The sequence below is a fragment of the Pseudomonas sp. LSJ-87 genome, assembly GCF_032971465.1.
Classification (GTDB): domain Bacteria; phylum Pseudomonadota; class Gammaproteobacteria; order Pseudomonadales; family Pseudomonadaceae; genus Aquipseudomonas; species Aquipseudomonas putida_Z.
This window is the reverse complement of record NZ_JAWJYQ010000039.1, coordinates 1-56,622: the sequence shown is the minus strand read 5'-3', so window position 1 is coordinate 56,622 and position 56,622 is coordinate 1. Positions and strand designations below refer to the sequence as shown.

Genomic DNA, 56,622 nt, shown 5'->3' with positions numbered 1-56,622 from the left:
GCACGCGCCAGCCGGGCGGCGCGGTTATGCCCTGGGCTTCCTGCAGGCCGGCCTGACCTTTGGCTATCTGCTGGGGGCACTGACCGCGACCTTGCTGGCACAAGTGTTCACCCCGCAGGAAATCCTCGACTACGCCTGGCGCTACCCGTTCCTGCTCGGCGGGGTATTCGGCGTGATCGGCGTGTGGCTGCGTCGTTGGCTCAGCGAAACACCGGTGTTCCTTGCCCTGCGCGCGCGCCAGGAGCAGCCGGTGAGCTTCCCGCTGCGGCGGGTGCTGGGCGAACACCGCCGGGCGTTGATCCCGGCGGCGCTGCTGACCTGCGTGCTGACTTCCGCCGTGGTGGTGCTGGTGGTGATTACCCCGACAGTGATGCAGCAGCGCTTCGGCATGAGTGCCGGGCACACCTTTGCCCTTAGCAGCGTGGGCATCGTCTTCCTCAACATCGGCTGCGTGCTGGCCGGGCTGCTGGTCGACCGTGCAGGTGCCTGGCGCGCACTGATGTTCTACAGCCTGTTGCTGCCGGTGGGCATCGGCGCGTTGTATGCCAGCCTGGTGGGGCAGTGGGGCATGACCTGGCTGGCCTATGCGCTGGCGGGTTTGTCCTGCGGCGTGGTGGGCGTGGTGCCGTCAGTGATGGTCGGGTTGTTCCCGGCCGAGATCCGCGTGTCGGGCATCTCCTTTACCTATAACCTGGCCTACGCGCTTTGGGCCAGCACCACACCGCTGGCGCTGATTGCGCTGATGCCGTGGAGCCCGTGGGTGTGTGTCGGCTTTTGTCTGGTCATGGGTACGGTGGGGTTGCTGACGGCCTTGTATTTCGGGCGTCGGGAGCCATTGGCGTTTGCCGCGGAGCCGATGCCGGTAATGTGTGGTGAAAAATAGTTTTCTGTTGTCTGTTCTGGCCTCATCGCCGGCAAGCCAGCTCCCACAGGGAATCGCGTCAACTTTTAGAATTTGAGCAAGGCAGTCGCTCCCACAGGGATAGCGCATGGCTCGAGGTCGATGCGGTCGAGGTGGGAGCTGGCTTGCCGGCGACGAGGCCGGTACAGGTAAAACAAAAAGCCCCCGGCTCGTGAGAACCGGGGGCTTTTCGTTACCGCAAGGGCAGGGGCCTTACATGTTCGGGTAGTTCGGCCCGCCAGCGCCTTCAGGGGTGACCCAGGTGATGTTCTGGGCCGGGTCCTTGATGTCGCAGGTCTTGCAGTGCACGCAGTTCTGCGCGTTGATCTGGAAGCGCTTGCTGCCGTCTTCCTGAGTGACCACTTCGTACACGCCCGCCGGGCAGTAGCGCTGGGCCGGCTCGTCGTACAGCGGCAGGTTGCTGGCGATCGGCACGTTCGGGTCGGTCAGTTTCAGGTGGCACGGTTGTTCCTCTTCGTGGTTGGTGCTGGAGAGGAATACCGAGCTGAGTTTGTCGAAGCTGAGCTTGCCGTCCGGTTTCGGGTAGTCGATCTTCTGCGACTCGGCCGCCAGCTTCAGGCAGGCGTAGTCCGGCTTGGTGTCGTGCAGGGTGAACGGCAGCTTGCCGCCGAACCAGTTCTGGTCCACATAGTTGAACGCAGCGCCCAGCAGCGGGCCGAACTTGTGCATGGCCGGGCCGAAGTTTCGGCTGGCGAACAGCTCCTCGTACAGCCAGCTGGCCTTGAAGGCGCTGACGTAGCCGTTGAGCTGGTCACCGCCTTCGCTGCCGGCGAGCAGTGCGTCAGCCACCGCTTCGGCGGCCAGCATGCCGGACTTCATCGCGGTGTGGCTGCCCTTGATCTTGGCGAAGTTCAGGGTGCCCAGGTCGCAGCCGATCAGCGCGCCGCCGTTGAAGACCATCTTCGGCAGCGAGTTGAAGCCACCCTTGCAGATGGCACGGGCACCGTAGCTGATGCGCTTGCCGCCTTCGAGATATTGCGCCATCACCGGGTGGTGCTTGAGGCGCTGGAACTCGTCGAACGGCGACAGGTACGGGTTGGCGTAGGACAGGTCGACGATCAGGCCGACCACCACCTGGTTGTTTTCCAGGTGATAGAGGAACGAACCACCGGTGTTGTCCTTGGCCATCACGTCCAGCGGCCAGCCGGCTGTGTGCACCACCAGGCCCTGCTCGTGCTTGGCCGGGTCGATTTCCCAGATTTCCTTCAGGCCGATGCCGTAGTGCTGCACATCGGATTCGCTATCCAGGTTGAAGCGCTTGATCAGCTGCTTGCCGATGTGGCCACGGCAACCTTCGGCGAACAGGGTGTACTTGCCACGCAGCTCCATGCCAGGGGTGTACATGCCGTCTTTCGGGTTGCCTTCGCGGTCGACGCCCATGTCGCCGGTGACAATGCCGCGCACCACGCCGTTTTCATCGAACAGCGCTTCCTGGGCGGCGAAGCCCGGGTAGACTTCCACGCCCAGGTTCTCGGCCTGCTGGGCCAGCCAGCGGCACAGGTTGCCCAGCGAGATGATGTAGTTGCCCTGGTTGTGCATGGTCGTGGGCACGAACAGGTCAGGCACCTTGGTCGAGCTGCCGGCATCCTTGAGCACGTAGATGTCGTCACGCTTCACTTCGGTGTTCAGCGGCGCGCCGAGCTCTTTCCAGTCTGGGAACAGCTCGTTCAGGGCACGGGGTTCGAACACCGCGCCGGAAAGGATGTGGGCGCCGACTTCAGAGCCTTTTTCCACCACGCAGACGCTGATTTCGCTACCGGCTTCGGCGGCCTTCTGCTTCAGGCGGCAGGCGGCGGACAGGCCCGCCGGGCCGGCGCCGACGATGACCACGTCGAATTCCATGTATTCGCGTTCCACTGGTTCTCTCCTACTCATCAAGGCTCGTGCTGTTGCTTTGTCTTATGGGTGCGCGGGGCATTCGCAGCGGTTCTACGCAACGGCGGAACTGTAGCTGGGCAAATGACGGACTACACCGTTTTGTCTTGGCCGCGCATTATATCTACACCACTTGGCGGGTCCAATACAAACGTTTGTTTGAATTTGCCGCAGGCCAGTAAAATCACAGGAACGCGGCTGGAGGGTGACCGATTTGCCGTATTGACCGGATTGGGTGTTACGGTCAAGATACGAGCGGTTTTACGTTCGCCGTAGGCTTGCAGCCGGGCGCAGGTACACCTCTAAAGACCAGGTGTGGAGCAGGGTTTTGCGGCCTTGGGCCGGTTTGTAGTGGAGTTTACACGCCACGACAGAAAATGACCCGTGAGTATTTGTCGCAAGAGTCCGGACAAGACTGTTCGGTCACTGTGAAGTTACCGCCTCCCGGTACGTTTTTGGAGGTGCCCTTGTACCCACGCGCATCGCAGGGCTCTGCCCCTGGCGACTATCTATTCACCGGAGAGTAACGAGGAATCCATGAAGGTTCTTGTAGCTGTCAAACGAGTGGTCGACTACAACGTCAAGGTTCGCGTCAAGGCGGACAACTCCGGCGTCGACCTTGCTAACGTCAAGATGTCCATGAACCCCTTCTGCGAAATCGCCGTGGAAGAAGCCGTACGCCTGAAGGAAAAGGGCGTCGCGTCCGAGATCGTCGTCGTTTCCGTCGGCCCGACCACTGCCCAGGAGCAACTGCGTACCGCCCTGGCCCTGGGTGCCGACCGTGCCATCCTGGTCGAAGCCGCTGACGAACTGAATTCCCTGGCTGTGGCCAAGGCGCTGAAAGCCGTTGTCGACAAAGAGCAGCCTCAGCTGGTCATCCTCGGCAAGCAGGCCATCGACAGCGACAACAACCAGACCGGCCAGATGCTGGCTGCGCTGACCGGCTTCGCCCAAGGCACCTTCGCCTCCAAGGTGGAAGTTGCTGGCGACAAGCTGAATGTCACCCGTGAAATCGACGGCGGCCTGCAGACCGTTGCACTGAACCTGCCGGCCATCGTCACCACCGACCTGCGCCTGAACGAGCCACGCTACGCGTCGCTGCCGAACATCATGAAGGCCAAGAAGAAGCCGCTGGAGACCGTTACTCCAGACGCGCTGGGCGTTTCCCTCGCCTCCACCAACAAGACCCTGAAGGTTGAAGCCCCGGCTGCCCGCAGCGCTGGCATCAAGGTCAAATCGGTGGCCGAACTGGTCGAGAAGCTGAAGAACGAAGCGAAGGTAATCTAAATGACTATCCTGGTTGTCGCTGAATACGAGAACGGTGCCGTAGCCCCGGCCACCCTGAACACTGTTGCCGCTGCCGCCAAGATCGGTGGTGATGTGCACGTGCTGGTCGCAGGCCAGAACGTGGGCGGCGTTGCCGAGTCCGCAGCCAAGATCGCTGGCGTGGCCAAGGTGCTGGTTGCCGATAACGCTGCCTACGCCCACGCCCTGCCAGAAAACGTAGCGCCGCTGATCGTCGAGCTGGCCAAGGGCTACAGCCACGTGCTGGCTCCGGCCACCACCAACGGCAAGAACATCCTGCCGCGCGTTGCCGCGCTGCTGGACGTGGACCAGATCTCCGAGATCATCTCGGTCGAGTCCGCCGACACCTTCAAGCGCCCGATCTATGCCGGTAACGCCATTGCCACCGTGCAATCGAGCGCTGCCATCAAGGTCATCACCGTGCGTACCACCGGCTTCGACGCCGTGGCCGCCGAAGGTGGTTCGGCTGCCATCGAAGCCGTCGGCGCTGCGCACAACGCCGGCATCTCGGCCTTCGTTGGCGAAGAGCTGGCCAAGTCCGACCGCCCAGAGCTGACCGCTGCCAAGATCGTCGTTTCCGGCGGCCGTGGCATGGGCAACGGTGACAACTTCAAGCACCTGTACAGCCTGGCCGACAAGCTCGGCGCTGCCGTCGGTGCTTCGCGCGCCGCAGTCGACGCAGGCTTCGTGCCGAACGACATGCAGGTCGGCCAGACCGGCAAGATCGTTGCGCCACAGCTGTACATCGCCGTCGGTATCTCCGGCGCGATCCAGCACCTGGCCGGCATGAAGGACTCCAAGGTGATCGTGGCGATCAACAAGGACGAAGAAGCGCCGATCTTCCAGGTAGCCGACTACGGCCTGGTCGCTGACCTGTTCGAAGCGGTTCCGGAGCTGGAAAAGCTGGTCTGATCCGCCTGCTTCACTTATAAAGAACCCGGCCCTCGTACAGGGGGCCGGGTTTTTTTGTGGTCAGTTCCGGCCCGATCGCTGGCAAGCCGGCTCCCACAGGTACAGCGCAGTTCTCAAGGGCGGTGCTGTATCTGTGGGAGCTGGCTTGCCGGCGATTGGGCCGGGCAGAGCAATACAAGGAGTGAGCAATGGTGCTGCGTAAAGCAGGCAGGGTGCTGGCATGCATGGCGGTGCTGGTTTCGCCGCTGGCCATGGCGGCAGGCAAGTGCGAACGCCTGGTGGCAACCGGCAGCCCTGATGCGCCGCCCTATTCGTGGCAGGACCCGAACGACCCGAAACACCTGATCGGTGCCAACGTCGACCTGCTGCGCCAGGTGGCTGGCGAACTGGGCGTGAAGGTGGAGGTGCTGAGCGCCGGCCGTCGTGACCAGGCGCTGGAAGAAGTACGTAGCGGGCGCATGGACCTGCTGCTCGACACCCCCATGCAGGTGGAGCAACTGACCGCGCTGGACTACATCCATCCACCCCTGCAGCTCAACGAATACCTGGTGTGGACGCGTCACGACGCCACGCTGGCATTCGAGGGCCCGGCGGACCTGGCCCAGTACCAGGGCAGTTTGTCCGAGCGTGCGCGGCTGACCCCGGTCTTTACCGCTTTCGCCAAGGCGCAGCTGAAACTGGTGCCGGCACAGAACCTGACCCAGGCCTTCCAGAAGCTGGTGCTCGGCCAGGTGGATTATGTGCTCGCTGGCCGCTATTCGGGCATGGCCATGGCCCAGAGCCTGGGCATGAGCAATGACCTGATCGCCCGCGGCCTGCCGGTGGATCGGCCGGGCCTGTACCTGGCCCTGTCGCACAATTCGGCCTGCAATGACAGCTGGTTACGTGGGCAATTGGCGAAAAAACTGACAGAATTGCCGATCTCCGGAGCATCCGAGGCCGTGCTGCAACGTAATGTCGAGCGCTGGAAAGCGCAGCTGCAGGTGCCGTCGGACGCCCCCAAACACTAGGAAGATTGCGTGAGAACCCAACCACTAATCCTTGCCCTGGCCGTGCTCGGCCTGGCTGGCTGCGCCAACGATCCGGCCCCTAACGAGCAGATGCGCATTTCCGAACAGGCACTGGAGCAGGCCAGGGCCGTCGGTGCCACCGAGCAGGTCGATGCGCTCAAGCTGGCTGAAGACAAGCTGGCCCGGGCCAAGGCCAACATGCTCACCGAAGACTACCGCGATGCGCGCATGCGTGCCGAGCAGGCCGAACTGGATGCGCGCCTGGCCGAGGCCCAGGTACTGAACCAGAAGAGCGAAGAGCAGCTGCAACTGCTGCAGTCGCGGGTCCAGCGCCTGCGCAAGCAGTTGGAGGTGCAGCCATGATCCGTCGTGTGCCATTGGCCGCGCTGGCAGTGCTGGCGCTGGCGGCAGGTTTGCAAGGTTGCGCCAGCCAGCGCAGCAGCGCAGCGCTGGATGATGCCACTGCAGCTTTCCAGAAGGTCAAGGATGATTCCAATGTGTTGCGCAGTGCGCCGCGTGACGTGATTCGCGCAGGCGAGTCGCTGGCCCGTGCCGAGCGCCTGTCCAGCTACATCGGCACCGGTGCCGACGTGCGCCATTACGCCTACCTGAGCCAGCGCTACAGCGAAATTGCCAGCGAGCATGCCAAGCTGGCGCTGAACCAGGAGCGCCAGGCCAAGCTCGACCTGGAGCGCCAGCGCCTGCAGCTGGCCCTGCGCGAGGCCAAGCTGGCCAGTGTTCAGCAGCAGGGCAAGTGGGTCGAGTCGCAGATCGCCGCGCTGGCCTCGGAGCAGGCCGATCGTGGTCTGGTGATGACCCTGGGGGACGTGCTGTTCGACACCGGCCGCGCCGACCTGAAGAACTCGGCCAGCCGTACCGTGCTCAAGCTGGTGCAGTTCCTCCAGCTCAACCCGCGCCGGGTGGTGCGGATCGAGGGCTATACCGACAGCACCGGCCCGGCGGAGGACAACCTGAAGCTGTCGCGTGATCGGGCGCAGGCCGTGGCCGACATGCTGGTAGACCTGGGCATCGACGAGAAGCGCCTGCAGGTCGAGGGCTATGGCGACCAGTACCCGATCGAGGCCAATGCCTCGGAGCGGGGCAGGGCGCAGAACCGTCGGGTGGAGATCGTGTTCTCCGATGACAAGGGCAAGCTGGCGCCGGCGCGCTGAGTCTTTGAAATGCCGGGGACCGCTCTGCGGTCCTTTCGCGACACAAGGCCGCTCCTACAGGCGTTGTGCATGCCTTGAGTTTGGCACTGCTCTTGTGGGAGCGGCTTTAGCCGCGAACACCGGCAAAGCCGGTGCCATCCACCGCGTCGCCTGCTTCGCGGGTGAACCCGCTCCCACAGGGGCGGCGCACCCCCGGCAGTTTGTCGGCTTAATCGTTTCGATAGCTGTCACACTATTGTATTGTCGACTATGTTGCATTCTGTCCCAGTACACTTTGCAACTGTTACGGTATCCTCTACCGTCACTGAGCCGTACAAGAATAACGAGTCTGCCGCCATGACCAACCTGCTGTTGTACCAGCGTATCGCCCAGCAACTGGCCGATGACATCCGTCGTGGTGTCTACCAGCCAGGCGAGCGGGTACCCTCCGTGCGCAAGATGAGCGCCCAGCTCAATGTCAGCCATGCCACGGTGCTGCAGGCCTATGCCAATCTCGAGGACCAGGGGCTGATCCGTGCGCGGCCGCAGTCCGGCTACTACGTGCACCAGACCCCGGCCCTGACCGCGCAGACCCCGGACATCGCCCGGGTCGAGCGCCCCGGCCTGGTCACCCGCGCCAGTATCATCCAGCAGGTGCTGACCGAGGCTCGTCGTGATGGCGTGTTCCCGTTCGGCGCCGCTGTGCCTCACGTCGACTACCTGCCGGTCCGTGCCTTGCACCAGCAGATTGCCAAGGTCACACGCTTCCACAGCCCGCGTGCCTTCAGCTACATGTTCAGCCCCGGTTTCGAGCCGCTGCGCCGGCAGATCGCCATTCGCATGCGTGATGCCGGTGTGCTGGTCGACCCGCGTGAAGTGATCGTGACCCATGGCTGTGTCGATGCGCTGCAGATGTCGCTGCGCGTGCTGACCCGCCCCGGCGACCTGATCGCCGCCGAATCGCCCACCTATTACGGGCTGCTGCAACTGGCCGACCTGCTAGGCCTGAAGGTGATCGAGATCCCCAGCGACCCGTCCACCGGTATCAGCCTCGAAGCGCTGCAGCTGGCGGCCAACCAGTGGTCGATCAAGGCCCTGGTTCTGACTGCGCGCCTCAGCAACCCGCTGGGTGGCACTGTCCCGGAAGAGCGGCAGAAGCAGTTGCTGCGCCTGGCGTCGGACTTCGATATCCAGATCGTCGAGGATGACATCTATGGCGAGCTGATGTTCGAGCAGGGCAAGACCAAGGCGCTAAAGGCATTCGACCGGCTGGACCGGGTGATCTATTGCTCGAGTTTTTCCAAGACCCTGTCCCCCGGCGTGCGCGTTGGCTGGATGATCGCCGGGCGCTATCAGGACGAGATCCAGCGCCTGCAAACCTTCACCACCCACTCGGCCTGCAGCGTGACGCAGATGGGTGTGGCGGCCTACCTGGAAAATGGCGGCTACGACCGGCACCTGCGTTACATCCGCCAGGAGTACCGCAAGAACCTCAGTGCCTACCAGTTGGCGGTGCAGCGGCACTTCCCCGAGGGCACCCAGATGACCCGGCCGACGGGCGGTTTCATCCTGTGGGTGAGCCTGCCGGGGCGAGTCAATACCCAGGAGCTGCATGTGCGCGCGCTGGAGCAGGGTATCAGTATTGCGCCGGGGCTGATCTTCAGCAACACCGAGCAGTTCAACCACTGTATCCGGCTTAATTGCGGTATACCCTGGAACAAGGAAGCCGAGCGCGCGGTGATTACGCTCGGTTTGCTGGCTCAGCAATTGTGCCGGGAGCCAGCAGCGGCACTTTTGTAGGCTTGCCACGCGCCCGTGGAACAGGGAGCATACGCACTTTTCCTGCCAGTCTGTCTATTTGCCATGAATGCTTTGCGCCGTTTTGCCCTGATCTTGTGCCTTGTACCGCTCGGCAGCCTGGCTGGTGTTGCCCAGGCTGCGCAGCCGGCAGGCCAGGCGCAGGCGGCGCCGGTGCAGAAAGCCAAGCCGGTGCAGAAAGCCGCAGCCAGGCCAGCGCACAAGCAGCCTGCAAAAAAAGCCGGTAACAGCAAGGCCAGGCCGGCGCGCAAGCAGGTGAGCAAGGAGGTTGCCAAGCCGCTACCCAAGGCGAAGCTGGACCTCAGCCTGCCGGCCGATATGGTCGATGACCTTGAGCCGAATGTGGGCAGCCCTTCGCCGATACAGCGACGCAAGCCTTTGCTGCCACCCATGTTCACTGAAAAGCCGGAGGCCAGCGACAGCCCGTTCCAGCTCAATGGCCGGTTGATCAGCAACGAAATGCAGCTGCAGCTGCGCAATGACAGCCGTCGCGACGTGGAAGGGGCGGCCATCGATTTCGAGTACCGCCAGTAGCTGGCGAACTGACTGCCGGGTCACGGCAGATTTCATCATGCCAGCAATTTCAAACGCCTGTTTGAGCGGTTACTATCCAGGGACGTTCGTCCCGTTTTGTTCCAGGGAGTCCTGATTTTGGTGAATAGCCATGAATTGCCGTGAGGGCTGTGGTGCCTGCTGCATTGCCCCGTCCATCACCTCTGCGATGCCGCGCATGCCCAATGGCAAGCCGGCTGGCGAGCGCTGCCTGCACCTGACCGTCGACAACCTCTGCGACCTGTTCGGCAAGCCCGAGCGGCCGGCAGTATGTGGCGGTTTCAAGGCGGATGTGGAGGTATGCGGCAGTGACCGTGACGAGGCCATCAGGATTCTTGGCTGGTGGGAGCAGATGACGGCGGCGTGACAGGCTGGATCTTCGACAACAAGGATAAACATGATGAGATCGTTCAAGCGTATTGCTCTGCTGTGTGGCATGGGTGTTCTGCTGTCGCCCGCGGCCTGGGCCGAAAACTGGCAGGTGGCCAAGGACGAGGAGGGGATCAAGGTCTCCCTCAGTGAAGTGGCTGGTTCCAAGTACAAGGCCTATCAAGGCGTCACCGTGATCAAGGCGCCGCTGGCCAAGGTGCAGGCGTTGCAGGAGGACGTGGTCGGGGCTTGTGCGTGGATTCACGAATGCAAGTCGCAGAAGCTGCTCAAGCACGAAGGTGATCAGAGCTGGACCTACACCCAGTTCAATACGCCATGGCCGGTCACGCCGCGGGACTCGGTATTGCATGTGACCACGGTGAAGGGGGCTGATGGCAGCCTGGTGCGCAACCTGAAGGAAGAGCCGACCTACGTCCCGGAAGAGAAGGGCTTTGTGCGGGTGGCGAAGGTCGAAGGCTTCTGGAAGCTGGTGCCCAAGGGTGACAGCACGGAAGTGACCTATCAGGTGCACACCGAGCCGGGTGGTAGCGTGCCGGCGATGGTGGCCAACAAGTTCGTGGTGGATGCACCGTTCAATACCCTGAAAGGGTTGCGGGAGCGGGCTGAGAAAAACTGAGGCATTGTGTCACTTGTGCCGGCCTCTTCGCGGGTAAACCCGCTCCCACAGGTATCCCGCAAACTTTCGGGCCTGTGGGGTCCCTGTGGGAGCGGGTTTACCCGCGAAGAGGCCGGCACAGGATGAATAAAAAAGGCTGCCCGAGGGCAGCCTTTTTGCGTTCGGCTATGGAAGCTTACTTGCGGTCCTGCAGCGCAACGATGTCGCGCTTCTGCTCGCCGGTGTACAGCTGGCGCGGGCGGCCGATCTTGTACGGGCTGGAGAGCATTTCTTTCCAGTGCGAGATCCAGCCCACGGTACGTGCCAGGGCGAAGATCACGGTGAACATGCTGGTCGGAATGCCGATCGCCTTGAGGATGATCCCCGAGTAGAAGTCGACGTTCGGGTACAGCGAGCGCTCGATGAAGTACGGATCGGTCAGGGCGATCTCTTCCAGGCGCATGGCCAGTTCCAGCTGCGGGTCGTTCTTGATGCCCAGCTCGCGCAGGACTTCGTCGCAGGTCTGCTTCATCACGGTGGCGCGCGGGTCGCGGTTCTTGTACACGCGGTGACCGAAGCCCATGAGCTTGAACGGGTCGTTCTTGTCCTTGGCCTTGGCGATGAACTTGTCGATGTTCGAGACATCGCCGATTTCATCGAGCATGGTCAGTACCGCTTCGTTCGCACCGCCGTGGGCCGGGCCCCAGAGTGCGGCGATACCGGCGGCGATACAGGCGAACGGGTTGGCACCCGACGAACCGGCCAGACGAACGGTAGAGGTGGAGGCGTTCTGCTCGTGGTCGGCGTGGAGGATGAAGATCCGGTCCATCGCCTTGGCCAGCACCGGGCTGATCGGTTTGATCTCGCACGGGGTGTTGAACATCATGTGCAGGAAGTTTTCCGCGTACGACAGGTCGTTGCGCGGATACATCATCGGCTGGCCCATGGAGTACTTGTAAACCATCGCGGCCAGGGTCGGCATCTTGGCGACCAGGCGCACCGCGGAAATTTCGCGGTGTTGCGGGTTATTGATGTCCAGGGAGTCGTGATAGAACGCCGACAGGGCGCCGACCACGCCGCACATCACCGCCATCGGGTGGGCGTCGCGGCGGAAGCCGTTGAAGAAGGACTTCAGCTGCTCGTGAACCATGGTGTGGTTCTTCACGGTGCTGACGAACTGGGCCTTCTGCTCGGCATTCGGCAGTTCGCCGTTGAGCAGCAGGTAGCAGGTTTCGAGGTAGTCGGACTTTTCGGCGAGTTGCTCGATCGGGTAGCCGCGGTGCAGCAGGATACCTTTGTCGCCGTCAATGTAGGTGATCTTCGACTCGCACGAGGCAGTCGCCATGAAACCAGGGTCGAAGGTGAAGTGACCAGTGGCCCCCAACCCGCGGACGTCGATTACATCAGGACCAACGGTGCCGGTTAAAATGGGCAGCTCGACGGGGGCAGCGCCCTCGATGACCAACTGCGCTTTTTTGTCAGCCATGTGGCCTCCTATTAATGCTTGAAATCATCAGACAGACCCCCCACGCAGGGCCCGCACCACTATAGAGGGATAAATTCAGATGTCAATTTGCCTAAAGGCTTGTTGAAACAGGCATTGAGGCCTGATTTTTCGCGAAATTCTCGCCCATTTACGCCTTTTGTGCGTTAAAGGCAATGCGCTATTTGGGCTACCCCGTCACGTTGTCATAAGCAGCCTAACTGTCTATACTCGCAACCCGACCGCCAGGGGCTTGCAAGCCCGAACTGCTGGGGGTCGCCGTTCCCTGGGTGGTGGGTACCTGACCAGTACACTTACCAACAACTTTGCCCTGATTCGCTAGGGGCTCTTCAGTGTGAAAAAAGCCGTGAAAAGCCAACGACCTGTAAACCTAGACCTAAGGACCATCAAGCTCCCCGTCACTGCGTACACGTCCATCCTGCATCGTATCTCCGGCGTCATCCTGTTCCTTGGCCTTGCCATCATGCTTTATGCACTGGGCAAGTCGCTGGGTTCCGAGGAAGGCTTTGGTGAGGTGAAGGCGTGTCTGACCAGCCCGCTGGCCAAATTCGTGACCTGGGGCCTGCTATCCGCCCTGCTTTATCACCTCGTGGCAGGTGTACGTCACCTGATCATGGACATGGGCATCGGTGAGACGCTGGAAGGCGGCAAGCTGGGCTCGAAAATCGTGATCGTCATCTCCGTGGTGCTGATCGTTCTGGTGGGAGTTTGGGTATGGTAACCAATGTCACGAACCTGTCGCGTTCGGGCCTCTATGACTGGATGGCGCAGCGCGTTTCTGCGGTCGTTCTCGCGGCTTACTTCCTCTTCCTGATCGGCTACGTGGTCGCCCACCCAGGCATCGACTACACCCAGTGGCATGGTCTGTTCTCCAACAACGCGATGCGGATCTTCAGTCTGCTGGCCCTCGTTGCCCTGGGCGCTCACGCCTGGGTCGGCATGTGGACCATTGCGACCGACTACCTGACGCCAATGTCGTTCGGCAAGTCGGCAACTGCGATTCGTTTCCTGTTCCAGGCGGTATGCGGCGTTGCGATGTTCGCTTACTTCGTCTGGGGTGTGCAGATTCTCTGGGGTATCTGATCCATGGCTAGCATTCCAACCATTTCCTTCGACGCCATCATCATCGGTGGCGGCGGTGCCGGCATGCGCGCAGCGCTGCAGCTGGCTCAAGGCGGCCACAAGACTGCCGTGGTCACCAAGGTCTTCCCGACCCGTTCGCACACTGTATCCGCCCAGGGCGGCATCACCTGCGCCATCGCTTCGGCCGACCCGAACGACGACTGGCGCTGGCACATGTACGATACCGTCAAAGGCTCCGACTACATCGGTGACCAGGACGCTATCGAATACATGTGTCAGGAAGGCCCGGCTGCGGTCTTCGAGCTGGACCACATGGGCCTGCCGTTCTCGCGTACCGAAACCGGCCGCATCTACCAGCGTCCGTTCGGTGGCCAGTCCAAGGACTTCGGTAAAGGTGGCCAGGCCGCCCGTACCTGTGCTGCTTCCGACCGTACCGGTCACGCGCTGCTGCACACCCTGTACCAGGGCAACCTGAAGGCAGGCACTACCTTCCTCAACGAGTACTACGCTGTTGACCTGGTGAAGAACCAGGACGGCGCGTTCGTCGGTGTGATCGCAATCTGCATCGAAACCGGCGAAACCATGTACATCAAGTCCAAGGCCACCGTTCTGGCCACTGGCGGTGCCGGTCGTATCTACGCCTCCACCACCAACGCCCTGATCAACACCGGTGACGGTATCGGCATGGCGCTGCGTGCAGGCGTGCCGGTGCAGGACATCGAGATGTGGCAGTTCCACCCGACCGGCATCGCCGGCGCCGGTGTACTGGTTACCGAAGGTTGCCGCGGTGAAGGTGGCTACCTGATCAACGCCCACGGCGAGCGCTTCATGGAGCGTTACGCGCCGAACGCGAAAGACCTGGCCGGCCGCGACGTGGTTGCCCGTTCCATGGTCAAGGAAATCATCGCCGGCAACGGCGTGGGCCCGAACAAGGACCACGTGCTGCTGAAGCTGGACCACCTGGGCGAGGAAGTGCTGCACAGCCGCCTGCCAGGTATCTGCGAGCTGTCCAAGACCTTCGCCCACGTCGACCCAGTCGTCGCGCCGGTCCCGGTCGTACCGACCTGCCACTACATGATGGGCGGCGTTGCCACCAATATTCATGGCCAGGCCATCACCATGGACGCCGAAGGCAAGGACCAAATCATCCCGGGTCTGTTCGCAGTGGGTGAAGTGGCGTGCGTATCGGTCCACGGTGCCAACCGCCTGGGCGGCAACTCGCTGCTCGACCTGGTGGTATTCGGTCGTGCCGCTGGCCTGCACCTGGAAAAATCGCTGTCCGACGGCGTGGAATACCGCGACGCCAGCGACACCGATATCGATGTTGCCCTGAACCGCCTGAACAAGCTCAACGAGCGTACCGCTGGCGAAGACGTTGCCAGCCTCAAGCGCGAGCTGCAGAGCTGCATGCAGAACTACTTCGGTGTATTCCGTACCGGCGAATACATGCAGAAGGGTATCGAGCAGCTGGCCGGCCTGCGTGACCGTATTGCCAACGTCAAGATCAACGACAAGTCCCAGGCCTTCAACACCGCGCGTATCGAAGCGCTGGAGCTGCAGAACCTGCTGGAAGTCGCCGAAGCTACCGCCATCGCGGCCGAAGCCCGTAAAGAGTCCCGCGGCGCCCACGCCCGTGAAGACTTCGAAGACCGTGACGACGAAAACTGGCTGTGCCACACCCTGTACTACCCGGGTGAGAAGCGCGTTGCCAAGCGCGGCGTCAACTTTGCGCCGAAGACTGTTCCAGCCTTCGAACCAAAAGTCCGGACTTACTAAGGGTGGCTGCTATGTTGAAAGTCGAAGTTTATCGTTACAACCCGGACACCGACTCGGCGCCCAAAATGGAGTCGTTCGACGTCGATACCGGCGGCAAGGACCTGATGGTTCTCGATGTATTGGCGCTGATCAAGGAAAAGGACGAAGGTTTCTCGTACCGTCGCTCCTGCCGTGAAGGCGTTTGCGGTTCCGACGGCATGAACATGAACGGCAAGAACGGCCTGGCCTGCATCACCCCGCTGTCGGCGGTGGTGAAGGGCAACAAGCTGGTTCTGCGCCCGCTGCCGGGCCTGCCGGTCATTCGTGACCTGGTCGTCGACATGAGCATCTTCTACAAGCAGTACGAGAAGGTGAAGCCGTTCCTGCAGAACGACACTCCTGCGCCGGCCATCGAGCGCCTGCAGTCGCCGGAAGACCGCGACAAGCTGGACGGCCTGTACGAGTGCATCCTGTGCGCTTGCTGCTCGACTTCCTGCCCGTCGTTCTGGTGGAACCCGGACAAGTTCCTGGGCCCGGCCGCACTGCTGCAGGCCTATCGCTTCCTGGCCGACAGCCGTGACACCAAGACCCAGGAGCGCCTGGCGTCCCTGGATGACCCGTTCAGCGTATTCCGCTGCCGCGGGATCATGAACTGCGTCAACGTTTGCCCGAAAGGTCTGAACCCGACCAAGGCAATCGGCCACGTACGTAACATGCTGCTGCAAAGCGGCACCTGATACAAAGTGTTGTACCTGCAGTAAGCCGAGGTGCGGGTGGTGAGCCCGCACTGAGGTAAAACCCGAACAAGGGCTCACAAAGCCCGCGTTCATTACCTATGAAGATATGAGACCAGCAGGGGCTTTCCGGGCTGGTACCCGGAAAATCAGCAGGATCCAAGTGGCGTGGTTCAGTCGCTGTATTCGGACTTTTCCAGGTTTGCTGTGGCTCTCGCCGATCAGTCCCCTAACCGAGGGTGACCAAGCATGCAAGAAAGCGTGATGCAGCGCATGTGGGAAAGCGCCCACCTTTCAGGTGGTAACGCTGCATATGTGGAAGAGCTTTATGAGCTCTACCTGCACGACCCTAACGCTGTGCCAGAAGAGTGGCGCACCTACTTCCAGAAGTTGCCCGCCGACGGCAGCACCGCTACCGATGTATCGCACTCGACAATCCGCGACCATTTCGTACTGCTGGCAAAGAACCAGCGCCGCGCCCAACCGGTATCCGCCGGGAGCGTGAGCAGTGAACACGAGAAGAAGCAGGTTGAAGTTCTGCGACTGATCCAGGCCTATCGTATGCGCGGCCATCAGGCTGCCAAGCTCGACCCGTTGGGGTTGTGGCAGCGTCCTGCGCCCGTAGACCTGTCGATCAATCACTACGGCTTGACCAATGCCGATCTTGATACGACCTTCCGTGCCGGCGACCTGTTCATCGGCAAAGAGGAGGCGAGCCTACGCGAGATCTTCGAGGCGCTCCAGAAGACATATTGTCGCACCATTGGCGCCGAGTTCACCCACATCGTCGATTCCGAGCAGCGCAGCTGGTTCCAGCAGCGCCTGGAAAGCGTGCGCGGCCGTCCGGAGTTTTCCGCTGACGTGCAGGCCCACCTGCTCGAGCGCGTGACCGCCGGTGAAGGCCTTGAGAAATACCTGGGCACCAAGTACCCGGGCACCAAGCGTTTCGGCCTCGAGGGCGGCGAAAGCCTGATCCCGATGCTGGACGAGATGATCCAGCGTTCCGGTTCCTACGGCACCAAGGAAGTCGTGATCGGCATGGCCCACCGTGGCCGCCTGAACGTTCTGGTCAACACCTTCGGCAAGAACCCGCGCGAGCTGTTCGACGAGTTCGAAGGCAAGAAGATGAACGAGCTGGGCTCCGGTGACGTGAAGTATCACCAGGGCTTCTCCTCGAACGTGATGACCCCGGGTGGCGAAGTGCACCTGGCCATGGCGTTCAACCCGTCCCACCTGGAAATCGTCTCGCCAGTGGTCGAGGGTTCGGTGCGCGCCCGTCAGGACCGCCGCAACGACACCGTTGGCGACAAGGTACTGCCGATCTCGATCCACGGCGACGCAGCATTCGCCGGCCAGGGCGTGGTCATGGAAACCTTCCAGATGTCGCAGACCCGCGGTTTCAAGACCGGCGGTACCGTGCACATCGTGATCAACAACCAGGTTGGTTTCACCATCAGCAACCCGCTGGACGCGCGCTCCACCGAGTACGCCACCGACGTTGCCAAGATGATCCAGGCGCCGATCCTGCACGTGAACGGGGACGACCCGGAAGCCGTGCTGTTCGTGACCCAGCTGGCCATCGACTACCGCATGCAGTTCAAGCGTGACGTGGTCATCGACCTGGTCTGCTACCGCCGCCGCGGCCACAACGAGGCCGACGAGCCGAACGGCACCCAGCCTTTGATGTACCAGCAGATCAGCAAGCAGCGCACCACGCGTGAACTGTACGCTGAGGCACTGATCCAGGCCGGCCGCATCGATTCCGAGCGCGCCCAGGCCAAGATCGACGAGTACCGCAACGCGCTGGACAACGGCCTGCACGTGGTGAAGAGCCTGGTCAAGGAGCCGAACCGCGAGCTGTTCGTCGACTGGCGTCCGTACCTGGGCCATGCCTGGACCGCGCGTCACGACACCCGCTTCGACCTCAAGACCCTGCAGGAACTGTCGGCCAAGCTGCTGGAGATCCCGGAAGGTTTCGTCGTCCAGCGCCAGGTCGCCAAGATCTACGAAGACCGTCAGAAGATGCAGGCCGGTGGCTTGCCGATCAACTGGGGTTATGCAGAGACCATGGCCTACGCCACCCTGCAGTTCGAAGGTCACCCGATCCGCATGACCGGCCAGGACATCGGCCGTGGCACCTTCTCGCACCGTCACGCGGTGCTGCACAACCAGAAGGACGCCAGCACCTACGTACCGCTGAAGAACCTGTTCCCGGGCCAGCCTCAGTTCGAACTGTACGACTCCTTCCTGTCGGAAGAAGCGGTACTGGCCTTCGAATACGGCTACTCGACCACCACGCCGAACGCGCTGGTGATCTGGGAAGCCCAGTTCGGTGACTTCGCCAACGGTGCGCAAGTGGTGATCGACCAGTTCATCACCAGCGGCGAGCACAAGTGGGGCCGTCTGTGCGGTCTGACCATGCTGCTGCCACACGGTTATGAAGGGCAGGGCCCGGAGCACTCCTCCGCGCGCCTGGAGCGTTACCTGCAGCTGTGCGCCGAGCACAACATCCAGGTCTGCGTACCGACCACCCCGGCCCAGATCTACCACCTGCTGCGTCGCCAGGTCATTCGTCCGCTGCGCAAGCCGCTGATCGTGCTGACGCCGAAGTCGCTGCTGCGCCACAAGCTGGCCATCTCGACCCTGGAAGACCTGGCAGAAGGCTCGTTCCAGACCGTGATCCCGGAAATCGACAGCCTCGATCCGGCCAAGGTCGAACGCCTGGTCCTGTGCGGCGGCAAGGTTTACTACGACCTGCTGGAAAAACGCCGTGCCGAAGGCCGCGAAGACATCGCCATCGTGCGTATCGAGCAGCTGTATCCGTTCCCTGAGGACGACCTGGTCGAAATCCTGGCGCCTTACACCAACCTCAAGCATGCGGTCTGGTGTCAGGAAGAGCCGATGAACCAGGGCGCCTGGTACAGCAGCCAGCACCACATGCGCCGTATCCTGGGCCGCCACAACAAGGCACTGGTCCTGGAATACGCCGGCCGCGACGCTTCCGCCGCGCCAGCCTGTGGTTACGCATCGAAGCACGCCGAACAGCAGGAAAAACTGCTGCAAGACGCCTTCACTGTTTAATGCCTTCGCGCACCTGAAACCGAATTTAAGGAAACACAGATAATGGCTATCGAGATCAAAGCCCCAACCTTCCCGGAATCGGTTGCCGATGGCACCGTTGCCACCTGGCACAAGCAGCCGGGCGATGCCGTCAAGCGTGACGAGCTGATCGTCGACATCGAGACCGACAAGGTCGTCCTGGAAGTACTGGCCACCGCTGACGGCGTGCTGGGCGCCATCGTCAAGGGCGAGGGCGACACCGTCCTGTCCGACGAAGTACTGGGTTCGATCGTTGAGGGCGGTGCTGCCGCTGCTGCACCAGCTGCCGCCCCGGCCGCTGCTGCCCCGGCTGCCGCTGCTGCCGACGCTGGCGAAGAAGACCCGGTTGCCGCCCCGGCCGCGCGCAAGCTGGCTGAAGAGAACGGCATCGACCTGGCTACCGTTGCCGGCACCGGCAAAGGTGGTCGCATCACCAAGGAAGACGTCGTCGCTGCCGTCGCCAACAAGAAGTCGGCGCCTGCTGCAGCTGCCAAGCCTGCCGCCGCTGCCGCTGCTGCCCCGGTTGTCGTTGCCGCTGGCGACCGCACCGAGAAGCGTGTGCCGATGACCCGCCTGCGCGCCAAGATCGCCGAGCGTCTGGTCGAAGCCCAGTCGAGCATGGCCATGCTGACCACCTTCAACGAAGTCGACATGACCGAAGTCATGGCCCTGCGTTCGAAGTACAAGGACCTGTTCGAGAAGACCCACAACGGCGTACGCCTGGGCTTCATGTCGTTCTTCGTCAAGGCCGCCACCGAAGCCCTGAAGCGCTTCCCGGCTGTCAACGCCTCGATCGACGGCAACGACATCGTCTACCACGGCTACGCCGACGTCGGCGTTGCCGTGTCCAGCGACCGTGGCCTGGTGGTACCGGTACTGCGTAACGCCGAGTCGATGAGCCTGGCGGAAATCGAGAACGGCATCGCCACCTTCGGCAAGAAGGCCCGTGACGGCAAGCTGGCCATCGAAGAGATGACCGGCGGCACCTTCACCATCACCAACGGTGGTACCTTCGGTTCGATGATGTCGACCCCGATCGTCAACCCGCCGCAGGCCGCCATTCTCGGCATGCACAACATCATCCAGCGCCCGATGGCCATCAATGGCCAGGTGGTGATTCGCCCGATGATGTACCTGGCGCTGTCGTACGATCACCGCCTGATCGACGGCAAGGAAGCGGTAACCTTCCTGGTCACCATCAAGAACCTGCTGGAAGATCCGTCTCGCCTGCTGCTGGACATCTAACCCTCTGGCTGCGTACCGTGCCGGCCCTGGCTTCGCAGGAAGCCATGCCGCGCGGTCCGCGGCTTGTAGCTTGTAGCTGATAAGGAATCTTTTATGACCCAGAAATTCGACGTAGTGGTGATTGGTGCAGGTCCTGGCGGCTATGTGGCTGCCATCAAGGCCGCACAACTTGGTCTGAAGACTGCCTGTATCGAGAAGTACACCGACGCCGAGGGCAAGCTGGCCCTGGGCGGCACCTGCCTGAACGTAGGTTGCATTCCTTCCAAGGCGCTGCTGGACAGCTCCTGGAAGTACAAGGAAGCCAAAGAGAGCTTCAACGTCCACGGTATCTCCACTGGTGAAGTGAAGATGGACGTCGCCGCGATGGTTGGCCGCAAGGCTGGCATCGTCAAGAACCTGACCGGTGGCGTTGCCACCCTGTTCAAGGCCAACGGCGTTACTTCGATCCAGGGCCACGGCAAGCTGCTGGCCGGCAAGAAAGTCGAAGTCACCAAGGCTGACGGCACCACCGAAGTCATCGAAGCCGAGAACGTGATCCTGGCTTCCGGCTCGCGCCCGATCGACATTCCGCCGGCTCCGGTCGACCAGAACGTCATCGTCGACTCCACCGGCGCCCTGGAATTCCAGGCCGTGCCGAAGCGCCTGGGCGTTATCGGTGCTGGCGTGATCGGCCTGGAGCTGGGCTCGGTATGGGCTCGCCTGGGTGCTGAAGTCACCGTCCTGGAAGCCCTGGACACCTTCCTGATGGCTGCCGACACCGCCGTGTCGAAAGAAGCCCAGAAGACCCTGACCAAGCAAGGCCTGGACATCAAGCTGGGCGCGCGCGTCACCGGCTCGAAAGTCAACGGCAACGAAGTCGAAGTGACCTACACCGACGCCAACGGCGAGCAGAAGATCACCTTCGACAAGCTGATCGTCGCGGTCGGCCGTCGCCCGGTGACCACCGACCTGCTGGCTGCCGACAGCGGCGTGACCATCGACGAGCGTGGCTACATCTTCGTCGACGACTACTGCGCTACCAGCGTGCCGGGCGTGTACGCCATCGGTGACGTGGTGCGCGGCATGATGCTGGCCCACAAGGCCTCGGAAGAGGGCATCATGGTGGTCGAGCGCATCAAGGGCCACAAGGCCCAGATGAACTACGACCTGATCCCGTCGGTCATCTACACCCACCCGGAAATCGCGTGGGTCGGCAAGACCGAACAGGCCTTGAAGGCCGAGGGCGTTGAGGTTAACGTGGGCACCTTCCCGTTCGCGGCCAGCGGCCGTGCGATGGCTGCCAACGACACCGGTGGTTTCGTCAAGGTCATCGCCGATGCCAAGACCGACCGCGTCCTGGGTGTACACGTGATTGGCCCATCGGCTGCCGAACTGGTGCAGCAGGGCGCAATCGCAATGGAATTCGGCACCAGTGCCGAGGATCTGGGCATGATGGTCTTCAGCCATCCGACCCTGTCCGAAGCGTTGCATGAAGCAGCGCTGGCAGTGAATGGCGGCGCCATTCACGTGGCCAACCGTAAGAAGCGTTAATTATAAGAAACCACGGCGGGCTGCCCGTCGTGAGTCTTGCGTGCATGACTCACCGCGGAAAGTCCGCCGGACCGGATCACACGGGAAAACCCGGGGTCAACGGTCACAGGTGGTGCGGCGCCAGTGATGGCGCAGCGCCGAAGCGCAGTACCTAACGAAGACGGTAAAAAGCATGAATCTTCACGAGTATCAGGGTAAGCAGCTGTTCGCTGAATACGGCCTGCCAGTTTCCAAGGGTTTCGCTGTCGATACCCCTGAGCAAGCTGCAGAAGCCTGCGACAAGATCGGCGGGAACGAGTGGGTGGTAAAAGCCCAGGTTCACGCGGGTGGTCGCGGTAAAGCGGGCGGCGTCAAGCTGGTTCGCAGCAAAGAAGACGCCAAGGCGTTCGCTGCACAGTGGTTGGGCAAGAATCTGGTTACCTACCAGACCGATGCCAACGGTCAACCCGTCTCCAAGATTCTGGTCGAATCCTGCACTGACATCGCCAAAGAGCTGTATCTGGGCGCTGTAGTCGATCGTTCGAGCCGCCGTATCGTGTTCATGGCTTCCACCGAAGGTGGCGTGGACATCGAGAAAGTCGCTCACGAAACGCCTGAGAAGATCCTCAAGGCCACCATCGACCCACTGGTCGGCGCTCAGCCGTTCCAGGGTCGCGAGCTGGCATTCCAGCTGGGCCTGGAAGGCAAGCAAGTTCAACAGTTCGCCAAGATCTTCGTTGGTCTGGCCAAGCTGTTCAAGGATCACGACCTGGCCCTGCTGGAAGTGAACCCGCTGGTGATCAAGGCCGACGGCGACCTGCACTGCCTCGATGCCAAGATCAACATCGACGCCAACGCCATGTACCGTCAGCCGAAGCTGAAAACCTTCCACGACCCGTCGCAGGACGACGCCCGTGAAGCCCACGCTGCCAAGTTCGAACTGAACTACGTTGCCCTCGAAGGCAACATCGGCTGCATGGTCAACGGTGCCGGCCTGGCCATGGGTACCATGGACATCGTCAACCTGCACGGCGGCAAGCCGGCCAACTTCCTCGACGTTGGCGGTGGTGCTACCAAAGAGCGCGTTACCGAAGCGTTCAAGATCATTCTGTCCGACAGCAATGTCGCGGCCGTCCTGGTCAACATCTTCGGCGGCATCGTTCGCTGCGACATGATTGCCGAAGGCATCATCGGTGCAGTGAAAGAAGTCGGCGTGAAAGTTCCGGTCGTCGTTCGCCTTGAAGGCAACAACGCCGAACTGGGCGCTAAAGTACTGGCAGAAAGCGGTTTGAACATCATTGCGGCAACCAGCCTGACCGACGCTGCTCAACAAGTTGTCAAAGCTGCGGAGGGCAAGTAATGAGCGTCCTGATCAATAAAGACACCAAAGTCATCTGCCAGGGCTTCACCGGCTCGCAGGGTACTTTCCACTCCGAACAGGCCATCGCCTACGGCACCAAGATGGTAGGCGGCGTAACCCCAGGCAAGGGTGGCACCACCCACCTGGGCCTGCCAGTGTTCAACACTGTGAAAGAAGCTGTGGAAGCTACCGGCGCTGACGCTTCGGTCATCTACGTTCCGGCTCCTTTCTGCAAGGACTCGATCCTGGAAGCTGCCTTCGGCGGCATCAAGCTGATCGTGTGCATCACTGAAGGCATTCCTACCCTGGACATGCTGGATGCCAAGGTCAAGTGCGACGAGCTGGGCGTGACCCTGATCGGCCCTAACTGCCCAGGTGTCATCACCCCGGGCGAGTGCAAGATCGGCATCATGCCAGGCCACATCCACCTGCCAGGCAAGGTCGGTATCGTTTCGCGTTCCGGCACCCTGACCTACGAAGCTGTGAAGCAGACCACCGACGCCGGCTTCGGCCAGTCGACCTGCGTCGGCATCGGCGGTGACCCGATCCCGGGCTCCAACTTCATCGACATCCTGAAGCTGTTCCAGGAAGACCCGAAGACCGAAGCGATCGTCATGATCGGCGAGATCGGCGGTTCGGCTGAAGAAGAAGCTGCGGCCTACATCAAGGCCAACGTCACCAAGCCTGTCGTTTCCTACATCGCTGGTGTTACCGCACCTGCGGGCAAGCGCATGGGCCACGCTGGCGCCATCATCTCTGGCGGCAAGGGCACTGCGGACGAGAAGTTCGCCGCCCTGCAGGACGCTGGTGTGAAGACCGTGCGTTCCCTGGCTGACATCGGCAAGGCCCTGGCCGAGCTGACTGGCTGGGAAGTCAAGAAGTAATACTGCTACACCCCCCACGCGCACAGAGGCCACCTTCGGGTGGCCTTTGTCGTTTCTGGGTATTGGGTATTCCTGTGCCGGCCTCTTCGCGGGCTTGCCCGCTCCCACAGGAGATCTCCACATTCCGGGCCTGTGGTGATCCCCTGTGGGAGCGGGCAAGCCCGCGAAGAGGCCGGCACAGGCAACATGGATTTTTCGATGAGTTTGATAGGAATTTTCACGCAGACGAATATTTCAATCCGAGGATAATTCTCGCTGTCCTCGGTCGCACAGACGACAAACATGTACGCACATCGGACAAGCAGCACTGTGCCAGTGCGTTTGACTGACAAAACAGTTACATTACGCGTTCACTCTGTGCCCGTACCCCAAAAGGGAACGACACGCTAAACGGGTCTGGCCTATCAAGCCGGGCAGCATTTCCCCTCATCCAAAGGGAAATCCCCTCTCGAATCCCGATTTCAGCAGTGTGGTACTACCTTAAATGAAAGTTCTCAAAGGCCAGGATATCCTGGCGCTTGGCTTTATGACGTTTGCGCTTTTCGTGGGCGCTGGCAACATCATCTTCCCGCCTATCGTCGGTCTGCAGTCTGGCCCGCACGTATGGATGGCGGCCCTGGGCTTCCTGGTTACCGCCGTGGGCCTGCCGGTCATCACCGTGGTCGCCCTGGCCAAGGTCGGCGGCGGCATGGATGCCCTGAGCAGCCCGATCGGCAAGTTCTTCGGTGGCCTGCTGGCGGCCGTGTGCTACCTGTCGGTCGGCCCGCTGTTCGCCACCCCGCGCACCGCGACCGTATCGTTCGAAGTGGGCGTTGCGCCGCTGACCGGTGAAAGCCCGCTGGCGCTGTTCATCTACAGCCTGGTGTACTTCCTCGTGGTACTGGCCGTGTCCATGTACCCAGGCAAGCTGCTCGACACCGTGGGCCGCTTCCTGGCGCCGTTGAAGATCATCGCCCTGGCGGTGCTGGGCATCGCCGCCTTCGCGCTGCCTGCCGGCACCATTGGTGAAGCGCAGCCGGCCTATGCCGCCGCAGCGTTCTCCAAGGGCTTCTCCGATGGTTACCTGACCATGGACACCCTGGGTGCCCTGGTGTTCGGTATCGTCATCGTCAACGCCATCCGCTCGCGCGGTGTCGAGTCGCCGAAGCTGATCACCCGCTATGCCATCATCGCCGGCCTGATCGCCGGTGTCGGCCTGGCCCTGGTGTACATCAGCCTGTTCCGCCTGGGTGCAACCAGCCACGATATCGCGGCTGACGCCACCAACGGCGCGGCGGTACTGCATGCCTATGTGCAACACACCTTCGGTTCGCTGGGCAGCGGCTTCCTCGCCGTGCTGATCGCGCTGGCTTGCCTGGTGACCGCGGTTGGCCTGACGTGTGCCTGCGCTGAGTACTTCAGCCAGATGCTGCCGCTGTCGTACCGCGCACTGGTGGTGATCCTGGCGGGCTTCTCGCTGCTGATCTCCAACCTCGGGCTGACCAAGCTGATCATGTTCTCGATCCCGGTGCTCACCGCGATCTACCCGCCGTGCATCGTGGTGGTCGGGCTCAGCTTCGTGAAGGACCTGTGGAACTCGCCAACCCGCATCCTGGCGCCAGTGATGCTGGTGTCGCTGCTGTTCGGCATGGTCGATGCGATCAAGGGCAGCGGCATTGCCCACGTGCTGCCGGACTTCATGGCACACCTGCCGTTGAGCGACCAGGGCCTGGCCTGGCTGGTGCCTTCGGTGGTGACCCTGGTTGGCGCCGTGGCCTGCGACCGCATGCTCGGCAAGCCGCGCGAAGCGCTGGCCTGATAGTCGAAGCCTGAGGGCGGCACCGGCCACAAGCCGAAGGGTGCTCGCCAAGGGTGGAAACTCAAGAGCCCCGTATCCGAGAGGATGCGGGGCTTTTTCTTTGCCTGTACCGGCCTCTTCGCGGGCACGCCCGCTCCCACAGGTCAAGCGCAAACCTCAGAATTGGCGCTGTACCTGTGGGAGCGGGCGTGCCCGCGAAGAGGCCGGATGAGCAGTGCAAATATCAGGATGGATGTGTGCCTTTTGCCGCTTGCCAGCGTCGAAATCCGGTCCCTATCCTTCAGGTATCTGGCCCTCCCGGGAACCCTGCATGAACTTCATCCAAAGCAACTTCAACAACCTGTTGGCCATCGCCTGGTTCGCCCTGTGCTGGGGCGGTTACACCCGTTATGCCATCTGGAAGGGCCGCGACACCGCGTGCCTGGCCAGCGTGCTGCACCTGTACCGCGAAGACTGGATGCGCCGCATGCTGCTGCGCGACAACCGCATTGCCGATGCCAGCGTGATCGGCAATCTTGAGCGCAACGCCTCGTTCTTCGCCTCCAGCACCCTGATCATCCTTGCCGGTATCCTCACCGTGCTTGGGGCCTCCGACCGGGCGCTGTCGCTGCTGGCCGACCTGCCGCTGGTGCAGCAGACGTCCCAGGGCATGTCGGAGATCAAGCTGCTGTGCCTGGCCATGGTCTTCGTCTACGCCTTTTTCACCTTCAGCTGGTGCATGCGCCAATACAACTTTGCTGCAGTGCTGGTGGGTTCGGCGCCGATGATCGGTGAACGGCTGGTCAATGAACTTGAACGCAAGGCATTCGCCTCGCGGGCGGCGCGGGTGCTGTCGCTTGCCGCCAACCAGTTCAACCTGGGCCTGCGTTCCTATTACTTCGGCATGGCCATGTTGAGCTGGTTCATCAGCCCATGGTTGTTCATGGTCATGAGTGTCGGGGTAGTGCTGATTCTGTACCGCCGCGAGTTCCATTCGGATGTGTTGGATGTGATGGTGTTCACACCTACCGAAAGTGTTTCGATCGAACCCGCCAAGGAAAACACCGCTCCTGGTACCTGAAACGTTTAATCCATAAGTTTCAGGCACAAAAAAACCCGACAATGTCGGGTTTTCTTGTTTTAGCCGATTACTGCTTGGCAGGTTCGGCTGGAGCAGCTGGGGCAGCTGGCGCGGCTTCCGGAGCCGGAGTAGCCGGAGCGGCTTCTTCGGCGGCCTTCTGCTCGGCTTCGGCCTGATCTTTGGCGGCTTCGGCGTTTTCCTTGGCGGCCTCGTTCATTTTATCCTGAGCTTCGCCCGCTTTTTCCTGGGCTTGCTCGGCGTGTTGCTGTGCGTCCTGGGCTTTGTCTTCGCTCGCTTTATCGCAAGCGGCCAGGCCCATGGCAGCGGCCAGCATCAGAGCAAAAGCAAAAGGTTTACGCATGGGGGTGTTTCTCCTTGGTGGAATAAGTGACTTGTTCCTTCGAGTGCAACTACGCGGAATAAGTTCCGCGAAGATTACACATATATAACGCCTCGTTCTATATAGACTTTTTAACGATTTTATGCCGCTGCGGCAATGCGCAGGGAAACAGCCAATGAGCGATTCAACCTTGATGGCCATGGCCGAGCGTTTTCTCTCGGCGTTGAAACATTGTCAGTTGTTGCAAATGCGTGTGGCGCAAACCAATGCCGATGGTATGACCTTGGTGCTGCCCTGGTCTCCGGCCATCGTCGGCAACCCGCAGACCGGCGCCGTGCATGGCGGCGCGCTGACCACGCTGATGGACACCACCTGCGGCATGGCCACATTGTGCGTGCTGCCGCGCTTCGAGGTGTGCCCGACACTGGACCTGCGCATCGACTACATGCACCCGGCAGAGGCCGGCAAGGACATCTACGGCCATGCCCAGTGCTACCGGGTCACCCGCGATGTGATCTTCACCCGTGGCACGGCCTACCAGGACGACCCCGCCCAGCCGATCTGCCAGGTGGTGGGCACGTTCATGCGCCTGGGCCAGGAGATCAAGGGTGGCATCCGTTTCGGCAACAGCCTGAAGGAGGGCGGGGCATGATTCCGCACGAGGTTCGTCAACAGCTCAACGCCGCCCACGCAGTGGGAGACTATCGGCCTTTGCTGGCACTGATCCCCTATGCCGGCCTGATCGGCATCGAATGCGAGCGCGAAGGCGATGACCTGCTGTTCCGACTGCCAGCCAGCCAGGACAACATAGGCAACCCGCTGCTGCCGGCCATCCACGGCGGGGTGATCGCGGGCTTCATGGAGCTGTCGGCAGCGCTGTACCTGCTGATCTTCAGCGAGAGCGCGAGCATTCCGAAGATCATCGACTTTTCCATCGATTACCTGCGCGCCGGGCACTTTCGCGATACCTATGCCCAGTGCCAACTGTGGCGCCAGGGCCGGCGGGTGACCAATGTGGCCATCACCGCCTGGCAGGGTGACAGGCTATCGCCGATCGCCACGGCTCGCGCTCATTTCAAGATCGAACCGGAAAAGCCCTTGAAATCATCCGGGCAGCCCCCATCTGCATGACATCCGCCGCTAACGCAGGCCAACCTGGCCGCCAGGCGTCAACTGCCATCAGATCGGAGTTTTGAAGACCATGAGTGTGGAGACTCAAAAAGAAACGCTGGGCTTCCAGACCGAGGTAAAGCAGCTGCTGCACCTCATGATCCATTCCTTGTATTCGAACAAGGAGATCTTCCTGCGTGAATTGATCTCCAACGCCTCCGACGCCGCCGACAAGCTGCGTTTCGAGGCCCTGGCCAAGCCAGAGCTGTTCGAAGGCGACGCCGACCTGAAGATTCGCCTGAGCTTCGACAAGGACGCCGGTACCGTGACCCTCGAGGACAACGGCATCGGCATGAGCCGCGAAGACGTCATCGCCCACCTGGGTACCATCGCCAAGTCCGGCACCGCCGACTTCATGAAGAACCTCACTGGTGACCAGAAGAAGGACTCGCACCTGATCGGTCAGTTCGGTGTGGGCTTCTACTCCGCGTTCATCGTTGCCGACAAGGTCGATGTGTACAGCCGCCGTGCCGGCCAGCCGGCCGCCGAAGGCGTGCACTGGTCGTCGAAAGGCGAGGGCGAGTTCGAAGTCGCCACCATCGACAAGCCACAGCGCGGCACCCGCATCGTCCTGCACCTGAAGAAGGACGAGCAGGAGTTCGCTGATGGCTGGCGCCTGCGCAACGTGGTCAAGAAATACTCCGACCACATCGCCATGCCGATCCAGCTGCCGAAAGAGCAAGCTGCCGCCGAAGGTGAAGAACAGCCGGCCGAAGAGTGGGAAACCGTCAACCGTGCCAGCGCCCTGTGGACCCGTCCGCGTACCGAGATCAAGGACGAGGAGTACCAGGAGTTCTACAAGCACATCGGCCATGACTTCGAAAACCCGCTGGCCTGGAGCCACAACAAGGTCGAAGGCAAGCTCGAATACAACTCGCTGCTGTACGTGCCGGCCCGCGCGCCGTTCGACCTGTACCAGCGCGAAGCGCCACGCGGCCTGAAGCTCTACGTGCAGCGCGTGTTCATCATGGACCAGGCCGAATCGTTCCTGCCGCTGTACCTGCGCTTCATCAAGGGTGTGGTCGATTCCAACGACCTGTCGCTGAACGTGTCGCGTGAAATCCTGCAGAAAGACCCGATCATCGACTCGATGAAGACCGCGCTGACCAAGCGCGTGCTGGACATGCTGGAGAAGCTGGCGAAGAACGAGCCCGAGCAGTACAAGGGCTTCTGGAAGAACTTCGGCCAGGTGCTGAAGGAAGGCCCGGCCGAAGACTTCGCCAACAAGGAAAAGATCGCCGGCCTGCTGCGCTTCGCTTCCACCCAGGACGACAGCGGCGAGCAGAGCGTCGCCCTGGCCGACTACCTGGCACGCGCCAAGGAAGGCCAGGACAAGATCTACTACCTCACCGGCGAGTCGTACGCGCAGGTCAAGAACAGCCCGCACCTGGAAGTCTTCCGCAAGAAAGGCATCGAAGTGCTGCTGCTGACCGACCGTATCGACGAGTGGCTGATGAGCTACCTCAACGAGTTCGACGGCAAGGCTTTCGTCGACGTCGCCCGTGGCGACCTGGACCTGGGCAAGCTGGATTCGGAAGAAGACAAGAAGGCCCAGGAAGAAGTCGCCAAGGACAAGGAAGGCCTGGTCGAGCGCCTGAAGGGCGCGCTGGGTGACAGCGTGGCCGAAGTGCGCGTGTCGCACCGCCTGACCGACTCGCCGGCGATCCTGGCCATCGGTGAGCAGGACCTGGGCCTGCAGATGCGCCAGATCCTCGAAGCCAGCGGGCAGAAGGTGCCGGAGTCCAAGCCGATCTTCGAGTTCAACCCGACCCACCCGCTGATCGAGAAACTGGACAACGAGCAGAGCGAAGACCGCTTCGCCGAGCTGTCGCACATCCTGTTCGATCAGGCGGCCCTGGCGGCCGGTGACAGCTTGAAGGACCCGGCGGCTTACGTTCGTCGCCTGAACAAGCTGCTGGTCGAGCTGTCTGCTTGAGTTGATGCATAGGAAAGCCCGCTTCGGCGGGCTTTTTTCATGGCGAGCATATTGATGACGAGTGCCAAAGGAGTGCTTGATGAGCAAAGTAATCGTCGAATCGCTGGTCTATCACCTGTCCGGCAAGGCGTATGAAAGCCGCCTGGTCTACGAGCCGGGCGCGCTGGGGCGGCCAGGCCTGGTGATGGCGCCGAACTGGATGGGTATCGGCGAAGGTGCCGAGCGCATCGCCAAGGAAGTGGCCGAGAAGGGCTATGTGGTGCTGATTGCCGACCTGTACGGGCAATCGGTGCGTCCGTCCAACGCCGACGAGGCCGGCGCGGCGATGATGCCGTTGAAGAACGACCGTGGCGAGCTGCGCAAGCGTATGCAGGAAGCCCTGGCGCAACTGTTGGGGCAGTCGAAGGCGCTGCTGGAGCCGGGCAAGGTCGGCACGTTTGGTTTCTGCTTTGGTGGCTGCTGTGCACTTGAGCTGGCCCGTACTGGCGCCGATTTGCGTGCGGCGGTGTCGTTCCATGGCACGCTGGACACGCCGAATCCGGAAGATGCCAAGCGCATCAAGGGCTCGGTGCTGGTGCTGCACGGCGCTTCCGACCCACTGGTGCCGAAGGAGCAGTTGCCGGCGTTCGAGGAGGAGATGAACGCGGCCAAGGTTGACTGGCAATTGCTCAGCTATGGCGGCGCGGTGCACTCGTTTACCGACCCGAGTGCCAATGTGCCGGGCAAGATGCAGTATGACCGGCGTACCTCGGAGCGGGCGTTCCGCTCGATGCATAACCTGCTGACCGAAGTGTTCCAGCGCTGACAATGCAGGGGGCCGCTGTGCGGCCCATCGCCGGCAAGCCAGCTCCCACAGTGAAGACAGCGCCGTACCTGTGGGAGCTGGCTTGCCGGCGATGGGCTGCAAAGCAGCCCCAAAATTACCTGGGCAGCTCGATCCTCGAAGTTTCCCCCGGCACCACCGGCCAATCCCCCGCAGCCCACTTGGCCCGGGCCTGTTCGATCAGTTCCACATCACTGGCGACAAAGTTCCAGTTCATCCGCCGCGGCCCATCCAGCGGCGCGCCACCAATCAGCACCAGCTGGCACTCACCTTCCGCATACAGTGTCACCTCTTCGCCCTCCGGCAGCACCACCAGGCTGCACGCCTCCACCTCCTCATCGTTCATCAGCAATTCGCCATCCAGTACGTACAGCGCCCGTTGCGTATGCTCATTCGGCACCTGCAAGGTAGTCGCCGGCTGCATCCGCACGTGCGCGTAAAGGGTAGGGGAGAGCACCGGCACCGGCGACTCCAGGCAGAACCCGCTGCCGGCAATCATGCAGATACGCACCCCCAGGTTGTCGCTGACCGGCAGGCTTGCCGCCGGGTGGTGGCTGTAGCTTGCCGGGCCTTGTTCATGCTCGCGTGGCGACGCCAGCCATACCTGCAACCCGTGCAGGCGTGAACCATGGGCCAGGGCATCTTCAGGCGTGCGCTCGACATGGGCCACGCCGCTGCCTGCGGTCATCCAGCTGACATCGCCCGGCAGCACCCGCTGCGCCGAGCCGAGGCTGTCCTTGTGCAGGATTGCCCCTTCGAACAGGTAGGTAAGGGTCGACAGGCCGATATGCGGGTGCTGGCGGATGTCCATGCCATGCCCCGGGGCATAGTCGGTTTCGAGCATGTGGTCGAAAAACACGAACGGGCCGACGCTGCGGCACTGGGCCGACGGCAGCGGGCGCAGGATCGGCTGGCCCTCGACCGATTCGGCGCGTGGGCGGATGACCAGGGGGCTGCTCATGGGAAGGCTCCAGGCAAGGTGGAAATGCCCCAAGCATAGCGGTTTGCCCGCCGCGGCTGAACCGTCTCGTTGGCTGGCCGGTCTAGAGGTTTGGTACCCGGAAAAGGAAGCTTCATCATGATCGTCAGAGCGCTGGCCTGCGTGCTGTTATCCACCTGGCTGTGCCAAGCGGCGCAGGCGCGCGACTACAGCTACAGTGATGCCCACCTGCACTACGTCGACTTCTTCCAGGAAAGCGAAGGCATGCCCGCGCTGATCAAGGCCATGGATGCCTCCGGTATCGAGCAGTCGATGATTTCCGGCGTGCCGGTGGCCAAGAAGTGGCATGAAGACGAGCCCAAGCGCCCGCGCTATTACGCTGGGGATGACGCCGAAGCCTACTGGTACAGCGCCACCGACACCTACGTGGCCGCGGCGTTGCAGCAACTGCCCGACGAGCAGCGCAAGCGCTTTCATCCGTTCCTGGCCGGCTTCAATCCGGTGGACAAGAACGCCGCCAGCCATATCGAGCGCATGCTCGATCTGCATCCGGGGCTGTGGCAGGGCATTGGCGAGGTGTTCACCCGCCACGATGACCTGACGGCACTGACCAGCGGTGACACGCCGCGCGCCAACAACGAAGCCATGACGCGTATCTATCACCTGGCAGCCGAGCGCGACTTGCCGGTGCTGCTGCATTCCAACATCACCTCCAAACGCGAGCGCAACCCCTTGTACCTGGCGGAGATCGAAGAGCCGCTGCGCAATCACCCGCACACGCGGTTCATCTGGGCGCACGCCGGCAGCAGCATGGAGATTCACCGGCACCAGACGCAGATGGACTTTCTGCTGCCGGTGCTGACGCGGTTACTGGAGGATTACCCGAACCTGTATGTCGATTTGTCTTGGAGCGTGCTGGAGCCTTATCTGCTGGATGACCGGGGTGTGCCGCGCAAGGCGTGGTTGGCACTGGTCGAGAAATTTCCGGAGCGGTTCATGCTGGGTTCGGATGTGGTGGGGCGGTTTGGTAGCCTTGGGGAACAGATGCACGGGTTCAGGCCGTTTCTGGATGCATTGCCGGAACAAGTTGCCAACAAGGTGGCCAGGGAGAATTTTCTGGCTGTACTGCCCAGGCAGAAATAAGCGTTTTCCTGTGCTGGCCCTATCGCCGGCAAGCCAGCTCCCACAGGTACTGCGCAGGTTCCGAAGCCTATGCAGTACCTGTGGGAGCTGGCTTGCCGGCGATAGGGCCGGTACAGGCGATACAAATGAAAACGCCCCGAACCAGTCGGGGCGTTTTCGTTTACCGCAGCAGCGTCTTACTTGCCTTCCCAGCGCTTGAGCACCAGGGTGGCGTTGGTGCCGCCGAAGCCGAAGCTGTTGCTCATGACCGTGTCGATCTTGGCGTTTTCTTCGGTCTTGCGCAGGATCGGCAGGTCGGCGACCTCCGGGTCCAGCTCGTCGATGTTGGCGGAGCCGGCGATGAAGTTGTTTTCCATCATCAGCAGGCAGTAGATCGCCTCGTGTACGCCAGCAGCACCCAGCGAGTGGCCCGACAGGCTCTTGGTCGAGCTGATCTTCGGTGCCTTGTCGCCGAACACGGCGCGAACGCCCTTGATCTCGGCAACGTCACCGACCGGGGTCGAGGTGCCGTGGGTGTTCAGGTAGTCGATCGGGGTGTCGACGGTCGACAGCGCCTGCTGCATGCAGCGGATGGCACCTTCGCCGCTCGGGGCAACCATGTCGTAGCCGTCGGAAGTAGCGCCGTAGCCGACGATTTCCGCGTAGATCTTGGCGCCACGGGCCAGGGCGTGTTCCAGCTCCTCGACCACCACCATGCCGCCACCGCCAGCGATGACGAAGCCATCACGGTCGGCGTCGTAGGCGCGCGAGGCCTGGTCCGGGGTTTCGTTGCGCTTGGTCGACAGGGCGCCCATGGCATCGAACAGGAACGACTGGCTCCAGTGCTCTTCTTCACCGCCACCGGCGAAGACGATGTCCTGCTTGCCCCACTGGATCTGCTCCAGGGCGGTGCCGATGCAGTGTGCCGAAGTGGCGCAGGCCGACGAGATCGAGTAGTTGATGCCCTTGATCTTGAACGGGGTGGCCAGGCACGCCGAAACGGTGCTGCCCATGGTGCGGGTAACGCGGTACGGGCCGACGCGCTTGACGCCTTTCTCGCGCAGGGTGTCCAGTGCTTCCATCTGGTTCAGGGTCGAGGCGCCGCCGGAGCCAGCCACCAGGCCGGTACGCGGGTTGGAAACCTGCTCTTCGGTCAGGCCGGCGTCCTCGATCGCGTCCTGCATCGCCAGGTAGGCGTAGGCAGCAGCGTGGCCGACGAAGCGGTAGACCTTGCGGTCGATCAGTTCTTCGAGGTTGAGGTCGATGGACCCGGAAACCTGGCTACGCAGCCCCATTTCCTTGTATTCCGGGTTGTAACGGATACCCGGACGGCTGTTGCGCAGGTTTTCGGTGACGGTAGCTTTGTCATTGCCCAGGCACGATACGATGCCCAGACCAGTGATAACGACGCGGCGCATGCGAATAACCCTTAGAAATTGTCAGTGGAGGTGAACACGCCGACCCGCAGGCCTTCGGCAGTGTAGATCTCGCGGCCGTCGACGCTGACCGAGCCATCGGCGATGGCCATGTTCAGCTTGCCCTTCAGGACGCGCTTGATGTGAATGTTGTAAGTGACTTTCTTGGCTTCCGGCAGTACCTGGCCAAAGAACTTCACCTCGCCCGAACCCAGGGCGCGACCGCGGCCCGGCAGGCCCTGCCAGCCGAGGAAGAAACCTACCAGCTGCCACATGGCGTCGAGGCCCAGGCAGCCCGGCATTACCGGGTCGCCTTCGAAGTGGCAGGCGAAGAACCACAGGTCCGGATTGATATCCAGCTCGGCGACCAATTCACCTTTGCCGTACTTGCCGCCTTCTTCGCTGATATGGGTGATGCGATCGACCATCAGCATGTTCGGCGCGGGCAGTTGCGCATTACCTGGGCCGAACAGCTCACCGCGACTGCAGCGCAGCAGGTCTTCCCGAGTAAAGGCGTGTTGTTTGGTCATGCGAGCTCCTCAATAACCCCCTGCGGCAGGGGATGAATCTTCCCGGCCGGCCCGATACGCATCGCGTCCGAGACGGCAGCCTACAGGTAGACTATTGCGTTGTGGTGAAAGTCACAGTGCACCCGGTGAAAGAAGTACAGGTGTGCACTGAAACGTCTATTTTCAGGTCCGATGAAGGTCCTGTCCAGTGTTTAAGACTGCCGCACTTTAGCATTTATCGCCAGTCGCGGTTGTCTGACCGGGTAGCCAGCGCTGCAGCACACGCTGCAGTTCGGTGCGGCGCAAGGGTTTGCTCAGGTAGTCGTCCATGCCGGCTGCCATGCAACGCTCGCGGTCGCCCTGCAAGGCGTTGGCGGTCAGGGCGATGATCGGTAGCCTGGCGCCGTTGGGCAGCTGGCGGATACGTCGGGTGGCTTCATAGCCGTCCAGGTGCGGCAGGCGGCAGTCCATCAGCACGGCGGCAAAACGCTGCCGGCTGACCCGCTCGACCGCCTCCAGGCCGTCCTCGGCCGTGCATACCGCCAGCCCCAGGCTACGCAGCATGGCCTCGATGACACTTTGGTTGACCGGATTGTCCTCTACCAGCAGCACCTGATCATTGTCGGCCACCGCCGGCGGTGCAGCGCTTGGCAGCGTCAGCGAGACCGGGGCAGGGCTGGCCAGGGCCAGCGGCATCTCCAGGGTAAAGGTCGAGCCCAGGCCTTCACGGCTTTCGCCGCGCAGCTTGCCGCCCATGCGTTCGGCCAGGGTGCGGGCGATCGACAGCCCCAGCCCGGTGCCGCCATAGCGGCGGGAAATCGAGCTGTCGGCCTGCTGGAAGGCGACGAACATCATTTCCAGGCGCTCGTTGTCGATGCCGATACCGGTGTCGCGCACGCTGCAGGTCAGCCAGATCAGCTGGCGGTCGAGCACCTGCCAGCGCGCCTCGACCTGTACCTGGCCGCGTTCGGTGAATTTCAGCGCATTGCCGACCAGGTTCAGCAGGATCTGGCGGATGCGCGTGGGGTCGCCGTTCACCTGCAGCTGCTCGATACCCGCCGGCAGTTGCAGGTGCAGGGCAAGGCCGCGCTGCTGGGCGCTGTGCTGGAACGACTGGACGCTGCTGGTGATCAGCTCGCCGAGGTTGAAGTCGATGTGTTCCAGTTGCAGCGCGGCGCGTTCGATGCGCGAGAAGTCGAGGATGTCGTTGATGACCTTGAGCAGGTGCCCGGTAGACTCGCTTGCCACCGCGGTGTACTCGGCCTGTTCGCTGTTCAGCTGGGTGGTTTCCAGCAACTGCAGCATGCCCAGCACGCCATTCATCGGCGTGCGCAGCTCGTGGCTCATCATCGCCAGGAAGTCCGATTTGGCGCGGTTGGCCTGTTCGGCCTCCTCGCGGGCCTGGATCAGCTCGGCAATGGCCTGCTTCTGTTCATTGCTGGCCTGCTCCAGGGCGTGGGCCAGGTTGTTGATGTGGCGCGCCAGGTGGCCCAGTTCGCTGTCATCGACCACCGGCAACAGGGTGTGGTACTCGCCCTGCTGGATGGCCTTGACCGCATGCCCCATGTCGCTGATAGGCTTGGCCAGGCTCAGGGCCAGGCGGCGCGCCAGCAGGAAGGTGAACAGCAGGGCGAACAGCGCGAGGATACCGGCCTTGATCACGATTTCCTGCTGGCGCTGGCTGAAGGCGTCATCGGACATGCCGACGATGACCCGGCCCAGGTAATCGTCGCCGATGGCCGGGGTGGTGGCCTTGCCCTGTTGCAGGAAGTCGCTGTCCAGGCGGATCTGCTGCAGGCGGATGGGTGCCTGGAACACTTCGACGCGCTGCGCGCGGTTGGCGCTTTCGTCGGACTGCTCCACATATACCAGGATGTGGTTGCGGCTGTCCTGCACCTCGAGGAAGCGCACGTGGGGGATGCTGAGCGTGGCGCGCATCAGGCCCTCGAGCACTTCGTTGTTGCCCGAGATCACCCCGTATTCCGAGGCTGGCGCCAGCTGGTTGGCGATCAGTTGCCCGGTGTGGTTCAGTTCCTGGCGCAGGTCCTGGATACGCACGAAGGTGAAGAAGCTGATCAGCAGCAAGGTCAGCAGCAGGGCAGGGCCGAGGCTGATGATCTGGGTGCGGGTGTGGATGTCCCAGCTCAGGCGCTTGCTCATGGGGTGGGTTCTCCTTCGGCCAGGGCCTTGGCGGCGGCGTTCGGATCGATCGGTTCAAGGCCCAGGGCGCGCGCCACCTGCTGGTTGCCGCTGACGCCGAAGCGTACCGGGTACAGGCTGCGCGGCCAGCGCGCCGGTGGCTGGTCGAGCAACTGGTCGAGCACCGCCAGCCAATCGTCCTGGTCGCTGAAGGTGCTGGCCAGGGCGCCGGCGCGGACGAACCCGGCGTTCGGGCCGATCAGCGCCATCTGCCGGCCATAGCTGCTCAACAGCAGGTTCTTCGCAGTCTTGGAGTTGAACAGGTCGGCATCGTCCAGGCCCAGCAGCACGTCACTGTTGGCCAACAAATGTTGCAGAGGGCGGCTGTCGCGCGGGTCGGGCCAGTCCTGGGCAATGATCTCCAGGCCCAGCGCGCGGGCGGCATGGCGCAGCTCTTCGAGCAGAAAGCTGCTGTGCTCACCGTACAGCACACCAATGCGCTGGGCCTGCGGCAGCAGGTAGCGCGCCAGGCGCAGCTGCCGGCCCAGCGGCGGGTCGCTCCACAGCAGCGTGAGGAACGCGGGCCGCGACTTTCCCAGGCGCTGTTCAGCCTGTACCCGGCTGACCCTCATGGCCAGGGCCGGCGGGCCGGCGGTTTCCCCAAGGCGCCACTCCAGTGCGGCGTTGTCCAGCAAGATCAGGCGCTGGTCAGCCTTGAGCTTGCCCGGGCGTGGCAGGTCCACGGTGGTCTGGAAATGTACGTGATCGTGCGGCCGGCGGCTTTCCAGCGCAGCGACGAAACTGCGAATGCCGGGCTGGTCTTCCGCGCCTACCAACACGATTTCGCTGGCGGACAGCGGCCCCATCGGCCACAGGCACAACAGCAACAGGCGCAGCAGCAGGGCCATCAGAACTCCAGCTCCGCGCTGACGCTCAGGCGGTGGCGGCTGTCATAGCGGTTCTGGATTGCCGTGGTCGGCTCATCGTCCAGGCGCTGTTGCCACAGCGCCGCCAGCTCCAGGTTGCTGCCATGCACCCGGAAGCGCTTGGCCAAACGCAGGTCCAGGCGCTCGTAGCGGTACTGGTTGAGCGCATCGTCGCCGTAATAGAACAGCGCACTGGACCAGCCGTCGCCCCACTCGCGCATCCACCCGGCCGAGCCACTGTTGCGCGCGCTGAGGCGGCGGTCGGCGGGGTTGCTGGCCCAGGCATCCACGTAGGCGTAGGTAAGGCGCAGGCGGTCGCGCAGGGTCGGGCGCCAGTCCAGTTGCGCCTCGCTGCCGCTGAAACGGGCCTTGTTGGCGTTGCTGGCAATGTACTGGTTGTTCTTCAGGGGCTCGCTGATCATTCCGGTGATCTCGTCGTAGAACAGCTTCACATCCATGTTCAGGTCGATGTCGCTGAAGTAGCCGTTGTAGCCCAGCTCGCGCGAGCGCATGCGTTCCTGGTCGAGGTCGCCTGGGCCGCGGGTCTTGACGAAGTATTCGCCGTTTTGCAGGCCGAAAGCGTTGGGGGTCAGGTTCTTGACCGTGTAGCTCCAGTTGATGTTGTTCTCGAACATGTCTGGCGAGCGCACTGCCTCGGAATACACCGCACGCAGGCCATGGCGCGGGGTGATCAGGTAGTTGACCGCCACGCGTGGGGTCAGCGAGCTGCCGGACAGGCGCGAGTCCTCGAACATGGCACCGCCCTGCAGGATCCAGTGCTCGTCGGCGCGCCACTCCAGCTGGCCGAACAGGCGCCAGGTCTGGTCGTCGATGCTGCCATTGAAGTAGGTCTGCGAGTCGGCACGATCATAGCGGTAGTTCATGCCGCTGAGCAGGCGCAGGCTGTCGGTCAGGCTCAGGGTGTCCTGGATTTCCAGGTCGTAGCGGGTTTCGCGGGTGCTCTGGTCGACGTCGCCGCAAACCTGCTGCTTGCCACCGTTCGCCCATTGCTGCTGGACCTTCTCCAGAAGCGCTTTCATGACGGGATCGTCGGTCGAAAGTGGTGCGCCGGTAGCAATGCCGCGCGCCACTTTTTCGGCGAAGTCAGGGTTCATTTGCCACAGCTGGGTCAATTCCGGGCTGAACGACTGCAAGGCGTCGCAGGCACGCCACACCTGCTGGCGGTCGAAATGCTGGGCAGAGCCCTGGATATACAGGCTGTGCTCGGAGCTGAAGTCCTTCGTCCAGCGCAATGAGCCGGCGTAGTCCTTGGCATTGACGTCAGCGTTGTTACCGGCTTCGTATTTGGCGAACACCGGCTGATAGGTATAAGGCCGCTGGTTGCTGCCTTCCTTCGCCGCCAGTTGCCATTCCAGGGTCTGGTCGTGTGCCAGGCTGTGGCTGGCGTTGATATTGAAGCGGGTCAGCCGGCGGCTGTCGCGGTAGTCCTGGCCGAACTGGTTCTCGTCGAAGCCATCGTCCTGCTGGCCGGACAGCGACAGGCGCATGTCGCCGCCATCCCAGCCGAAGCCGTGGCTGGCGTAGAAATCGTTGATGCCGTCCTGGCCGCGGGTCATCTTCAGCCGCGTGCCATGGCTGTCGGCGGGGTTGCGGGTAAGGATGTTGACCACTGCCATCAGCGCGTTGGCGCCATAGCTGACCGTGTTGGGGCCGCGGAACACCTCGATGCGCTCGATATCCTCCATGGCCAGGGGGATGTCGCTCCAGTCCACCGTGGCCAGGCCGGCGCGGTACACCGAACGGCCATCGATCAGCACCTGCATGCGCCGGGCATCGTTGACGTTGCTGCCGTGGTAGTTGACCGTGGGTTGGTTGCCGGCGTTGTAGCCCACCATCATGCCCGGCACCAGGCGCAGCAGTTCGGGGATGTCGCGGGCACCGCTGGCGCGGATCAGCTCGCTGTCGAGCACGGTCATGCTGCCCGGGACTGCGGCGGGGGATTGTTTCAGGCGCGTGGCGGTCAGAACCTGCGGCAGGTCCGTGTTGTCGATGAACAGGTCATCGGCCACGGCCGGGCCACCGAGCAGGGCAGTCAGTATGAGCAGGCGCGGGTACGGGGGCGTGCCAGGGAACACAAAGCGGCCTTGTATCAGGATTGAAACAGGCATGGTAACTGACCGTGGCGTATTTGCCAGTGATCTGCATTACCCGTGATGGCCCTTTCGCGGGTAAACCCGCTCCCACAAGGACCGCACCGCTACTGAAGGCTTCGTTGTACCTGTGGGAGCGGGTTTACCCGCGAAGAGGCCAGTACTGACACTGGTTCTGTAGCAGGCGAGCCGTATAATGGCCGGGTCGCCACTTAACTTTTGGCTTTAACGGATTGGATATGACTGAACAGCAACCTGTTGCAGTTCTGGGAGGCGGCAGCTTCGGCACCGCCGTGGCGAACCTGCTGGCAGAAAACGGTGTGCCGGTGCGCCAATGGATGCGCGACCCGGAACAGGCCGAGGCCATGCGCGTCAATCGCGAGAATCCGCGCTACCTCAAGGGCATCCGCCTGCACGACGGCGTCGAGCCGGTCAGCGACCTGCTGGCCACCCTGCAGGCCAGCGAGCTGATTTTCGTCGCCCTGCCATCGAGCGCCTTGCGCAGCGTGCTGGCCCCGCATGCCGAGCTGCTGCGCGGCAAGGGCCTGGTCAGCCTGACCAAGGGCATCGAAGCGCAAAGCTTCAAGCTGATGAGCCAGATCCTCGAGGAAATCGCCCCCGAGGCGCGAATCGGCGTGCTGTCCGGCCCCAACCTGGCCCGTGAAATCGCCGAGCATGCGCTGACCGCCACGGTGGTTGCCAGCGAGGACGAAAAACTGTGCCAGCAGGTGCAGGCCGTGCTGCATGGGCGTACCTTCCGCGTCTATGCCAGTGCCGACCGCTTTGGCGTCGAGCTGGGCGGGGCGCTGAAGAACGTCTACGCCATCATCGCCGGCATGGCGGTGGCCCTGGGCATGGGCGAGAACACCAAGAGCATGCTGATTACCCGCGCCCTGGCCGAGATGACCCGCTTCGCCGTCAGCCAGGGTGCCAACCCCATGACCTTCCTCGGCCTGGCCGGTGTCGGTGACCTGATCGTCACCTGTTCCTCGCCCAAGAGCCGCAACTACCAGGTCGGCCACGCGCTGGGCCAGGGCCTGAGCCTGGAGCAGGCGGTCAACCGTCTGGGCGAAGTGGCCGAAGGCGTCAACACCCTCAAGGTGCTCAAGGCCAAGGCGCAGGAAGTGCAGGTGTACATGCCGCTGGTGGCTGGCCTGCATGCCATCCTGTTCGAAGGCCGCACGCTGAATCAGGTGATCGAGCACCTGATGCGTGCCGAGCCGAAGACCGATGTCGATTTCATTTCCATCAGCGGTTTCAACTGAGCCGTCAGCGGCTCTGACAACAGCAAGGAGCAACACATGAACGATACGCCCGAACGCGCCCAGCGCGAGTCGATCATCCTGCGGGTCCTGTGGATGGTGGTGTTCCTGGTGGTCTGGCAGCTGGCCGAGCTGCTGCTCGGTGGCCTGGTGCTGGTACAACTGATCTACCGCCTGGTGTACGGCGCCCCCAGCGCCAGCCTGATGAACTTCGGCGACAGCCTGAGCCAGTACCTGGCGCAGATCGGCCGCTTTGGCAGCTTCCACAGCGACCAGAAGCCCTGGCCGTTCGCCGACTGGCCGGCACCGCGTGCCCCGGAAGGCGAGGCGCCGCACGCGGTGGCCCCGGCCCCGCACCCGGTGCGTGACGAGGAGCCCAAGCTGTGAAGCTGTGGGTGCTGCGCCACGGTGAAGCGGAGCCGCGGGCCAGCAGCGATGCCGAGCGCCGGCTGACCGCCCATGGTCGCGAGCAGGTGCTGCACAGCGCCGCCCGCCTGCTGGGCCAGCCGCTGCAGGCGATCATCGCCAGCCCTTACGTACGCGCCCAGCAAACGGCCGCCCTGGTGCATGACACCCTGGGCTTCGCCGAGCCGGTGCGCACCGTGCCCTGGCTGACGCCTGACAGTGATGTGCAGCAGGTAATCGGCAAAATCGAGCGCCTGGGCCTGGAGCATGTGCTGCTGGTCAGCCACCAGCCGCTGGTGGGTACCCTGGTAGGGGCGTTGGAGCATGGCCACCAGCAGCAACCGGCAAGCATGAGCACAGCAAGCCTGGCAGAGCTGGAAGGGGACTGGCCGCTGGCTGGGTTGATGACCCTTCGGGCGATCAACTCGCCGGCCTGAAACCCAGGGGGGCGCTGCGCGGACAGGTACCGCCCCCGCCTTGATCTGTGGGAGCGGCTTTAGCCGCGAACACCGGCGCAGCCGGTGCAATGCACCGTGTTGGATTCTTCGCGGCTAAAGCCGCTCCCACAGTGTTTGCGGATTGCTTGCGAACTCAGTTATCTACGCGACAGCGCAGCCCAAAGGGCTGGGCGATCTCCCGCAAGCCTGACCTGATAGCCCTCGCCGATGACCTTTCCGGACGTTGCCGAACTGCCCCGCGATACCGACAATGGGCCATCATCCCCCATCCGGACCCGGCGCCATGTCGCAGCAGATCTTCTTCGCCCATGCCAACGGTTTCCCCTCGGCCACCTACGGCAAGCTGTTCGCCGCCCTGGCACCGGACTACCAGGTGCAGCACCTGGCCCAGCACGGCCACGATCCGCGCTTTCCGGTGGACGACAACTGGCAGAGCCTGGTCGATGAACTGCTGCATCACCTGGCCCGGCAGGACCAGCCGGTATGGGGCGTCGGCCATTCGCTGGGCGGGGTGTTGCACCTGCACGCAGCCTTGCGCTGCCCCGAGTACTACCGCGGCGTGGTGATGCTCGACTCGCCGGTGCTCACCCGCGCCGACCAGTGGCTGCTGCGCACCGCCAAGCGCTTCGGCTTCATTGACCGTATCACCCCGGCTGGCCGCACCCTGGGGCGCCGCGAAACCTTCAATGACCGCGACAGTGCCCGGGACTATTTCGCCGGCAAGTCACTGTTCCGCCATTTCGACCCCGACTGCCTCGATGCCTACATAGAGCACGGCCTGCAGGCGATGGAGCAGGGGCTGCAGTTGCGCTTCGACCCAGCCACGGAAATCAGCATCTACCGCAGCATCCCGCATACCAGCCCTGCGCCCGCGCGGCAATTGCAGGTGCCGCTGGCCATGGTCCGTGGCGACCGCAGCAACGTCATTCGCCGCCACCACACACTGGCCGTGCGCGGCATGCCCAGGGGCGAGTTCCACAGCGTGCCGGGTGGGCACATGTTCCCGCTGGAGCGACCAACCGACACCGCCAGCCTGATCAAGGGCCTGTTCGACCGCTGGAGCCAGGCATGAGCGCGCAGGTCGAGGAAATCCGCCTGAGCCTGGGCCATATCGAACTGGCAGCGCACCTGCTCGGCCCCGAGGACGGGCTGCCGGTAATCGCCCTGCATGGCTGGCTGGACAACGCCAACAGCTTCGCCCGCCTGGCGCCGCAGCTGAAAGGCCTGCGCATCGTCGCCCTGGACCTGGCCGGGCATGGTTACTCCGAGCACCGGCCGCTCGGCGCCGGCTATGCCCTGGCCGACTACGCCCATGACGTGCTGCGGGTGGCCGAGCAGCTGGGTTGGCAACGGTTCGCCCTGCTGGGCCATTCGCTGGGGGCAATCATTTCCGTGCAACTGGCTGGCGCGCTGCCGGAGCGGGTCAGCCATCTGGCCTTGATCGACGGCGTCATCCCGCCGACCGGCGCCGAGCAGGACGCCGGCGAGCGGTTGGGCATGGCACTGCAGGCCCAGTTGCGCCTGGATGGCAAGCGCAAGTCGGTGTACACCACACTGGAGCAGGGCGTGCAGGCGCGCATGAAAGGCATGGTCGCGGTCAGCCGCGAGGCAGCCGAGCTGCTGGCCCAGCGTGGCCTGATGCCGGTGTCCGGCGGTTACAGCTGGCGCAGCGACAGCCGCCTGACCCTGCCTTCGCCAGTGCGCCTGAGCGAGGCCCAGGCCATGGCCTACGTGCGCCGGGTGAGTTGCCCGGCGCGCCTGGTGGTGGCTGCCGACGGCATGCTGGCGCGCCACACAGGGTTGCTGGAGCAGCTACCCTTCGAGCAGGTGACGCTGCCCGGTGGCCATCACCTGCACCTGAACGATGAGCAGGGCGCGGCCCTTGTCGCAGACTGTTTCAATCGCTTCTTTGGCTTTGCTTGACTTGCACCGGACAAGTGTCGAGGCTTGGCGGGTTGAACAGGGAGACAACCATGCAACTGCCAGACATCCTGGAGCTTCACCTCGGCGCTGAGCGCCGCCTGGTTCGCCAATGAGCGCGCCTGTTGCCATCCGTAATGCCTTCGCTGCCTGCCTGGTGTTCGCCAGCCCCGTTTTGTGGGCCGGCAGCCTGCCGGTACCGGTGGACGCCAAGGTGGTCGACCAGCGCCCGGCCGTGGAGCAGGAGCGTGTCTACCCCATGGGCCCGCTGCGCAAGATCAGCGGCCGCCTGCGGGTCGAGGACAAGGTCGAAAGCCGTGGCCAGGTCAGCTCGGTAACCTACGAACTGCCGGTCGAGCGTACCGCCCGCGAAGCCTTCACCAGCGCTCGCGAAGCACTGCAGCGCGACGGCGGCTACCCGCTGTTCTGGTGCCAGGGCCGCGATTGCGGCGAGGCCAGCCTGTGGGCCAATGATGTGTTCGCCAATGCCCGCCTCAACGGCGGCGACGAGCAGCAGGCGTTCATCCTGCTGCGCCGCTCGGCGGAGCAGGCCGATACCCTGGTCGCGCTGTACAGCGTCACCCGCGGCAACCGCCGCGCCTACCTGCACGTGGAAGAGTTCGTCGCCGGCAGCCCGCTGGGCGAACTGCTGCCGACCGCCGCCACGGTGCTGCGCGAAATGCGCGACACCGGCAAGCTCGACTACCCTGACCTGGCCGCACCGCAAGACGCCTGGGCGAACCTGCTGGCCCGCAGCCTGAACCTCGACAGCACCCTGCGTGCCAGCCTCAGTGGCGCCCAGGCTGAAGCCTGGCGCGAGGCGCTGGTCAAGGCGGGGGTGCGCAATGGCCGCCTCGAAGTCGGTAGCGCGCCTACCGACGGCCTGCACCTTGAACTGATCCGTTGAACGGGCACCACCATGGCTAACAATGACCGCTTGCTGGTCCAGATTCTGCTGCTGGCGCTGCTGGGTGCCGGCCTGTGGGTGATGGCACCTTTCATTTCAGCGCTGTTGTGGGGGGCCATCCTGGCCTTTGCCAGCTGGCCGTTGATGCGCTTGCTGACGCGTGCGCTGGGCGGGCGCGAAACCCTGGCGGCCAGCCTGCTGACCACTGCCTGGATCCTGATCGTGGCGCTGCCGCTGGTGTGGCTGGGGTTCAACCTGGCCGACCACATTCGCGATGCGACGGCGTTCGTGCGTGACGTGCAGGTGGACGGCCTGCCCGATGCTCCGGCGTGGCTGGGTGGCATCCCGTTGGTTGGCGAGCGCCTGGTCAGCTGGTGGCAATCGCTGGACCAGCAGGGCGCGGCCTTGCTGGCCTCGGTCAAGCCGCACCTGGGGCAGGTGGGCAACTGGTTGCTGGCGCGCAGCGCGCAGATCGGCAGCGGCGTGCTGGAGCTGACCCTCAGCCTGGTATTCGTGTTCTTCTTCTACCGTGACGGCCCGCGCTTGGCGGCGTTCGTCCTGCGCTTGCTGCACCGCTTGATGGGCGACCGTGCCGAGTACTACCTGGAGCTGGTGGCCGGTACGGTGCAGCGGGTGGTCAACGGGGTGATCGGTACGGCCGCCGCGCAGGGCGTGCTGGCGTTGATCGGCTTCCTGATTGCCGGTGTGCCCGGGGCCATCGTGCTGGGGCTGGTGACCTTCATGCTCAGCCTGATCCCCATGGGCCCGCCACTGGCCTGGATCCCGGCCACGGGCTGGCTGGTATGGAAGGGCGAATACGGCATGGCGGTGTTCCTGGGGGTTTGGGGCACCTTCATCATCAGTGGCGTGGACAACGTGCTCAAACCGTACCTGATCAGCCGTGGCGGCAACCTGCCGCTGGTGATTGTGCTGCTGGGGGTGTTCGGCGGTTTGATCGCCTTTGGCTTCATTGGCCTGTTTATCGGGCCGACCTTGCTGGCGGTCGGCTACAGCTTGCTGCTGGACTGGAGCCGCAACGCCGTCCCGCAGGCGCCTCAGCAGTAAACCTGTACTGGCCTCTTCGCGGGTGAACCCGCTCCCACAAGGATCTCCGCAGCCTGGGAGAGTGGTGCGGTCCCTGTGGGAGCGGGTTTACCCGCGAAGAGGCCGGCCCAGGCAGCCTCAATCCCCGATTTTTACGCCTTCTTTATTCCCATCCCCACCCCCCAATCTCGCCCCTTTACGCCCCTCGCTCGGACAATTTCCCCAAAGCGGCCCAAGCCGCACCACGGGGAGAACCACACATGAACATGCTCGACGGGCTGTCACTGCTGCTGGCAGTGGCATTGGCGTTTTATCTGCTGGTGGCGCTGCTGCGCGCCGATCGCAGCTAGGGAGCGGCCATGCACAGTTACGACTTCGCCTTGCTGTTGGCATTTTTCGCCATCGTGCTGCTGCCGGCACCCTGGCTCGGGCGGTTCTACTTCAAGGTCATGGAAGGCCAGCGCACCTGGCTGTCGCCCCTGCTGGGCCCGGTCGAGCAAACCTGCTACCGGCTGGCGGGCGTGCGCGCCGACCAGGAACAGAACTGGCAGCAGTACACCCTGGCCCTGCTGGCCTTCAACCTGGCCGGGTTCCTGCTGCTGTTCGCCGTGCTGCTGTTGCAGGGCTACCTGCCATTCAACCCGCAGCATCTGCCCGGCCAGGAATGGTCGCTGGCGTTCAACACCGCGGTCAGCTTCGTCACCAACACCAACTGGCAGGCCTACAGTGGTGAGGCGTCGGTCAGCTATCTGAGCCAGATGCTCGGCCTGACCGTGCAGAACTTCGTCAGTGCCGCCACCGGCCTGGCCGTGCTGGTCGCCCTGTGCCGCGGCATCGCCCGGCGCAGCGCCACGACGCTGGGCAACTTCTGGGTCGACATGACCCGCGCCACCCTCTACGGCCTGCTGCCGCTGTGCCTGCTGCTGGCGTTGCTGCTGGTATGGCAGGGCGTACCGCAAACCTTGGCCGACTACGCCCACGCGGTCACCCTGCAAGGCACCGAGCAGACCATCCCGCTGGGCCCGGCCGCCAGCCAGATCGCCATCAAGCAGCTGGGTACCAATGGCGGTGGCTTCTTCGGGGTCAACTCGGCGCACCCGTTCGAAAACCCTACGGCCTGGAGCAACCTGTTCGAGGTGGCTTCGATCATCCTCATTCCGGTGGCGCTGGTGTTCACCTTTGGTCACTACGTGAAGGACCTGCGCCAGAGCCGCGCCATCCTCGCCTGCATGCTCGCCCTGTTCCTGATCGGCGGCAGCACGGCGTTGTGGTCCGAGTACCAGCCCAACCCGGCCCTCGAGAGCGGGCAGGTACAGCAAAGCGCCCCCATGGAGGGCAAGGAAAGCCGCTTCGGCACCACCGGTTCGGTGCTGTGGACAGTGACTACCACCTCTGCCTCCAACGGTTCGGTCAATGCCATGCACGACAGCCTCAACCCGCTGACCGGCATGGTGGCGATGGTCAACATGATGGTCGGTGAGGTGATCTTTGGCGGCGTTGGTGCAGGGCTGTACGGCATGCTGCTGTTCGTGCTGATCGCGGTGTTCCTGGCCGGGCTGATGATCGGCCGCACCCCGGAATACCTGGGCAAGAAATTGCAGGCCCGCGAGGTGCAGTTACTGGTGGCGACCCTGCTGGTGATGCCGGTCGGCGTGCTGGTGCTCGGCGCCATCGCCGCCAGCCTGCCGGGCCCGGCGGGTGCGGTCAGCAACCCGGGCGCGCATGGCTTCAGCCAGCTGCTGTACGCCTACACCTCGGGCACGGCCAACAACGGCTCGGCCTTTGCCGGCTTCGGTGCCAATACGGTGTTCCACAACCTGATGATTGGCCTGGCCATGCTTGTCGGCCGCTTCGGCTACATCCTGCCGGTGTTGGCGTTGGCCGGCTGCCTGGCGGCGAAGAAAAGCGCGCCCCAAGGGCTGAACAGCTTCCCCACCCATGGCCCGCTGTTCACCGGCCTGCTGCTGGTCACCATCCTGCTGGTCGGTGGCCTGACCTTCCTGCCGACCCTGGCCCTTGGGCCGATCGCCGAACACTTGAGCCTGGGTTTTTGAGGACCGACCATGAACATGCCCATTCCTGAAGTACAAGCTCGGCATAGTGCCAAGGACCAGACCCGCTTCGCCGCGTTGTGGCGCCCGGCGCTGGTGCAAGCATTCGTCAAGCTCGACCCGCGCCAGCTCAAACGCTCGCCGGTGATGCTGGTAGTCGCCCTGACTGCTGTGCTGACCACCGTCCTGTGCTTTGCCCCCGGCAGCGGCGTGAGCACCGGCGTTGCCGTGCAGATCGCCCTGTGGCTGTGGTTCACCGTGCTGTTCGCCAACTTCGCCGAGGCCCTTGCCGAAGGCCGTGGCAAGGCCCGCGCCGACAGCCTCAAGGCCGGCAGCCAGGGCCTGACCGCCCAGCGTCGCAAGCGCGATGGCAGCTACGAGACCGTCGCGGCCAGTGCGCTGCGCAAGGACGATGTGGTGCGCGTGGTGGCCGGCGAAATGATCCCCGGTGACGGCGAGGTGCTCGAAGGTATCGCTGCGGTCAACGAGGCCGCCATTACCGGCGAGTCCGCGCCGGTGATCCGCGAGTCCGGCGGCGACCGCTCGGCGGTGACCGGCAATACCCGGCTGGTCTCAGACTGGTTGTTGATCCGCATCACCAGCAACCCGGGCGAATCGACCCTCGACCGCATGATTGCCCTGGTCGAAGGCGCCAAGCGGCAGAAGACCCCGAACGAGATCGCTCTCGACATCCTGCTGATCGGCCTGACCCTGATCTTCCTGATCGTGGTGGTGACCCTGCAGCCGTTCGCCCGCTTCGTCGGTGGCAGCCTGCCGCTGATCTTTCTCGCCGCATTGCTGGTGACGCTGATCCCCACCACCATCGGCGGCCTGCTGTCGGCCATCGGCATCGCCGGCATGGACCGGCTGGTGCGGCTGAACGTCATCGCCCGTTCCGGCCGCGCGGTGGAGGCGGCCGGTGATGTGCATACGCTGATGCTCGACAAGACCGGCACCATCACCTTCGGCAACCGCCGCTGCAGCGCCCTGCATGCCGCACCGGGCATCACCGCCCGCGAGCTGGGGGAGGGTGCCTTGCTGGCCTCGCTGGCAGACGACACCGCCGAGGGCAAGTCGATCGTCGAGTACCTGCGCCAGTTGCATGACTTCGTCGAACCGGCCGCCGGGCAATTCGAGGCGGTGGCGTTCAGCGCCGAGACGCGCCTGTCGGGCATCGACCTGCAGCAGCACCGCTACCGCAAGGGCGCCGTCGATGCCGTGCTGGCGTTCGTCGGCATGCAACGCCTGGAAATGCCCCTGGCACTGGCCCGTGAAGTGGAGCGCATTGCCCAGAGCGGCGGTACACCGCTGCTGGTGTGCATCGACAAGCGCCTGCTCGGCGTGATCCACCTCAAGGATGTGGTCAAGCCCGGCATCCGCGAGCGCTTTGCCGAACTGCGCAAGCTGGGCATCCGCACGGTGATGGTGACCGGCGACAACCCGCTGACCGCTGCTGCCATCGCTGCCGAGGCCGGCGTGGATGACGTGCTGGCCGAGGCCACGCCAGAGAAGAAGCTGGCGCGCATCCGCCAGGAGCAGAACGACGGCCGCCTGGTGGCGATGTGCGGCGACGGCGCCAACGACGCCCCGGCCCTGGCCCAGGCAGACGTGGGCATGGCCATGAACGACGGCACCCAGGCCGCGCGCGAGGCGGCCAACATGGTCGACCTGGACAGCGACCCGACCAAGTTGCTGGATGTGGTGCAGGTCGGCAAGGAGCTGCTGGTGACCCGCGGCGCGTTGACCACCTTCTCCATCGCCAACGATGTGGCCAAATACTTCGCCATCCTGCCGGCGCTGTTCGCCGCCATCTACCCGCAACTGGGCGTGCTCAACCTGATGCACCTGGCCAGCCCGCAGAGTGCGATTCTGTCGGCCATCGTGTTCAACGCGCTGATCATCATCGTGCTGATCCCGCTGGCGCTGCGCGGCGTGCGGGTGCAGGCCTCCAGTGCGGCGCACCTGCTGCGGCGCAACCTGCTGATCTACGGGTTGGGCGGCATTGTCGTGCCGTTTGCCGGGATCAAGCTGATCGACCTGCTGCTCAATGCCCTGCACCTGGTCTGAGGAGGCCACCATGAATGCTTATGTACGCCCGGCATTGAGCCTGGCCCTGTTGATGACCCTGGTGACCGGCGCGCTGTATCCGCTGGCGGTGACCGGTATTGCCCAGGTGGTTTTCCCCAGCCAGGCCAATGGCAGCCTGGTGCGCGATGACCAGGGCCAGGTGCGCGGTTCGGCGCTGATCGCCCAGGATTTCCAGGGCGATGGCTGGTTCCACGCGCGGCCATCGGCAGGCGCCTACGCCACTGTAGCCAGCGGCGCCAGCAACCTGTCGCCGAGCAACCCGGCGCTGGCCGAGCGGGTCAAGGGCGATGCGGCTGCGTTGTACCAGGCGCAGCAGGGGCCGGTGCCCCAGGCGCTGCTCACCACCTCGGGCAGCGGCCTCGACCCGCACCTGCCGCCGGAGGCCGTGGCCTACCAGATCCCGCGGGTGGCGGCGGCACGGCAGTTGCCGGTGGAGCGCTTGCAAGGCTTGCTGGAAGAGGCCACCCTCCACCCATTGATCGGCCCGCCGGTGGTCAATGTGCTGGCCTTGAACCAGGCCTTGGAAAACCTCAGCCATTGATAGATGACTTGAGGGGCTAGCAGGGACCCTGTGGGAGCGGGTTTACCCGCGAATGCGTCGGTGGCGCTACTACTGCATTCGCGGGTGAACCCGCTCCCACAGGTACGGTGTTTGTTCCTGGATTTGCGGCTTGCTGGAAATAGCAAAGGATGAAAGATGAGTGACTCCGCCCGCGCAGACGCGCTGTTGGCTACCCTCCCGCGAAGCGGCCGGGGGCGGTTGAAGGTGTTCCTTGGCGCCGCCCCCGGCGTCGGCAAGACCTTCGCCATGCTCCAGGCCGCCCACGCCCAGCAACGCCAGGGCGTGCAAGTGCTGGCCGGTGTGGTCGAAACCCATGGCCGTGCCGAAACCGAGGTATTGCTCGCAGGCCTTCAGCAGCAGCCCCTGCTGCGCAGCCAGTACCGCGGCGTCACCCTCGAGGAAATGGACCTGGACGGCCTGCTCAAGGCCGCGCCGGCCCTGGTGCTGGTCGACGAACTGGCCCACACCAATGCGCCCGGCAGCCGCCACGCCAAACGCTGGCAGGACGTACAGGAACTGCTGGCCGCCGGCATCGATGTGTACACCACGGTCAACGTCCAGCACCTGGAAAGCCTCAACGACAAGGTCCGCGACATTACCGGCGTGCAAGTGCGCGAAACCCTGCCGGACTGGGTACTGCAGGAAGCCTTCGAGCTGGTGCTGATCGACCTGCCACCCCGGGAGCTGCTCGAACGCCTGCGCGAAGGCAAGGTGTACGTGCCCGAGCAGGCGCGGGCCGCCATCGATGCGTTCTTCTCGCAAACCAACCTTACCGCCCTGCGCGAACTGGCCATGCAGACCGCCGCCGCCCAGGTGGATGCCGACCTGGCCCACGGTTATCGCCAACGCGGCCAGGAAGCCCCGGCCCTGCGTGGGCGCTTGCTGGTGGGCGTGGATGGCGACGACCAGGCGGAGCGTTTGGTGCGCCATGCCAGCCGCGTGGCGCAACGCCGCCACCTGCCCTGGAGCCTGGTGCACGTGGACAACGGCCGCCTGCGCGACGAAACCGCGCGCCAGCGCCTGCAAGCTGCCCAGCAACTGGCCGAACGCCTGGGCGGGGAGGTGGTACTGCTGCGTGCCGGCGAAGTGGTGCGCACGCTGATCCAGCATGCCGCCGAACGGCGGGCCAGCCTGGTGCTGGTCGGGCAGTCCCGCGACCGCCTGCGCCGGCGCCTGTTCGGTGCCGGTGTGGCCGCGCGGCTGCTGCGCGAAAGCCACGGCCTGGAAATCAACGTGCTGGACAGCGACGCGCAGCCGCAAGCGCCACGTTCGGCGGTGCGGCGGGTGTGGGTCTGGCGCCATTACCTGCTGGCGCTGCTGGCAACGCTCATGGCCGCGGGCCTGGCCTGGGCGGTGTCGAGTGTGCTGGCCCTGCCCAACATCTCGCTGGTGTTTTTGGCCGCGGTGTTGCTGGTGGCGGTGCGCAGCAGCCTGGGGCCTGCGCTGGCCTGCGCGGTGCTGTCGTTCCTGACCTACGACTTCCTGTTCATCCCGCCCAACCTGTCGTTCAGGATCCAGCGCGAAGAAGACGTGCTGACCTTGGTGTTCTTCCTGTTGATGGCTGCACTCACCGGCAACCTGGCTGCCCGCCAGCGCCGCCAGTTGCAGGCGCTGCGCGAGACCCAGGCGCAGACCAGCCAGTTGCTCGACCTGTCGCGCCGGCTGACCGTGGCCACCGACCGCCAGGCGGTGTTCAACGCCGCCGGCCAGCACCTGGACGGTTGGCAGGACATGCAGGTGTGCCTGCTGGAGCGCAATGTCGAAGGCCAGTTGCAGGTGGCCAGCGGCGAAGCTCATGCCTTCAGCGATAACGAACGCGCCGCCGCAGAATGGGCCTGGCAGCACGGCCAGGCTGCCGGTCATGGCAGCGACACCCTGCCCAATGGCCGCTGGTGGTGGTGGCCGCTGGCGGTGGATGAACAGCCACTGGCATTGCTCGGTGTGCGCCCACGCTCCGGCCAGCCGCTCAGCGACCCGCGCCGGCGCCTGCTCACCGCCCTTGGTCAGCCACTGGCCCAGGCCCTGGCCCGCGCGCGCCTGGCCGAACAGCTGGAGGCCGCGCGCCTGCATGGCGAAACCGAGCAGCTGCGCAGCGCCTTGCTCGCGTCCGTTTCCCATGATTTGCGCACCCCGCTGACCGCCATGCGCGGCAGCATCGACAGCCTGCTGGCGCTGGGCGAGGCGATCCCCACCGCCGACCGCCGCGAACTGCTGGAGGGTACCCGCAACGAGGCCGAACGCCTCGACCGCTACATCCAGAACCTGCTCGACATGACCCGCCTGGGCCACGGCGGCCTCAAGCTGGCCCGCGACTGGGTGGCCCCGGCCGACATCGTCGGCAGCGCGCTCAACCGCCTGCGCGCGGTGCTGGCGCCGCTGCGGGTACACACCGACGTGCCGGCCGAGCTGCCGTTGCTGTTCGTGCATGCGGCGTTGATTGAGCAGGCCCTGGTCAACGTGCTGGAAAATGCCGCGCGCTTCTCGCCAGCCAATGGCCGGCTGGAGCTGCAGTTGTCAGTGCAGGATGCTCTGTTGTGCTTTGCCGTCAGCGACCAGGGCCCCGGTATTCCCGTGGATGATCGCGAGAAGATCTTCGACATGTTCTACACCGCCGCTCGCGGCGACCGCGGCGGGCAGGGCACCGGCCTGGGCCTGGCGATCTGCCAGGGCATGATCGGCGCCCATGGCGGGCAGATCCTGGTGGGTGAAGGCATCGATGGCCAGGGCACCAGCATCACTTTATGCTTGCCGCTGCCTCCTCAACCTGAAACCGAAAGCGAAACCCCATGAGTCAGTCCGCCACCCTTCTGGTCATCGACGATGAACCGCAGATCCGCAAGTTCCTGCGTATCAGCCTGGCCTCGCAAGGCTACAAGGTGCTCGAGGCCGCCACCGGCACGGAAGGGCTGGCCCAGGCGGCCTTGGGCAAGCCGGACCTGGTGGTGCTTGACCTGGGCCTTCCGGACATGGACGGCCAGCAGGTACTGCGTGACCTGCGCGAATGGAGCGCGGTGCCGGTGCTGGTGTTGTCGGTGCGCGCCAGTGAAGTGCAGAAGGTCGATGCGCTGGATGGCGGCGCCAACGACTATGTGACCAAGCCGTTCGGCATCCAGGAGTTTCTGGCGCGGGTGCGCGCCTTGCTGCGGCAGGTGCCGCAGGCCGGTGGCTCGGAAGTGGCGGCCAGTTTTGGGCCGCTGATGGTGGACTTTGCCTTTCGCCGGGTGACCCTGGATGGCGTGGAAGTGGCGCTGACCCGCAAGGAGTATGCGCTGCTGGCGCAGCTGGCCGGGCACCCGGGGCGGGTGATTACCCAGCAGCAACTGCTCAAGGATATCTGGGGGCCTACCCATGTGGATGACACCCATTACCTGCGGATCGTGGTCGGCCATCTGCGGCAGAAGCTGGGCGATGACCCCACGGCGCCGCGGTTCATCATCACCGAGCCAGGGGTGGGGTACAGGTTGGTGGCGCCGACCATGTAACCCCTGTGGGAGCGGGCGTGCCCGCGAAGAATCCAGCGCGATGCATGGCACCGGCTGCGCCGGTGTTCGCGGGCATGCCCGCTCCCACAGGGTCCCTGCTAATTCAATGAGTCATGTGCAGTCCAAGAGAGATTGCCCAGCCCTTTGGGCTGCGTTGTCGCGTAGAAAACTGAATTCGCAAGCGGCCCGCGTACCCTGTGGGAGCGGCTTTAGCCGCGAAGAATCCAACGCGGTGCATGGCACCGGCTGCGCCGGTGTTCGCGGCTGAAGCCGCTCCCACAGAGTCCCCGCTAATTCAATGAGTCATGTGCAGTTCTATGAGAGCTGGCATGCCGGCGATGGGGCCAGAGCAAGCAGTGCAAGACAGTAATCTCATGGGGCGGTTCTCGACTCCAGATCCATTTCCGCTGGCCACTCTACTCGGGGTGCCAGGCGCAGGGCGAACTCACACCAGAGCACGTCGTTGTGATCCTTGGGTTCCCCGGGTGGTGGCAGGGCTGAGGGGCCTTCCTGCATGTAGGTGCAGATGTAGGCCCAGGCATGCTGGTCGGCACCCATCGTACTCAGGTGAAAACGGTCGATGACGTTGTTCGTGCCCGGCGCGACGATGGACAACATGACACCCCATTTGAAAATGACCCCACCGTTTGGCAGGGCGCCGGTTTGTGACCAGCGCTCGGCGCGGACTTGGGACCAGTCGTAACTGACCGGCACGACCTTGCCTTTGTCGAAGGGGTTCCACCATTGGCGTTTGAAGTTGTAGGCGTAGATTCTCTGGCGCGCACGGTTGAACCTGATGGGTTCGTCGCGAGGTGGAGAAATATCCATGCGAAGGCCTATAGTAACCAGCCAGCTAACCAGGAAGACTTCAGATATTGAGAGCAGCAGCGACTTAAAATTTCGGGGATCGAGCGTAAGTGTCATCATGTAAAGGCTAAAGGCGAAAAATATGCACAAGAGGAAGGCGAAGGTTGAAATCACCCCTCGTGAGGATACGCTTTGTCGCGGAATCTCTAAGTAAGTCATGCACTGATGGTTAGGTATTTGATTGCCCATATATTTTTCTATTGAGTCGACTGTGTAAGGGTCGGGGAGGTCTTCCTTCCAGCCCGGGCAGGCAGGATTTAATAAGGGTCGGGCCATTTTGTCAGGGGCTCCAAGCTGTGCATATAGTTTTCTGTTATTGTTACATGGGCATGCCCAAGTTCGTCCTGCTTGTCTGGCCAGTAACGCAGGCTAAGTTCAATGGCGTTGATGTGATGATCTATCAGTAAAGGCAGAGCTCCCTGTATGGTCAACGTATTGTTCTTGTTGTTGAAACGCACCAAAGGGTGTGGGTTGTCAATATGGCCAAAGACTCCCTTCCCCTTTGGTAGGCTGATCTGCAATTGGTTAGTCGGAGTACTATCACCCGATACGGTAATGATTTCTCTTTGAACGCCAGTACGATGAATGCTTAAATGCCACTCATGGCGAGATGTACCCTCGGCGTATTTAGGCAAGAGGAAGTAATAATTGAGTGTGTATTCTGCGGGTATTGCAGGCTCGTTGCCGATGATCATCCCTTTTGGTTCGGAAGTCTGCATGTTCGTATGATTGGTGAGTTGAGTCCTTATGGAAATCTCGGCTTGAACGCCAATTGCTGCCGCATTCAAAGCACCAATTGCAGTGTCAAGATGCTTCGCTTCGGTCCAGAGACGGTTGTCTTCAGATAATCCCCATCTGCTTTGACGAGCCCAAAGCTCTGTTGAAGAGGATTCGTTTTGCTTTGCCTCGGAAGCTATTGCATAGGCGGCCAGTCCTAGAATGATAGCTATACCGATTGGGCCAAATAATGTGGCGGGTCCGAAAGCTCCAAGTACACCTGCAATGGCGGAAGCGCCAGCCATTATGCCCGCAGTCCTGTATCCATCTGCGGACGTTAAATCTCCGCGCTTATGAGTACGCAGGCTGGCGAACAGGTACTGTGCCCCATCCATCATTCCAGCTATTCCCGCAATGCCGGCGCCGTATCGAGCAATACCGGTTCCCAAAGACGTTGTCGTCACTGTTCCGGGCCACGGTATCTTCGGGCGTATGACTGCAACAGCCAGTCCTGCTGCCTCCACACTCGCCCCCAACAAACCCAGGGAGGAAGACCAGATCGCCGCAAGCGCCTCCAGGTTGTCCTGATGCGTCTCTTGCAACGCTCGATAGTTCTTGCCCAGGCTGTCCTGATGGAACCACATGCTGCCCAAGGCAAATAACAGCCCGGCACTTCCGCTACTCGCTGCAGCATCCCGCAGGCTGCGCATCGCATCGCTTGCCAGGTTTTGCGCGGCCGTAGAACTGATCTTCAAACCACCCGTAACCTGCGCACGCAGCCTACCCGCACCAATCGCAACATCGCGTACCAGCGCCCCGACGCCACCGGCTGCACCCTCGCGCAACTGCACCAACCGCGCCTGCAAA

At 63.2% G+C, this 56,622-nt stretch carries 49 protein-coding genes and 1 pseudogene (1 of these 50 only partly in view); 39 read left to right on the top strand and 11 right to left on the bottom strand.

Annotated features, from left to right (window positions below):
• On the top strand, positions 1-883 hold the 3' portion of the coding sequence (locus RYH74_RS20715; RefSeq protein WP_317410052.1) for an MFS transporter. The gene continues 443 nt to the left of window position 1, outside the view; the window shows 883 of its 1,326 coding nt (coding positions 444-1,326); the start codon falls outside the window, past its left edge; its stop codon occupies positions 881-883.
• A 231-nt stretch (positions 884-1,114) separates the two neighbouring features.
• Here the strand turns inward: RYH74_RS20715 and RYH74_RS20710 are convergent, their stop codons facing one another.
• Positions 1,115-2,797 carry an electron transfer flavoprotein-ubiquinone oxidoreductase gene (locus RYH74_RS20710; protein ID WP_317410051.1) on the bottom strand — a complete coding sequence of 561 codons (1,683 nt, stop codon included), beginning with the start codon at positions 2,795-2,797 and terminating at the stop codon, positions 1,115-1,117.
• A 537-nt stretch (positions 2,798-3,334) separates the two neighbouring features.
• Here RYH74_RS20710 and RYH74_RS20705 point away from each other — a divergent pair.
• From RYH74_RS20705 to RYH74_RS20665, 9 genes are all read left to right on the top strand, one after another.
• A complete protein-coding gene (locus RYH74_RS20705; protein ID WP_025339979.1) occupies positions 3,335-4,084 on the top strand; it encodes an electron transfer flavoprotein subunit beta/FixA family protein in 750 nt (249 codons plus the stop codon).
• On the top strand, positions 4,085-5,014 hold the full coding sequence (locus RYH74_RS20700) for an electron transfer flavoprotein subunit alpha/FixB family protein (RefSeq protein ID WP_085691592.1): 930 nt from the start codon (positions 4,085-4,087) through the stop codon (positions 5,012-5,014).
• Positions 5,015-5,202: 188 nt separating this feature from the next.
• Positions 5,203-6,024 (top strand): substrate-binding periplasmic protein, encoded by an 822-nt coding sequence (locus tag RYH74_RS20695; RefSeq protein ID WP_286100245.1) that lies wholly within the window; start codon positions 5,203-5,205, stop codon positions 6,022-6,024.
• Positions 6,025-6,033: 9 nt separating this feature from the next.
• The gene (locus RYH74_RS20690; RefSeq protein WP_023661849.1) at positions 6,034-6,387 is read left to right on the top strand and encodes a DUF4398 domain-containing protein; all 354 of its coding nucleotides are present in this window, start codon (positions 6,034-6,036) and stop codon (positions 6,385-6,387) included.
• The gene (locus tag RYH74_RS20685; RefSeq protein ID WP_085614447.1) at positions 6,384-7,196 is read left to right on the top strand and encodes an OmpA family protein; all 813 of its coding nucleotides are present in this window, start codon (positions 6,384-6,386) and stop codon (positions 7,194-7,196) included. Before RYH74_RS20690 ends, RYH74_RS20685 begins: the two co-directional genes overlap by 4 nt.
• Before the next feature lie 336 nt (positions 7,197-7,532).
• Positions 7,533-8,975: a PLP-dependent aminotransferase family protein gene (locus tag RYH74_RS20680; protein WP_317410050.1), complete on the top strand. Its 1,443-nt coding sequence runs from the start codon at positions 7,533-7,535 to the stop codon at positions 8,973-8,975.
• Between the two features lie 63 nt (positions 8,976-9,038).
• A complete protein-coding gene (locus tag RYH74_RS20675) occupies positions 9,039-9,527 on the top strand; it encodes a hypothetical protein (protein WP_075045847.1) in 489 nt (162 codons plus the stop codon).
• A 130-nt stretch (positions 9,528-9,657) separates the two neighbouring features.
• Positions 9,658-9,912, top strand: coding sequence for a YkgJ family cysteine cluster protein (locus RYH74_RS20670; RefSeq protein WP_025339973.1), 255 nt, complete (start codon positions 9,658-9,660; stop codon positions 9,910-9,912).
• A gap of 33 nt (positions 9,913-9,945) precedes the next feature.
• Positions 9,946-10,551 (top strand): START domain-containing protein, encoded by a 606-nt coding sequence (locus RYH74_RS20665; protein ID WP_075045846.1) that lies wholly within the window; start codon positions 9,946-9,948, stop codon positions 10,549-10,551.
• 175 nt (positions 10,552-10,726) lie between these two features.
• On the opposite strand, the gene gltA is transcribed toward RYH74_RS20665, so the two are convergent.
• Complete coding sequence (gene gltA, locus RYH74_RS20660; RefSeq protein WP_013973445.1) at positions 10,727-12,016, bottom strand: citrate synthase; 1,290 nt, start codon at positions 12,014-12,016, stop codon at positions 10,727-10,729.
• Positions 12,017-12,368: 352 nt separating this feature from the next.
• On the opposite strand from gltA, the gene sdhC reads away from it, so the two are divergent.
• The 11 genes from sdhC (at position 12,369) to RYH74_RS20605 (ending at position 26,561) form a co-directional block, all read left to right on the top strand.
• Positions 12,369-12,755, top strand: coding sequence for a succinate dehydrogenase, cytochrome b556 subunit (sdhC, locus tag RYH74_RS20655; RefSeq protein WP_012315350.1), 387 nt, complete (start codon positions 12,369-12,371; stop codon positions 12,753-12,755).
• Positions 12,749-13,117, top strand: coding sequence for a succinate dehydrogenase, hydrophobic membrane anchor protein (gene sdhD / locus RYH74_RS20650; protein ID WP_003254214.1), 369 nt, complete (start codon positions 12,749-12,751; stop codon positions 13,115-13,117). Before sdhC ends, sdhD begins: the two co-directional genes overlap by 7 nt.
• A gap of 3 nt (positions 13,118-13,120) precedes the next feature.
• Positions 13,121-14,893, top strand: a complete 1,773-nt coding sequence (gene sdhA / locus RYH74_RS20645; RefSeq protein ID WP_025339971.1) for a succinate dehydrogenase flavoprotein subunit — start codon at positions 13,121-13,123, stop codon at positions 14,891-14,893.
• An 11-nt stretch (positions 14,894-14,904) separates the two neighbouring features.
• Positions 14,905-15,609 (top strand): succinate dehydrogenase iron-sulfur subunit, encoded by a 705-nt coding sequence (locus tag RYH74_RS20640; RefSeq protein WP_016711649.1) that lies wholly within the window; start codon positions 14,905-14,907, stop codon positions 15,607-15,609.
• A gap of 246 nt (positions 15,610-15,855) precedes the next feature.
• On the top strand, positions 15,856-18,687 hold the full coding sequence (locus tag RYH74_RS20635; protein WP_025339970.1) for a 2-oxoglutarate dehydrogenase E1 component: 2,832 nt from the start codon (positions 15,856-15,858) through the stop codon (positions 18,685-18,687).
• A gap of 42 nt (positions 18,688-18,729) precedes the next feature.
• On the top strand, positions 18,730-19,950 hold the full coding sequence (gene odhB, locus RYH74_RS20630; protein WP_025339969.1) for a 2-oxoglutarate dehydrogenase complex dihydrolipoyllysine-residue succinyltransferase: 1,221 nt from the start codon (positions 18,730-18,732) through the stop codon (positions 19,948-19,950).
• Positions 19,951-20,043: 93 nt separating this feature from the next.
• On the top strand, positions 20,044-21,480 hold the full coding sequence (gene lpdA / locus RYH74_RS20625; RefSeq protein ID WP_013973439.1) for a dihydrolipoyl dehydrogenase: 1,437 nt from the start codon (positions 20,044-20,046) through the stop codon (positions 21,478-21,480).
• 172 nt (positions 21,481-21,652) lie between these two features.
• The gene (gene sucC, locus RYH74_RS20620; protein ID WP_003254205.1) at positions 21,653-22,819 is read left to right on the top strand and encodes an ADP-forming succinate--CoA ligase subunit beta; all 1,167 of its coding nucleotides are present in this window, start codon (positions 21,653-21,655) and stop codon (positions 22,817-22,819) included.
• Complete coding sequence (sucD, locus tag RYH74_RS20615; RefSeq protein ID WP_004376004.1) at positions 22,819-23,703, top strand: succinate--CoA ligase subunit alpha; 885 nt, start codon at positions 22,819-22,821, stop codon at positions 23,701-23,703. Before sucC ends, sucD begins: the two co-directional genes overlap by 1 nt.
• A 484-nt stretch (positions 23,704-24,187) precedes the next feature.
• Positions 24,188-25,501 (top strand): branched-chain amino acid transport system II carrier protein, encoded by a 1,314-nt coding sequence (gene brnQ, locus RYH74_RS20610; protein ID WP_025339968.1) that lies wholly within the window; start codon positions 24,188-24,190, stop codon positions 25,499-25,501.
• Positions 25,502-25,811: 310 nt separating this feature from the next.
• Complete coding sequence (locus RYH74_RS20605) at positions 25,812-26,561, top strand: DUF599 domain-containing protein (protein WP_286100241.1); 750 nt, start codon at positions 25,812-25,814, stop codon at positions 26,559-26,561.
• Between the two features lie 67 nt (positions 26,562-26,628).
• Here the strand turns inward: RYH74_RS20605 and RYH74_RS20600 are convergent, their stop codons facing one another.
• Positions 26,629-26,922, bottom strand: coding sequence for a hypothetical protein (locus RYH74_RS20600; RefSeq protein ID WP_075045843.1), 294 nt, complete (start codon positions 26,920-26,922; stop codon positions 26,629-26,631).
• A gap of 154 nt (positions 26,923-27,076) precedes the next feature.
• Here RYH74_RS20600 and RYH74_RS20595 point away from each other — a divergent pair, with 154 nt between their 5' ends.
• From RYH74_RS20595 to RYH74_RS20580, 4 genes are all read left to right on the top strand, one after another.
• Entirely contained in the window at positions 27,077-27,553 is a 477-nt protein-coding gene (locus RYH74_RS20595; RefSeq protein WP_075045842.1) for a PaaI family thioesterase, read from the top strand.
• Positions 27,550-28,032 carry a PaaI family thioesterase gene (locus RYH74_RS20590; protein ID WP_075045841.1) on the top strand — a complete coding sequence of 161 codons (483 nt, stop codon included), beginning with the start codon at positions 27,550-27,552 and terminating at the stop codon, positions 28,030-28,032. Before RYH74_RS20595 ends, RYH74_RS20590 begins: the two co-directional genes overlap by 4 nt.
• Before the next feature lie 70 nt (positions 28,033-28,102).
• Complete coding sequence (gene htpG, locus RYH74_RS20585) at positions 28,103-30,007, top strand: molecular chaperone HtpG (RefSeq protein WP_025339964.1); 1,905 nt, start codon at positions 28,103-28,105, stop codon at positions 30,005-30,007.
• A 79-nt stretch (positions 30,008-30,086) separates the two neighbouring features.
• Positions 30,087-30,812, top strand: a complete 726-nt coding sequence (locus tag RYH74_RS20580; RefSeq protein ID WP_015271090.1) for a dienelactone hydrolase family protein — start codon at positions 30,087-30,089, stop codon at positions 30,810-30,812.
• A 115-nt stretch (positions 30,813-30,927) separates the two neighbouring features.
• On the opposite strand, the gene RYH74_RS20575 is transcribed toward RYH74_RS20580, so the two are convergent.
• On the bottom strand, positions 30,928-31,791 hold the full coding sequence (locus RYH74_RS20575; protein WP_317410049.1) for a pirin family protein: 864 nt from the start codon (positions 31,789-31,791) through the stop codon (positions 30,928-30,930).
• 117 nt (positions 31,792-31,908) lie between these two features.
• Between RYH74_RS20575 and RYH74_RS20570 the strand changes: the two genes are divergently transcribed.
• The gene (locus RYH74_RS20570; RefSeq protein WP_317410048.1) at positions 31,909-32,913 is read left to right on the top strand and encodes an amidohydrolase family protein; all 1,005 of its coding nucleotides are present in this window, start codon (positions 31,909-31,911) and stop codon (positions 32,911-32,913) included.
• 176 nt (positions 32,914-33,089) lie between these two features.
• Here the strand turns inward: RYH74_RS20570 and fabB are convergent, their stop codons facing one another.
• The 5 genes from fabB to RYH74_RS20545 all read right to left on the bottom strand — a co-directional run bounded on the left by fabB (position 33,090) and on the right by RYH74_RS20545 (position 40,010).
• Positions 33,090-34,310 carry a beta-ketoacyl-ACP synthase I gene (gene fabB, locus RYH74_RS20565; protein ID WP_286100238.1) on the bottom strand — a complete coding sequence of 407 codons (1,221 nt, stop codon included), beginning with the start codon at positions 34,308-34,310 and terminating at the stop codon, positions 33,090-33,092.
• Between the two features lie 11 nt (positions 34,311-34,321).
• Positions 34,322-34,837, bottom strand: coding sequence for a 3-hydroxyacyl-[acyl-carrier-protein] dehydratase FabA (gene fabA / locus RYH74_RS20560; protein ID WP_003251509.1), 516 nt, complete (start codon positions 34,835-34,837; stop codon positions 34,322-34,324).
• Between the two features lie 207 nt (positions 34,838-35,044).
• Positions 35,045-36,976: an ATP-binding protein gene (locus RYH74_RS20555; RefSeq protein WP_025339961.1), complete on the bottom strand. Its 1,932-nt coding sequence runs from the start codon at positions 36,974-36,976 to the stop codon at positions 35,045-35,047.
• Positions 36,973-37,863: an ABC transporter substrate-binding protein gene (locus RYH74_RS20550; RefSeq protein WP_317410047.1), complete on the bottom strand. Its 891-nt coding sequence runs from the start codon at positions 37,861-37,863 to the stop codon at positions 36,973-36,975. Before RYH74_RS20550 ends, RYH74_RS20555 begins: the two co-directional genes overlap by 4 nt.
• Positions 37,863-40,010, bottom strand: a complete 2,148-nt coding sequence (locus RYH74_RS20545; protein WP_170929279.1) for a TonB-dependent receptor plug domain-containing protein — start codon at positions 40,008-40,010, stop codon at positions 37,863-37,865. The genes RYH74_RS20550 and RYH74_RS20545 overlap by 1 nt, the downstream gene beginning before the upstream one ends.
• 221 nt (positions 40,011-40,231) lie before the next feature.
• Here RYH74_RS20545 and RYH74_RS20540 point away from each other — a divergent pair, with 221 nt between their 5' ends.
• From RYH74_RS20540 to RYH74_RS20480, 13 genes are all read left to right on the top strand, one after another.
• Entirely contained in the window at positions 40,232-41,257 is a 1,026-nt protein-coding gene (locus tag RYH74_RS20540; RefSeq protein WP_025339958.1) for an NAD(P)H-dependent glycerol-3-phosphate dehydrogenase, read from the top strand.
• A 36-nt stretch (positions 41,258-41,293) separates the two neighbouring features.
• Entirely contained in the window at positions 41,294-41,641 is a 348-nt protein-coding gene (locus RYH74_RS20535; RefSeq protein WP_025339957.1) for a DUF4389 domain-containing protein, read from the top strand.
• Complete coding sequence (sixA, locus tag RYH74_RS20530) at positions 41,638-42,096, top strand: phosphohistidine phosphatase SixA (protein ID WP_317410046.1); 459 nt, start codon at positions 41,638-41,640, stop codon at positions 42,094-42,096. Before RYH74_RS20535 ends, sixA begins: the two co-directional genes overlap by 4 nt.
• A 304-nt stretch (positions 42,097-42,400) precedes the next feature.
• A complete protein-coding gene (locus RYH74_RS20525; RefSeq protein ID WP_317410045.1) occupies positions 42,401-43,189 on the top strand; it encodes an alpha/beta hydrolase in 789 nt (262 codons plus the stop codon).
• Positions 43,186-44,040 carry an alpha/beta hydrolase gene (locus RYH74_RS20520; protein ID WP_317410044.1) on the top strand — a complete coding sequence of 285 codons (855 nt, stop codon included), beginning with the start codon at positions 43,186-43,188 and terminating at the stop codon, positions 44,038-44,040. The genes RYH74_RS20525 and RYH74_RS20520 overlap by 4 nt, the downstream gene beginning before the upstream one ends.
• 109 nt (positions 44,041-44,149) lie before the next feature.
• Positions 44,150-44,944 (top strand): DUF4892 domain-containing protein, encoded by a 795-nt coding sequence (locus RYH74_RS20515; RefSeq protein ID WP_025339954.1) that lies wholly within the window; start codon positions 44,150-44,152, stop codon positions 44,942-44,944.
• Between the two features lie 12 nt (positions 44,945-44,956).
• Entirely contained in the window at positions 44,957-46,009 is a 1,053-nt protein-coding gene (locus RYH74_RS20510) for an AI-2E family transporter (protein WP_317410043.1), read from the top strand.
• Positions 46,010-46,248: 239 nt separating this feature from the next.
• The gene (gene kdpF / locus RYH74_RS20505) at positions 46,249-46,338 is read left to right on the top strand and encodes a K(+)-transporting ATPase subunit F (RefSeq protein ID WP_003251485.1); all 90 of its coding nucleotides are present in this window, start codon (positions 46,249-46,251) and stop codon (positions 46,336-46,338) included.
• 9 nt (positions 46,339-46,347) lie between these two features.
• Complete coding sequence (gene kdpA, locus RYH74_RS20500) at positions 46,348-48,042, top strand: potassium-transporting ATPase subunit KdpA (protein ID WP_075045830.1); 1,695 nt, start codon at positions 46,348-46,350, stop codon at positions 48,040-48,042.
• A gap of 9 nt (positions 48,043-48,051) precedes the next feature.
• A complete protein-coding gene (kdpB, locus tag RYH74_RS20495; RefSeq protein WP_317410042.1) occupies positions 48,052-50,106 on the top strand; it encodes a potassium-transporting ATPase subunit KdpB in 2,055 nt (684 codons plus the stop codon).
• Positions 50,107-50,116: 10 nt separating this feature from the next.
• Positions 50,117-50,668 (top strand): potassium-transporting ATPase subunit KdpC, encoded by a 552-nt coding sequence (gene kdpC / locus RYH74_RS20490; protein WP_286100230.1) that lies wholly within the window; start codon positions 50,117-50,119, stop codon positions 50,666-50,668.
• A gap of 156 nt (positions 50,669-50,824) precedes the next feature.
• Positions 50,825-53,479, top strand: a complete 2,655-nt coding sequence (locus RYH74_RS20485) for a sensor histidine kinase KdpD (protein WP_317410041.1) — start codon at positions 50,825-50,827, stop codon at positions 53,477-53,479.
• Positions 53,476-54,171 (top strand): response regulator, encoded by a 696-nt coding sequence (locus RYH74_RS20480; RefSeq protein WP_025339949.1) that lies wholly within the window; start codon positions 53,476-53,478, stop codon positions 54,169-54,171. The genes RYH74_RS20485 and RYH74_RS20480 overlap by 4 nt, the downstream gene beginning before the upstream one ends.
• 372 nt (positions 54,172-54,543) lie before the next feature.
• On the opposite strand, the gene RYH74_RS20475 is transcribed toward RYH74_RS20480, so the two are convergent.
• Together RYH74_RS20475 and RYH74_RS20470 are read right to left on the bottom strand one after the other, a co-directional pair.
• Positions 54,544-55,314, bottom strand: a complete 771-nt coding sequence (locus tag RYH74_RS20475; RefSeq protein WP_237140950.1) for a DUF6708 domain-containing protein — start codon at positions 55,312-55,314, stop codon at positions 54,544-54,546.
• Positions 55,296-56,622: pseudogene (locus RYH74_RS20470) on the bottom strand (hypothetical protein); the annotation flags it as partial. The gene RYH74_RS20475 and the pseudogene RYH74_RS20470, both read right to left, overlap by 19 nt.

Excerpts from the sequence above, each read along its gene's own strand:
- RYH74_RS20555 (WP_025339961.1), bottom strand. The coding sequence starts at position 36,976 with ATGAGCAAGCGCCTGAGCTGGGACATCCACACCCGCACCCAGATCATC.
- sucC (WP_003254205.1), top strand. The coding sequence starts at position 21,653 with ATGAATCTTCACGAGTATCAGGGTAAGCAGCTGTTCGCTGAATACGGC.
- RYH74_RS20515 (WP_025339954.1), top strand. The coding sequence starts at position 44,150 with ATGAGCGCGCCTGTTGCCATCCGTAATGCCTTCGCTGCCTGCCTGGTG.
- RYH74_RS20575 (WP_317410049.1), bottom strand. The coding sequence starts at position 31,791 with ATGAGCAGCCCCCTGGTCATCCGCCCACGCGCCGAATCGGTCGAGGGC.
- odhB (WP_025339969.1), top strand. The coding sequence starts at position 18,730 with ATGGCTATCGAGATCAAAGCCCCAACCTTCCCGGAATCGGTTGCCGAT.
- brnQ (WP_025339968.1), top strand. The coding sequence starts at position 24,188 with ATGAAAGTTCTCAAAGGCCAGGATATCCTGGCGCTTGGCTTTATGACG.
- lpdA (WP_013973439.1), top strand. The coding sequence starts at position 20,044 with ATGACCCAGAAATTCGACGTAGTGGTGATTGGTGCAGGTCCTGGCGGC.
- RYH74_RS20510 (WP_317410043.1), top strand. The coding sequence starts at position 44,957 with ATGGCTAACAATGACCGCTTGCTGGTCCAGATTCTGCTGCTGGCGCTG.
- RYH74_RS20520 (WP_317410044.1), top strand. The coding sequence starts at position 43,186 with ATGAGCGCGCAGGTCGAGGAAATCCGCCTGAGCCTGGGCCATATCGAA.
- RYH74_RS20640 (WP_016711649.1), top strand. The coding sequence starts at position 14,905 with ATGTTGAAAGTCGAAGTTTATCGTTACAACCCGGACACCGACTCGGCG.
- RYH74_RS20600 (WP_075045843.1), bottom strand. The coding sequence starts at position 26,922 with ATGCGTAAACCTTTTGCTTTTGCTCTGATGCTGGCCGCTGCCATGGGC.
- RYH74_RS20550 (WP_317410047.1), bottom strand. The coding sequence starts at position 37,863 with ATGGCCCTGCTGCTGCGCCTGTTGCTGTTGTGCCTGTGGCCGATGGGG.
- RYH74_RS20665 (WP_075045846.1), top strand. The coding sequence starts at position 9,946 with ATGAGATCGTTCAAGCGTATTGCTCTGCTGTGTGGCATGGGTGTTCTG.
- RYH74_RS20570 (WP_317410048.1), top strand. The coding sequence starts at position 31,909 with ATGATCGTCAGAGCGCTGGCCTGCGTGCTGTTATCCACCTGGCTGTGC.
- RYH74_RS20545 (WP_170929279.1), bottom strand. The coding sequence starts at position 40,010 with ATGCCTGTTTCAATCCTGATACAAGGCCGCTTTGTGTTCCCTGGCACG.
- RYH74_RS20705 (WP_025339979.1), top strand. The coding sequence starts at position 3,335 with ATGAAGGTTCTTGTAGCTGTCAAACGAGTGGTCGACTACAACGTCAAG.
- sdhA (WP_025339971.1), top strand. The coding sequence starts at position 13,121 with ATGGCTAGCATTCCAACCATTTCCTTCGACGCCATCATCATCGGTGGC.
- kdpF (WP_003251485.1), top strand. The coding sequence starts at position 46,249 with ATGAACATGCTCGACGGGCTGTCACTGCTGCTGGCAGTGGCATTGGCG.
- fabA (WP_003251509.1), bottom strand. The coding sequence starts at position 34,837 with ATGACCAAACAACACGCCTTTACTCGGGAAGACCTGCTGCGCTGCAGT.
- RYH74_RS20670 (WP_025339973.1), top strand. The coding sequence starts at position 9,658 with ATGAATTGCCGTGAGGGCTGTGGTGCCTGCTGCATTGCCCCGTCCATC.
- RYH74_RS20695 (WP_286100245.1), top strand. The coding sequence starts at position 5,203 with ATGGTGCTGCGTAAAGCAGGCAGGGTGCTGGCATGCATGGCGGTGCTG.
- RYH74_RS20680 (WP_317410050.1), top strand. The coding sequence starts at position 7,533 with ATGACCAACCTGCTGTTGTACCAGCGTATCGCCCAGCAACTGGCCGAT.
- RYH74_RS20685 (WP_085614447.1), top strand. The coding sequence starts at position 6,384 with ATGATCCGTCGTGTGCCATTGGCCGCGCTGGCAGTGCTGGCGCTGGCG.
- RYH74_RS20535 (WP_025339957.1), top strand. The coding sequence starts at position 41,294 with ATGAACGATACGCCCGAACGCGCCCAGCGCGAGTCGATCATCCTGCGG.
- RYH74_RS20710 (WP_317410051.1), bottom strand. The coding sequence starts at position 2,797 with ATGAGTAGGAGAGAACCAGTGGAACGCGAATACATGGAATTCGACGTG.
- RYH74_RS20480 (WP_025339949.1), top strand. The coding sequence starts at position 53,476 with ATGAGTCAGTCCGCCACCCTTCTGGTCATCGACGATGAACCGCAGATC.
- RYH74_RS20540 (WP_025339958.1), top strand. The coding sequence starts at position 40,232 with ATGACTGAACAGCAACCTGTTGCAGTTCTGGGAGGCGGCAGCTTCGGC.
- RYH74_RS20635 (WP_025339970.1), top strand. The coding sequence starts at position 15,856 with ATGCAAGAAAGCGTGATGCAGCGCATGTGGGAAAGCGCCCACCTTTCA.
- RYH74_RS20595 (WP_075045842.1), top strand. The coding sequence starts at position 27,077 with ATGAGCGATTCAACCTTGATGGCCATGGCCGAGCGTTTTCTCTCGGCG.
- RYH74_RS20700 (WP_085691592.1), top strand. The coding sequence starts at position 4,085 with ATGACTATCCTGGTTGTCGCTGAATACGAGAACGGTGCCGTAGCCCCG.
- gltA (WP_013973445.1), bottom strand. The coding sequence starts at position 12,016 with ATGGCTGACAAAAAAGCGCAGTTGGTCATCGAGGGCGCTGCCCCCGTC.
- RYH74_RS20580 (WP_015271090.1), top strand. The coding sequence starts at position 30,087 with ATGAGCAAAGTAATCGTCGAATCGCTGGTCTATCACCTGTCCGGCAAG.
- RYH74_RS20475 (WP_237140950.1), bottom strand. The coding sequence starts at position 55,314 with ATGGCCCGACCCTTATTAAATCCTGCCTGCCCGGGCTGGAAGGAAGAC.
- kdpC (WP_286100230.1), top strand. The coding sequence starts at position 50,117 with ATGAATGCTTATGTACGCCCGGCATTGAGCCTGGCCCTGTTGATGACC.
- sdhD (WP_003254214.1), top strand. The coding sequence starts at position 12,749 with ATGGTAACCAATGTCACGAACCTGTCGCGTTCGGGCCTCTATGACTGG.
- htpG (WP_025339964.1), top strand. The coding sequence starts at position 28,103 with ATGAGTGTGGAGACTCAAAAAGAAACGCTGGGCTTCCAGACCGAGGTA.
- sucD (WP_004376004.1), top strand. The coding sequence starts at position 22,819 with ATGAGCGTCCTGATCAATAAAGACACCAAAGTCATCTGCCAGGGCTTC.
- RYH74_RS20605 (WP_286100241.1), top strand. The coding sequence starts at position 25,812 with ATGAACTTCATCCAAAGCAACTTCAACAACCTGTTGGCCATCGCCTGG.
- RYH74_RS20590 (WP_075045841.1), top strand. The coding sequence starts at position 27,550 with ATGATTCCGCACGAGGTTCGTCAACAGCTCAACGCCGCCCACGCAGTG.
- RYH74_RS20675 (WP_075045847.1), top strand. The coding sequence starts at position 9,039 with ATGAATGCTTTGCGCCGTTTTGCCCTGATCTTGTGCCTTGTACCGCTC.
- kdpA (WP_075045830.1), top strand. The coding sequence starts at position 46,348 with ATGCACAGTTACGACTTCGCCTTGCTGTTGGCATTTTTCGCCATCGTG.
- fabB (WP_286100238.1), bottom strand. The coding sequence starts at position 34,310 with ATGCGCCGCGTCGTTATCACTGGTCTGGGCATCGTATCGTGCCTGGGC.
- RYH74_RS20525 (WP_317410045.1), top strand. The coding sequence starts at position 42,401 with ATGTCGCAGCAGATCTTCTTCGCCCATGCCAACGGTTTCCCCTCGGCC.
- kdpB (WP_317410042.1), top strand. The coding sequence starts at position 48,052 with ATGAACATGCCCATTCCTGAAGTACAAGCTCGGCATAGTGCCAAGGAC.
- RYH74_RS20485 (WP_317410041.1), top strand. The coding sequence starts at position 50,825 with ATGAGTGACTCCGCCCGCGCAGACGCGCTGTTGGCTACCCTCCCGCGA.